The sequence below is a fragment of the Rhodanobacter umsongensis genome (genome assembly GCF_042654965.1).
Taxonomy (GTDB): Bacteria; Pseudomonadota; Gammaproteobacteria; order Xanthomonadales; family Rhodanobacteraceae; genus Rhodanobacter; species Rhodanobacter umsongensis.
Genome location: NZ_JBHSMK010000005.1, coordinates 166861 through 224531, shown reverse-complemented (window position 1 = coordinate 224531; position 57671 = coordinate 166861). Strand labels below are relative to the sequence as shown.

Below are 57671 nucleotides of genomic sequence, written 5' to 3'. Positions count from 1 at the left end.
ATTGAGCGCAAACGGAACATGGGCGGAGTCTGGCCGATTGACGGCGGCGCTGCCAGCGGCCAAGGCTGAACGATGGGTTCCGTGGCCGACCCCTTCGCGGAAGGCTCCGGTTCGGGCGGGGTTTCGCGGGCTTGGGGAAGCCTTTCGACAGGCTCGGGGCGAACGGTAGCGAGAATGATGCCGTTCGGCGCCTCGCCCTCCCCCGGCAGCCACGCATGGCGCGGTCGAGTCAGCTCGAAGCCGGCCAACCGTTCAGAACGTGCGGTGCACCGAATGATCGGCCAGCATCGCCAGCGCATCGCGGCAAGCCGAGGCGGGCAATGCCGACAGCGCATCGCGGGCGGCCTGGGCATGGATCAGGGCGCGTGCGCGGGTGCGTTCCAGCGCACCGGAGTCCCGGATCGAGGCGATGATGCGGTCGAGCGAGTCGAGGCCGCCGTGTTCGATCGCATGGCGCAGCGACTGCGCCTGTTCCGGGTTCGCCTTCTCCAGCGCGTAGATCAGCGGCAGGGTCGGCTTGCCTTCGGCGAGGTCGTCGCCGATGTTCTTGCCCAGGGTGTCGGGATCGGAAACGTAGTCGAGCAGGTCGTCGGCGATCTGGAACGCGTAGCCCAGTTCCATGCCGTAATGGCGCAGTGCGGCCACCTGCTCCTCGGGCAGGCCGCCGAGGATGCCGCCCAGTTCGGTGGCGGCGGCGAACAGTACGGCGGTCTTGCGCTCGATCACCGCCAGGTACGCCGCTTCGCTGACGTCGGCGTTGCCGATGTTGAGCAACTGCAGCACTTCGCCCTCGGCGATGGTGTTGGTGGTGTCGGCGAGGATGCGCATGATGCGCATGTCATCCAGTTCCACCATCAGCTGGAACGAACGCGAGTACAGGAAGTCGCCGACCAGCACGCTGGCGGCGTTGCCCCAAAGTGCGTTGGCGGTCTTGCGGCCGCGGCGCAGGTCGGACTCGTCGACCACGTCGTCGTGCAGCAAGGTGGAGGTGTGGATGAACTCGATGATCGCCGCCAGCTTGGTGTGGTGCTCGCCCTGGTAGCCGGCGGCACCGGCAGCCAGTACGTGCAGCATGGGGCGCAGCCGCTTGCCGCCGCTGGCGATGATGTGGTCGGCGATCTGGTTGATCAGCACCACGTCGGACGACAGCCGCTGGCGGATCAGCGCGTCCACCCGCTGCATGTCGGCGGCGGCAAGATCGCGCACATGGGCGAAGTCGGCGGGGCGGCTGGCGTCGGCGGGCATCGGGGTCATCGGGGCTTCAAGGCGGCGTATCGTGGCGATTATAGGGCCGTGCGCACGATTGCGCCGCAGCGTGTCGCGGCAACCGCGCCGCAGGTTTGCAATCGCCGGGCGCCGGCCCAATCATGATCGCCTGCAGTTTGCGCACCTGCGCCGAGTACCGCTCCAATGGCCCATGAAATCATCACGCTCATCGCGCAGTACGGCTTGCTGCTGGTGTTCTTCAACGTGCTGGTGGAGCAGGCCGGCGTGCCGGTGCCGGCGGTGCCCACCATGATCGTGGCCGGTGCGCTGGCGGCGAACGGCAAGCTGCCGGTGGCGGGCGTGGTGCTGGCCGCGGTGCTGGCCTGCCTGATCAGCGACCTGGTCTGGTATTGGGCGGGACGGCGCTTCGGCTCCGGTGTGATGCGCACGATCTGCCGCATTTCGCTGTCGCCGGACTCCTGCGTGAAGCAATCCGAACTGCGCTTCCAGCGCTGGCGCGGACGGGTGCTGTTGATCGCCAAGTTCGTGCCGGGGCTGTCGACGGTGGCGCCGCCGCTGGTCGGTGCGATGGGTCTGCGCCTGCCCTCGTTCCTGCTGCTGGACGGACTCGGCTCGCTGCTGTGGGCCGGCGTTGCGGTGGGCCTGGGGCATGCCTTCGCGGCGCAGATCGACGTGGTACTGGCGGCGCTGGCCAGTGCCGGTACGGTGGCGTTTGAACTGCTGCTGGTTCTGCTGGCGCTGTACATCGCCGCCAAGTGGTGGCAGCGGCGGCGCCTGCTGCTGGCGCTGCGCATGGCGCGCATCACGGTGGATGAGCTGAACCAGTCCATCGCCGACGGACAATCGCCCGTGGTGGTCGACGTGCGTTCGCAGGCCGCGCGTCTGCTCGATTCGCGGATCATCCCCGGCGCCTTGCTGGCCGACCTCGAAGGTGTCGATCGGGCACTGGCCGGTATTTCGCCGGATCGGGAGCTGGTGATCTACTGCAGCTGCCCGAACGAAGTGTCCGCCGCCAGAGCGGCCAAGCTGCTGATGGCGATCGGCTACCGTCGCGTCCGTCCGTTGCTGGGTGGCCTGGATGCGTGGGATGCGGCGGGCTACACGATCGACCGGCTGCCGGTCGCCGCTGGCAGCGGTGCCGATCCGCTGCACATGACGGTCTGATCCCTGCCGGGTGGTGCGGAAAACTTTACGCGTTTTATACGCGCAGCGGCCAGATCGCTACCCCTTTCTTATACGGCACTTCCTACGTGCGCGTCGTCCTTTCCATGAGTCGACGCCGATGGATTTCGTCTACCTGCTGTTCCTGCTCGTTCTGTGTGCGGCCGCGCTGGGCATTGTGCTGATCTGCGATCGGCTGGGCCCGCGCAACTAGACCCGGTTGGCCGGTTCGTCCTTCCGCACTGCATGAGTTCCCAACCATGAACGTCCTCTACGTCCTCGCCGCGCTCATCGCGGTGGCGCTGGCCGGCTACCTCTGCGTGGCCCTGCTCAAACCGGAGTGGTTCGAATGACCACCAACGATTTCCTGCAGATCGGCCTGTTCCTGCTGGTACTGCTGTTGCTGGTGAAGCCGGTCGGCGACTACATGGCGCTGGTCTTTGCCGATGCGCCGAACCGCATCACTCGATGGGGTTGCCCCGTGGAGCGCGGCATCTATCGCCTGTGCGGCATTCGCACCGACGAGGAGATGGGCTGGAAGCGCTATGCGCTGGCCATGCTGCTGTTCAACGTGCTCGGCCTGCTGGCCGTTTATCTGTTGCAGCGGACACAGCCGTGGCTGCCGCTGAATCCGCAGCACTTCGCCGCGGTACCGCCGGATTCGGCGATGAACACCGCGATCAGCTTCGCCAGCAACACCAACTGGCAGGGCTACGCCGGCGAGTCGACGATGAGCTACCTGACCCAGATGCTGGGCCTGGCGGTGCAGAACTTCCTCTCCGCGGCGACCGGCATCGCGGTGCTGGTGGCGGTGGTGCGCGGCTTCAGCCGGCGCAGCGCGGCGGGCATCGGCAACTTCTGGGTCGACCTGACGCGCAGTACGCTGTACGTGCTGCTGCCGTTGTCGCTGCTGATGAGCCTGTTGCTTGTCTCGCAGGGCGTGGTGCAGAACTTCAGGCCGTATGACGACGTGCCGGTGCTGCAGGCGGGCAGCTACTCGACGACCGCGAAGGACGCCGCCGGCCACGCGACCACGCAGATGACAGTCACCACGCAAACCCTGCCGATGGGTCCGGCCGCCTCGCAGGTCGCGATCAAGCTGCTCGGCACCAACGGCGGCGGCTTCTTCAACGCGAACTCGGCGCATCCGTACGAGAACCCCACGCCGCTCTCCAACTTCATCGAGATGCTGGCGATCTTTCTGATCCCCGGCGGCCTGTGCGTGATGTTCGGCCGCAGGGTCGGCGACCGTCGGCAGGGCCGGGCGATCCTCGCCACGATGCTGCTGATCTTCATCCCGCTGACGATCGGCCTGGTCGCGGCGGAGCAGGCCGGCAACCCGGCGCTGCACGGGCTGGCGGTGGATGCGCACGCCTCGGCGCTGCAGGCCGGCGGCAACATGGAAGGCAAGGAGACGCGCTTCGGCATTGCCTCGTCCGGCCTGTTCGCCGCGATCACCACGGCCGCCTCGTGCGGCGCGGTGAACGCGATGCACGATTCGCTGACCACGCTCGGCGGCCTGGTGCCGATGTGGCTGATGCAGCTGGGCGAGGTGGTCTTCGGCGGCGTCGGCTCGGGTCTGTACGGCATGCTCGCGTTCGCCGTGGTGGCGGTGTTCATCGCCGGGCTGATGGTGGGCCGCACGCCGGAATACCTCGGCAAGAAGATCGAAGCCTACGAGATGAAGATGGCCAGCCTCGCGGTGCTGCTGCCATGTGCGCTGGTGGTGATCGGCACCGCGATCGCGGTGATGACGCCGGCCGGCGCGGCGGGCATCGCCAATCCGGGCGCGCATGGTTTCAGCGAGATCCTCTACGCGGTCAGCTCGGCGTCGAACAACAACGGCAGCGCATTCGGTGGCCTCTCGGCGAACACGCCATTCTGGAACGTGCTGCTGGGCATCTGCATGTTTCTTGCACGTTACCCGCTCGCCATCGCGATGCTGGCGATGGCCGGCTCGCTCGCTGCCAAGCGCCATGTGCCCGAATCCGCCGGCACCTTGCCCACGCACACGCCGCTGTTCGTCGCCCTGCTGGCCTGCGTGGTGATCGTGGTCGGCGCGCTGACCTTCCTTCCTGCGCTGGCCCTGGGGCCGATCGCCGAATCCCTGATGCCGGGACACTGAATCATGACCGCACAAACGCAAGCAGCGAGTGGCTTCAGCCGCGAGCTGGTTTTCATGGCGATGGCCGATTCGTTGCGCAAGCTGTCGCCGCGGGTGCAGTTCCGCAATCCGGTGATGTTCGTGGTGTTCGTGTGCAGCGTGCTGACCACCCTGCTGTGGGCGCAGGCGCTCGCCGGCCACGGCGAGGCGCCGACCGGTTTCATCTTCTGGGTCAGCCTGTGGCTGTGGTTCACCCTGCTGTTCGCGAACTTCGCCGAGGCGCTGGCGGAAGGGCGCGGCAAGGCGCAGGCCAATGCCTTGCGCGGCTCGCGCAAGGATGTCATCGCGAAGAAATTGGCTACAGCTGACCGCCATGCGGCGATCACCTTCGTACCGTCCAGCGAACTGCGCAGCGGTCACCACGTGCTGGTCGAGGCGGGCGAGCAGATGCCCGGCGACGGCGAGGTGGTGATCGGCGCGGCCAGCGTGGATGAGAGCGCGATCACCGGCGAATCCGCGCCGGTGATCCGCGAGTCCGGCGGCGATCGCAGCGCGGTCACCGGCGGCACCCGCGTGCTGTCGGACTGGCTGGTGGTGCGCATCACCAGCAATCCGGGCGAGAGTTTCCTCGACCGCATGATCGCGATGGTGGAAGGTTCCAGGCGCCGCAAGACGCCGAACGAGATCGCGCTGACCATCCTGCTGGCCAAGTTCACCCTGATCTTCCTGCTCGCCTGCGCGACCCTGCTGCCGTACTCGATCTACAGCGTGCAGGCCGCCGGCAGCGGCAACCCGATCACGCTGACCGTGCTGATCGCGCTGCTGGTGTGCCTGATTCCCACCACCATCGGGGCGCTGCTGTCGGCGATCGGCATCGCCGGCATGGACCGGATGATCCGCGCCAACGTGATCGCCACCTCGGGCCGCGCGGTGGAGGCGGCGGGCGACGTCGACGTGCTGCTGCTGGACAAGACCGGCACGATCACCCTGGGCAACCGCCAGGCGGTGGCGTTCCATCCGGCGCCGGGCATCGCCGAGAGCGTGCTGGCCGAAGCGGCGCAGCTGGCCTCGCTGGCCGACGAGACGCCCGAAGGCCGCAGCATCGTGGTGCTGGCCGGCGAGCGCTTCGGCCTGCGCGAGACGGCACCCGCGGCCGCGGCGCAGTTCGTGCCGTTCACCGCGCAGACCCGCATGAGCGGTGTCGACGTGGGCGAGCGGCACATCCGCAAGGGCGCGCTTGATGCGGTGGAACGGTACCTGGAAGCGCAGGCCAGCCATCTGCCGCCGCCGGTCAGGCGCATCGCCGAGGAGGTCGCACGCCGCGGCGCCACCCCGCTGATCGTCACCGACGGCGACCGCGCGCTGGGCGTGATCGAGCTCAAGGACATCGTCAAGTCGGGCATCAAGGAGCGTTTCGCCGAGATGCGCAAGATGGGCATCAAGACCATCATGATCACCGGCGACAACCCGCTCACCGCCGCGGCGATTGCCGCCGAGGCCGGCGTCGACGACTTCCTGGCCGAGGCCACGCCGGAAGCCAAGCTCAAGCTGATCCGCGACATCCAGGCCGAGAATCGCCTGGTGGCGATGTGCGGCGACGGCACCAACGACGCGCCGGCGCTGGCGCAGGCCGATGTGGCGGTGGCGATGAACACCGGCACGCAGGCGGCGAAAGAAGCCGGCAACATGGTCGACCTCGACTCCAACCCGACCAAGCTGATCGAGGTGGTGGAGATCGGCAAGCAGATGCTGATTACCCGCGGCGCGCTGACCACGTTCTCGATCGCCAACGACATCGCCAAGTATTTCGCGATCATTCCGGCCGCGTTCGCCACCACCTACCCGGCGCTGAACACGCTCAACGTGATGCATCTGGCCACGCCGCAGAGCGCGATCCTGTCGGCGGTGATCTTCAACGCGCTGATCATCGTCTGCCTGATTCCGCTGGCGCTGAAGGGCGTGAAGTACCGCGCGCTCGGCGCCGGCGCGCTGCTGCGCCGCAACCTGCTGGTGTACGGGCTGGGCGGCATCGTGGTGCCGTTCCTCGGCATCAAGCTGGTCGACCTGTCGCTGGTCCTGCTGGGGCTGTCCTGATGCGCGCCCTCGCCATCGCCATGTTCGCTGCGGCACTCGTTCCCGGCCTCGCCAGCGGCATGCCGGCAAGCAGCATCACCGGCAATGTCGCGCTGACTTCCGACTACCTGTTCCGCGGCCTCACCCAGAGCTGGGGCCGGCCGGCGATCCAGGGTGGCGCCGACTACGCCGGGCCGAACGGCTTCGCGGCCGGCTTCTGGGGTTCGAGCATCAGCGAGCGCAGCTATCCCGGCGGCGCGATGGAGCTGGACCTGTATGCCAGCTACGGCCAGGCGATCAACCGCGACTGGTCATGGCGCGCCGGCCTCTATGCCTATGTCTACCCGGGCGCCAACCTCGACCGGGCCGGGCTCGCATCGCGCTCGTTCAACACCGTCGAGGCCAATGTCGCGCTGAGCTGGAAGCAGTTCACGCTGAAGTACAGCCGCGCGCTCACCGACTATTTCGCGGTGGACACGGAGCAGGGTTATCGCAGTGATTCCAGGGGCACCAGCTATCTGCAACTGGACGCCGCGTTCCCGTTGAACGATGCGTGGAGCCTGGCGCTGCATGCGGGTCACACGCATTACACCACCACGCTGGTGGCGCCGCTGGCCAAGGGCGAGCGCGATCCCGGCTACAGCGATGTCGGCGCCACGCTGAAGTATCAGGTCGCCACGCGCTGGTCGCTGAGTGCGGGCGTCACCTGCGCCACCAACGCGGATATCTACCGCCGCGCGTCCAGCCTTCTCGATGCGGGCGACACCCGCAACGTCGGCGGCACGCGCGGCTTCCTGATGCTGCAAGGAAGTTTCTGAGGACGTCCCATGAGCAAGCTATTGCGCCAAGCCATCGTCCTGCTGCTGATGATGACCGCGATCACCGGTGTGCTCTATCCGCTGGCCGTCACCGGGCTGGCACAGCTGATCTTTCCCGGCCAGGCCAATGGCAGCCTGGTCGCGAAAGATGACAAGCCGGTCGGCTCGGCCCTGATCGGGCAATCGTTCACCGAGCCGAAGTACTTCTGGGGCCGGCCATCGGCCACCGCGCCGAATCCGTACAACGCCACAGCCTCGTCGGGCTCCAACCTGGGCCCGACCAACCCGGCGTTGACCGAGGCGGTGAAGCAGCGCATCGCCGCGCTGCGTGCGGCCGACCCAGGCAACAATGCGCCGGTGCCGGTGGACCTGGTCACCACCTCGGGCAGCGGACTCGATCCGGACATCAGTCCCGCCGCGGCGCAGTACCAGCTGACGCGGGTGGCAAGGGTGCGCGGGCTGAGTCCTGCGCGGGTGCAGGCGCTGGTGAACGCGTGCACCCGCGGTCGCCAGTTCGGCCTGCTCGGCGAGCCGCGGGTGAACGTGCTGCAGCTCAACCTGGCGCTGGATGCGGCGCAGGCGCACGGCAGCTGATCGCGCTACCGTAGCGCCATTCCACGGACCGACCCTGGCATGAGCGAACCCTCACGCGAAGCCCGCGCCGATGCCTTGCTCGGCACGGTGCACGACGACAGCCGGCGGCTGAAGGTGTTCCTCGGCGCTGCGCCTGGCGTCGGCAAGACCTACGCGATGCTGTCGGCCGCGCGCGAGCTGAAGCGGCAGGGCGTGGACGTGGTGATCGGCCTGGTCGAAACGCACGGCCGCGCCGAGACGGAGGCACTGCTGGAAGGGCTGGAGGTGCTGCCGCGCCGCAAGGTGGACTATCGGGGCCGCGAGTTCACGGAGTTCGACCTGGACGCCGCGCTGGAGCGGCATCCGGCCGTGCTGCTGGTGGACGAACTGGCGCACGGCAACCTGCCCGGCGGGCGGCACGAGCGGCGCTGGCAGGACATCGCCGAGCTGCTGGACGCCGGCATCGAGGTCTACACCGCGCTCAATGTGCAGCACCTGGAAAGCCTCGGCGACCAGGTGCGCCGGATCACCGGGGTCAACGTGCGCGAGCGGGTGCCGGACGCATTCCTCGACCGCGCCCGCGACATCGTGCTGGTCGACCTGCCGCCGCGCGAGCTGATCACGCGACTGAAGCAGGGCAAGGTCTACGTGCCGGAGGCCGCGGCGGCGGCGCTGGATGCGTTCTTCTCGCCGACCAACCTGGCGGCGCTGCGCGAACTGGCGGTGGACACCATCGCAGGCCACGTGGACAGCGACCTGCGCGAGCGCGTGCTGGCGCGCGGCGGCGCGATGCCGGTGCGCCGCCGCGTGATGGCGGCGATCGACGGCCATGCACAAAGCGAGTACCTGGTGCGCGTGGCGCGGCGCATTGCCGAACGCCGCGGCGCGCCGTGGAGCGCGGCCTTTGTCGATACCGGCAGCCGGCTGGATCCGGCGCGGCGCGAACAGCTGGATTCAGCGATGCGGCTGACCCGCCGGCTCGGCGGGGAGGCGATCATCCTGCGCGGCCACGCGATTGCCGACGAACTGCTGGCGCATGCCGATCGCGAGGGCGTCGGCCAGATCATCCTCGGGCGTACGCGCGAAAGGTTGGTGGCGCGCGTGCTGGGCCGCTCACTGACCCAGCTGCTGCTGCGCCGCGGTGCCCACATGGAGCTGACCATCATCGCCACCCCGGTCGAGCGGGCGAAGGCGCGCCGGCGGCTGCGGCTGCCGCGGGAACGCGGTTCGCGCGGCGAATACCTGTATGCCACGCTCGCCACACTGGTCGCATTTGGCCTGGCATTCGTGGCCGATCGCTACCTGTCGGTGGCCAACCTGTCGCTGATCTTCCTCACCGCGGTGCTGGTGGTGGCAGTGAGAACGCGCATGGCGGTAGCCGTCTATACGGCCGTCCTGTGTTTTGTGGGCTACAACTTCTTCTTTGCGCCACCGCGCTACACGCTGGCGATCGCCAACGTCGACGACGTGCTGGCAGTGGTCTTGTTCCTGGTGGCCGCACTGGTGTGCAGCCGACTCGCCACAAGGCTGGCCAGCCAGGTGGAGTCATTGCGCAGCGCCCACGTGCAGGCGCGTATGCGGCTGACGCTGGGCCAGCAGCTGAGCGCCAGCACCGACGCCGGCGGTATCCGCGACGCCGGCAGCCGGGCGCTGGCGCAGGCGTTGCGTTGCGACGCGGCGATCCTCGCCCGCGATGCGGAGCAGGTGCTCCGGGTAGTGGCGAGCGTGCCGCCGGGACGCGCGCTGTCCACCCAGGATCTGGCTGCCGCCGACTGGAGCGACCGGCACGGCGAGCAGGCCGGTCGCTACACCGACACCTTGAACGGCGCGCCATGCTGGGTACTGCCGCTGGGCAGCGATAGCCGACCGCTGGGTGCGGTGGCGCTGTGTTTCGACCCCGCGCTGGGCGAACCTGACCCCGACCAGCGCAGCCTCGCGCTGGCGATGATCCAGGACATCGGCCAGGCGCTGGAACGTGCGCGATTGTCGGATGAACTCGAGGGCGCACGCGTGCAGGGCGAGACCGAACGCCTGCGCAACGCGCTGCTGTCGTCGGTGTCGCACGACCTGCGTTCCCCGCTGGCCTCGATGATCGGCGCCGCCGGCACGCTGGTCAGCTACGAGGACAAGCTGCCGCCGGGTGAGCGGCGCGAACTGCTGGAGGCGATCCTCGGCGAGGGCCAGCGCCTCGATCGCTACATCCAGAACCTGCTCGACATGACCCGTCTCGGCCACGGCACGCTGAAACTCAACCGCGACTGGACCGACAGCGCGGAGATCGTCGCCGCGGCCGTGGCCCGATTGCGCAAACTTTTCCCCGACCTGCGCGTGGAGGTGCTGACGCCGGACGATCCCGTGTTGCTGTACGTGCATCCGGCGCTGATCGAGCAGGCACTGTTCAACATCCTGGAAAACGCCGCACGTTTCTCGCCGCCGGGCGAAGCCGTGCGCGTGACCGTGCGCAGTATCGACGACCGCCTGCAGATCGACGTCGGCGACCGCGGGCCGGGCATCCCGGAGAACGAGCGCTCGCGCGTCTTCGACATGTTCTATTCGGTATCGCGCGGCGACCGTGCGCCGCAAGGTACCGGGCCAGGCACCGGGCTTGGCCTGGCGATCTGCCGCGGCATGATCGGTGCGCATGGCGGCAGCGTGGAGGCCTTGCCCGGCGACGGCATCGGCACCACCATCCGCATCAGCCTGCCGTTGCCGGCGCCGCCCGACGCGAACCCATGACTCCGTTCCCATGACGCCGTCCTTATGACTTCAGCAGCACCGCGCATCCTGGTGATCGATGACGAGGCGCAGATCCGCCGCTTCCTCGACATCGGCCTGCGCGCCGAGGGCTACGAAGTGCTGCTGGCGGCCAACGCGACGGAAGGATTGGCGCTGGCGGCAACGCGGTCCCCTGATCTGGTGATCCTCGACCTCGGCCTGCCCGATCGCGATGGCCACGACGTGCTGGCCGAACTTCGCCAGTGGAGCCAGGTGCCGGTGCTGATGTTGTCGGCGCGCGACACCGAGAGCGAGAAGGTGCGCGCGCTGGACCACGGCGCCAACGACTACGTGACCAAGCCGTTCGGTATCCAGGAGCTGATGGCGCGCCTGCGCGCGCTGCTGCGTCACCGGCCCGGCGAACCGGACATGCCTCCACGCTACGACGACGGCCACCTCGCGATCGACATGGCGCGCCGCGAGGTTCTTCTGGATGGCGCATTGCTGTCGCTCACCCGCAAGGAATTTGCCGTGCTGGCTTTGCTGCTGCACCACAGCGGCCGCGTGGTGACTCAGCAGCAGGTGCTGCGCGAGGTGTGGGGCCCTACCCATGTGCAGGACACCCACTACCTGCGCATCGTGCTGGGCAAGTTGCGCCAGAAGCTGGGCGACGATCCCGTCTCGCCGCGCTGGCTGAAGACCGAGCCGGGAGTGGGCTATCGGTTTCTCGGCGGCAGCTGAAGTCGCTCCCTGATGGCTGACGGCCCGGAACGGTTCCTGGCGTGGCGCAGGGGACTTTGTTTCAGGCCCGCTTTCCCGCACGCGGTGCGCCGGATTGCCTGCTCGCGAGCTTCTTCAGTTCCTGCAGCAGCAACGCTACGGGTGCCTTGAGCCGTGGCGGCAACGGGCGGTGGACGAGCCATGCAACGATATCGGACTTGAAGTCGCTCACGCTGAGTACCTTCAGTGTTTCCCGATACGCACTCGATGCGAGCAGGTCGGCGGTGATCATGCCGACCCCCGCGCCGCGCGAGACCAGCGACAGTTGCAGGTCGGCACCGATGGCTTCGACCGCGACGTCGAACGGCAGCCCTTGCGCTTCCATCGAGCGGCGGAGCGCGGAGCGCATGCCACAGCCGTTCTGGCTGAGGACCCAGGGAAAGGCGGAAAGATCCTTCAAGCTGACCCGCGTACGCAGGTTCAGGGCAGGTGACGCCACGACCCTGACCGGTTGCCGGCTGAACGCGTGGGCTGTCAGGCCGGTGGGCGGTGTTGTGTCTTCCGCGTACCCGATGACGGCGGCATCGAGCATGCCCTGCTCGACGTGCTCGACCAGGCTTTGCGACCAGCTGGTCCGGATGCGCAGCGTGAGCCGGGGGAAGTGTTCGCGCAGGCCATCCACCGGTGCGGCCAGGGTCAAGTCGGCGAGATAGGGCGGCATGCCCAGCCGCAGCTCACCGGACGGCTCGACATCTTCCCGGACATGCGCCATCAGGTCCGCCTCGGCCTGCAGCAGCTGGCGTCCCTTTTCGTAAACCTCGCGCCCCGCTGCGGTTGGACGCAGCGGTTTGGATTGCCGGTCCAGCAATTCGACGCCGAGCAGCATTTCCAGGCTCTGCATGCGGCGTGTTACGGCCGGCTGCGTGAGATGCATGGCTGCGGCCGCCTGCACGATCGAGCCAGTCTCGACGACCGCGATGAACGCGCTTATGTCACGGGTGTTCATGGAGTGGGCCTTTCCGGGAATATTGTCGAATGCACATATTGACTATGAATATTATTCAATTGAAGCATTATATGCGTGTATTTAACATCGGTCGCCTCTCGTTTGAAAAGGGCCTCCGCGATGCGCTTCGATTCCCCGCACCAGCTCGCCATGGGAGAGGCGCGCGCACCGACGCCTCCATTGACCGGCCCGCTGACCGCGCTGTTCGCGTTTGCGGTGAGCGTCATCATCATCAACCTCACGGCGGCGCAGCCATTGACGGGTCCCGTCGCCCGCGCATTGCATCTGCCTGCGTCACTCGTTGGGCTGGTTGCGATGCTTCCGCAGCTCGGTTACGCGGTGGGAATGCTCTTCGTCGTGCCACTCGCGGACTTGCTGGAAAACCGCCGGCTCACCGTCGTGACCTTGCTCTCCTGCGCGCTGATGCTGGCACTGGCGGCGGTGGCGCCGACGGCATCGCTGTTTTTCTTCGCCATCTGCTTCGCCGGCACGACATCGTGTGCGATCCAGATCCTGGTACCGCTGGCGGCGGCCATGGCGCACCCCGACCGCCGCGGCAGCGCCGTGGGCAACGTAATGAGCGGCGTCATGCTGGGCATCCTGTTCTCACGCCCGCTGGCCAGCCTCGTGGCCGGCACGCTGGGCTGGCGCGCCTTCTACGGCATGCTTGCCGGACTCGATGCACTGCTTGCCGTCGCGCTGTGGCGCTGGCTGCCCTTGCGCCAGCCGGCAAGCGCCCAGCCGTATCCGGCGCTTGTCGCATCGCTGTGGACACTGTGGCGGCGCGAGGCGGTACTGCGTCGCTATGCGTATTCCGCCGCCATCGTGATGGCCGCGTTTGGCGCCTTCTGGACCGGCATAGGGCTGCGCCTGGTGCAGGCACCTTTCTCGCTGGGCAGCAACGGCCTGGCCATGTTCGCGTTCGCCGGGGTGGCCGGCATCGTCATTGCGCCGCTGGCCGGCAACGCCGGAGACCGCGGGTACAGCGCCGCGGGCATGCCCATCGCCCATGCCTGCCTGCTCGCCGGTAGCGTGCTGGCCGGTATCGCCGGCACTGGCTGGCTCGGCCTGGACATCGCAGCACATCCGGCCCTTGCGCTGGCCTTGCTCGTCGCCGCCGCCATCATCATCGATGCGGGCGCCATCGGTGACCAGACCCTCGGCCGCCGCGCGATCAACATGCTTGACCCGGGCGCGCGCAGCCGATTGAACGGCCTCTTCGTAGGCGTGTTCTTCATCGGGGGCGGCATCGGTGCCGCGAGCGCCGGCGTGATGTGGGCGATCGCGGGATGGACTGGCATCTGCGCGCTTTGCCTGGCCTTCAGCGCGCTGGCATTCGTCGGTGACATGCTGGCAAGGCGCTACCGGCTCGACGCGGACTGAGCCAGGCAACCGGTCCTGGATACCGTGGGAAAGCCGGCCTTTCGCGCGATGGCTTGCCACCGGGGACCGAGCCGTACAACCCGCGCTCGGCGCTGACGACGGCCAGAACCCTTGCGGCACCCGCCTTCCGCCACAGACGACCCACGGCGGTGCGGGACCACGCGACAACGGGTTTTCGGCAGGTGGATTCGATGGCCGGCAAGGTTATGATAGCCAGCCAGATTCACCACATCGGCCGTAACTACTCCTGACGTACGGCCGACCCAACGAGGACATCCCATGGCACGCGGCATCAACAAAGTCATCCTGGTCGGCAACCTTGGCGCGGATCCGGAAATGCGCCACACCGGCGGCGGCACCGCCGTCACCACGCTGAACCTGGCCACTTCGGAAAGCTGGACCGACAAGCAGAGCGGCGAGAAGGTCGAGAAGACCGAATGGCACCGCGTGAAATTGTTCGGGCGGCTGGCCGAGATCGCCGGCGACTATCTGAAGAAGGGCCGCCAGGTCTACATCGAAGGCTCGCTGCGCACCGACAAGTACACCGACAAGCAGGGCATCGAGCGCTACAGCACCGACATCATCGCCAGCGAGATGCAGATGCTCGGCGGCAATGAGGGTGGCGGTGGCGGTGGTGGCGGTGCTCCGCGCGAGCGCCCGCAAAGTAGCGGCAGCGGTCAGCGCCAGGGCGGCGGCCAGTCGCGTGGTGGCGACGATTACGGCAGCCAGCAGCGCCAGTCACCGGCCCCCGCGGACAGCGGTTTTGCCGATGACGAGATTCCGTTCTAAGACGCGGTCATCGCTGCGCCGATGCCATGAGAAAGCCCGCCTCGCGCGGGCTTTCTGCTGTGCGCGACCGGCGCTCGAGGGTGGGCCACTTCCGATTCATCTGTTACAGCGAGGTCGTCAACCGGTTCAGCCAGTCGGGGCTGATGGCCAGGATCGCCGTTTCCAGCCGGCGGTCGAGGCCGGTCAGTATCAACAGGCCGAGCAGCACGAACAGCACGCCCATCGCTGTTTTCGCGGTGCGGCCGAGCGAGGCGAGAGAGCCACGGAAGCGCATCGTCGTGGCGTGCGACATGCCGCCGAGAACCAGCAGCGGGCATCCGGCGCCCAACCCGAAAAGAAGCATGAGCATGGCGATCTGGGGCAGCTCGCGGCCCTGAGCTGCCAGGGTGGTGGCGGCGCCAAGAGTGGGGCCGACGCACGGACTCCATACCAGCCCCAGCAACAGCCCGATCAGGAACTGGCTCTTCAGCCCGTCGCCCCTGACCGTGCCCAGCACCTGCTGCCCGGTGGAGCCCGCGCGGGCACCGACCCGCGCGAACATCGCCTGCAGCGGCGGCGAAAGCATGATCACACCGAACCCGACCATCATCGCGGCCGCGGTGTGCCGCATCGTTTCCGCGCCCAGGCCGATGGATGCCCCGACGCTCGCGATGAAGGTGCCGACCAGCGCGAACGACAAGGCAAGGCCGAGCGCCAACGCTGCCGTCCCCAGGCGATGGGCAGACAGCGCCGACCCCACCAGGAGCGGCAGGATCGGAAGCACGCAGGGCGACAGGATGGATGCGGCGCCTGCCAGGAATCCCAGCGCGTACGTGGCGAGGCCGAACTCCATCACAACGCCTGTTGCAGCGTCGCGCGCAAGGCGGCCTCCCCGGTCTGGCCGGTGGATCGGGTCACCTCCCGTCCTTGCCGGAATACCACGAGGGTCGACTGCTGGGTCACGTTCAGCGATTTTTCCAGCGCGACTTCGCTGTCGTAGTCGGCCACGAAGATGGTCAGCGGCCTGAACTGCGGTTCCGCACTCAGCCGGTTGATGATCGGCTGCTGCACACGGCAGGTGGGACACCAGTCGGCATGAAAGAACACCACCACCGGCCTGCCGGCAGTCCGGGCCTGCTCGAACTGCGCCTGGTCGAACGGCAATTCGCCGGCCAGCGCCGCGAGGCTCAGCGTCAGCAGCGCGATGCTGCACAGAAGTTTTCCCACGCGTGATTTCACGAGTCACCTTTGCACGAGTTGACAGGGGTGCCGCGGAGCGCCGCCGGCGTTGTGCCGGCGCCGTTCACTGGGCCGCGCGGATGCCCAGCCCACGCGCCAGCAGCGTGTCCAGGCTGGCCTTGCCCGGTCCGGCCATGAGCAGCCAGAAGAAGATCAGGCTGTAGACGATTTCATCGGCTTCGACGTAGTCGTCCAGCCCCATCAGGTTGCTCGACACCACCAGGCCGACAGCCACCGCCATGTTGATGATCATCGGGATGCATACCAGCCGCGTGCACAGGCCGAGCATCAGCAGCAGGCCGCCCAGCAGCTCGGTCCATGCCGACAGCCCTGCGCTGAATGCCGGAAACGGAATGCCCCATCCGATAAAACGCTGGGTGAAGACGTCCAGGTTGTGCACCTTGGCGATGCCGGTCTCCAGCCAGAAGTAGCCGAATACCAGTCGCAGCACGAGCGGACCCAGCCAGCGGATGGCATGCAAGGTATCGAGCAGGCGCGAGGCGCGGGTGGCGAGGAACGATGCCATCGTGAAGTCCTGAGCATGAAAGAGGCCCGCATCATGGGGACACCGATCCCGTGTGCGCCATGTTCCTGCGTCCATGCTTTCTTGCCATGCGTCCGGTCGTGGATGGCTGTGCGGGATGCCGGACGATCGGGCACAAAATCGGGATGCGCGGGAACAGTCGGCGCGTGTCGAAGTGCCGAGAATGCGCACGCCGGAACAACCGCGCATCGCGTCGGCCGGTCAGTCACGAGATGCGTCGCGCCCGCGGCGCCCAACCTTCCTGAGGAGTTATCGATGAAGAGCAACTCGTTCAACAGCGGCGCCATGGCGATCCTGGTCGCCGGCCTGTTCGCAGCCACCTCCATGTCGGCGGTTGCCGCCGACAAGGCCGCCACCGGCGACACCGCCGCCGTCAAATGCATGCATTCGTCGTCCTGCAAGGGACGCGGTGCCTGCAAGCAGGCCAGCAACTCGTGCAAGGGCCAGAACTCGTGCAAGGGCCAGGGCTTCACCATGCAGAAGACCCAGCAGGATTGCAGCGCGGCGCAGACCGCCGCGAAACAGGCTCCCTGACAGGCAGGGCGGGCCTGCGGTGCGTGCTGCAGGCCCGCCCTTCCGGACATGCCCATGAACGCGTGCATCCCGCATCCTCTGCCCTGTCTCGGTTACGGCCTGGGCCTGCGCGTGGAGTACTACGAAGCCTTGCTCGACCAACCCGGCCCAGTCGAATGGCTGGAAATCATCTCCGAGAACTACATGGTGCCCGGCGGGCTGCCACTGGTCTGGCTGGATCGTTTCCGCCAGCGCTTTCCGCTGGCGATGCATGGGGTATCGCTGTCGATCGGCAGCACCGATCCGCTGGACGATGGCTACCTGGCGCGACTGGCGGCGCTGGCCCACCGGGTCGAGCCGGCGTGGATATCCGATCATCTGTGCTGGACCGGCGTGCAGGGAGTGAACCTGCACGACCTCATGCCGCTGCCCTATACCGAAGAGGCGCTGGCCCACGTGGTGGAACGCGTCAGCCAGGTGCAGGACGTGCTGGGCCGCCGCATCCTGCTCGAGAATGTGTCCAGCTACATCCGCTTCGCCGATGCGCAACTGAGCGAGTGGGAGTTCCTGTCGGCCGTGGCCGAGCGCGCGGATTGCCTGATCCTGCTCGACATCAACAACATCCACGTCAGTGCGCACAACCACGGTTTCTCGCCGCTGGACTACCTCGGCGGCATGCCTGCCGCGCGGGTCCAGCAGTTTCATCTGGCCGGCCACGAGCAGGGCGGCGATCTGCTGATCGACACACACGACGCGCCCGTCGTCGATACGGTGTGGCAACTGTATGTCGAGGCCGTCAAGCGCTTCGGCCGCGTCTCGACGATGATCGAGCGTGACGACCACATGCCGCCGCTGGCCGAGTTGCTGGCCGAACTGGAACACGCACGCAGGCTGGCGATGCCGCTGTGGCAGGACGCTGCATGAACAGGTTGCGGGCGCTGCAGCAGCGCACTCTGCAGGCCGTGCTGGGCGACAACCCGTCGCGCCTGCGCGAGCTGCGCGGCGATGACCGCGTGGATACCTCCCGACGGATGGACGTCTATCGTCAGGGCTATCGGCTGCGTCTGCGCGATGCGCTTGCGGCGGAATACCCCGGACTGGGTCTGCTGGCCGGGAAGCGCTTCGAGCGCCTCCTGGACAGCTATGTCGCGGCGCATCCGTCCGGCCACTACAACATTCGCTGGCATGGCGCCGGACTTCCGGCTTTCCTGGAGTATGCACGGCCATGGTGCGAGCGACCCGCCCTCGCTGAGATGGCGCGGCTGGACTGGGCGATCTCGACCGCCTTCGATGCCGCGGACGAGACGGCGACGGTCGCGATGGATCTGTCCGGTGTGCCCGCCGCGGCGTGGGCTGACATGCATCTTCGTCCGCAGGCCCATCTTCAGGTGCTGTCCTTCACCGCGAACGTCGACGCGTTCCGCCGCGCCGCCGATGCGGGCGGTCCGCGCCCGCGGCTGCGCAGCCGCGGGCGGCCGCATCATCTGCTGGTCTGGCGCCAGGCACTGGCGGTCCATTATCGGGCGATCGAGGACGACGAGCGCTGCACGCTGGCCGCTGCGATGCGTGACGAATCGTTTGCATTGCTGTGCGAGCGGCTGGCGGAGCATCATGATCCGGCGAGCGCATTGTCGCGCATGGCGGAAATGCTGCGCCGATGGATCGATGACGGGCTGATGGCTGGCTGGAGGCTGCAGCAGGAATCCATGTAACCGCGGCCACGCAGCCGTCGAATAACATGCACAGAACATGCGATGGAGGGGTCGCCTGTGTATATCGAACCGCATCCTGAACTGCCCGAGGGGACACCGCCGCGGCTGGTCGCGCCGGCGCTGGAATCGCTGCTCAATCAATCGATGCTGCGGGTGGATGTGGTCGCCGAGCTGCATCGCTGCGGCTCGTGGTTTCTCAGCCAGCCCCGCTACACCTGCGGCCTGTTTCATCTGGTCGGCGCGGGCCGCTGCATTTTCGAATGCCCTGCGCTGGGCGAGCCGGTGCAACTGGAAGCGGGCGACCTGGTGGTGCTGCCGCAGGGCGACGCGCATCGCCTGAGCGTCGACGCGCGGGACAGACCGGCGCAGCCGGACCGAACCAGTTTCATCTGTGGCGAACTGAAGTTTCTCGGCAACGCGCATCACCCGCTGAGCCATGCACTGCCCCCCTTTTTCGTGACGCGCTCGCAGCAGGCCGGCGCCACGTTCCGGCAGTTGTCCGCCATGATGGTGGAGATGGTGGATGCGGGGTTGGTCGGTCGGCAGGTACTGCTGAACAAACTGGCCGACGCGTTGTTCACGCTGGCCATCTGCGATTACGCCAGCCGCGCCGGCGAGCATCGCGGCCTGTTCGCCGCACTCGCCGATCCGCGCATCTGCAAGGTGCTGCACGCGGTGCACGATACCCCGGGGTTCGGCTGGACCATGCAATCGCTGGCGTCGCTGGCATGCATGTCGCGCTCGGCCTTCGCCGAGCGTTTCACCCATCTGATGAAGATGCCGCCGATGCAATACGTCACCCAGTGGCGGGTGACCGTGGCCGAACAGTTGCTGCGCGACCGCCGCCAATCGGTGGCGGACATCGCCCAGCAGCTGGGTTACAGCAGCGAGGCGGCGTTTCGGCGATTGTTCAAGCGGGTGAGCGGAGTCAGTCCCGGCCGCATCCGGATCGAAGGTGCCGGCCCGATTCCCGATTGAACGACGGGCGGCGCACGCGGATGTCCTTGTCCGCCGCCTGCGCCGGGTTGGCCCGACCTACTTCGGCACGAAGATGTTGTTGCTCCGGTCCTGATCCGGCAGCGCATGCGCCGGATCGATGGTGACGGATTTCATCATGCGCGTGCCGTCCACATGGATCACGTAGCTGCGGTGCTGCTGCCAGGTTTCCCACGGCACGCGCACGTCCTGCTTGCTGCCGTCGTCGTAGATCACTTCGAGGGTGGCTGGCAGCACCAGCTGGTCGAGGTTGGCCACGGTGATGTCGACGCCCTTGCGGTAGTCACCTCCGGTGTAGGCGACTTTCTGCACGGCCAGGTCGAGCTGCCAGTTGTGTTCGAACCAGCCGCGCCAGAACCAGCCCAGGTCCTCGCCGGTCTCGCTTTCCATGAAGCGGAAGAAGTCCGACGGGCTGGGGTGCTTGTACGCCCAGGTGGCGATGTAGCGGCGGAACGCGGGGTCGAAGCGTTCCGGCCCGATGATCTGCTCGCGCAGCAGCACCAGGCCGAACGCGCCCTTGAAGTAGCTGATCGGGTGACGGTACTTCTCGCTCGTCATGTCGGCGCCGTTGAGCAGGGCGGGCGCGGCGGGATCGGCGAGCACGGCGGCGATCTCGTCGGCCGGATTGCCGCCGCCGGGCGCGTATTCGCTGTCGCGCTTGGGCGCGTATTCGCCGTGGTTGAAGGCGTCGTCCTCGTAGACGTCGATGAAGGTGTTGAAGCCTTCGTCCATCCACGCGGCACGGCGCTCGTTGCTGCCCACGATCATCGGGAACCAGATGTGCCCGATCTCGTGCGCGATGACCATGTGCAGGTTCTTGCCCTTGGCGAGCTTGTGGTCGAACGTGATGCCGGGATATTCCATGCCGCCGGCGGTACCGGCTTCGTTGATCGCCACCGGCCACGGGTACGGGTACCACTGCTTGGAGAAGTATTCGGTCGAGGCCTTGAGGTACTCGGTGGCGCGGCCCCACGCCGCATCGCCGCCGCTTTCGGCCGGATAGACCGACATCGCCAGCGCCGTCTTCCCTTCCGGAAGGTTGATCCGCGCGGCGTCCCACACGAATGCCTTCGAAGCACCGAACGCGACGTCGCGGGTGTTGTGCATGCGGAAACGCCAGGTCAGCGTGCCGCTGTTTTTTGGACGGCTGGATGGCTGGGTGACTTCGTCCGCGCTGCGGATCACCACGGTCTTGTCGCTGTGTCGGGCCTGTTCCAGCCGCTGCTGTTCGGTCCTGGTCAGCACGTCCTGCGGATTGATCAGTTCGCCGGAGCCGGCCACGATCATGTCCCACGGCACGGTGACCGCGTAATCGAAATCGCCGTATTCGAGATAGAACTCGCTGTTGAGGTAGGGCGCGGTGTCCCATCCGCGCAGGTCGTCGTACACGGCCATGCGCGGGTACCACTGCGCGATCTCGAAGATTTCCCCGTTCTTGCTGGCGTTGACATCCATGCGTCCGCCGAACTCGCCAGGCACGGTAAAGCTCCAGCGGATGTGCAGTTTCAGCTGGCCGCCCGCCGCCTTCAGCGCATTCGGCAACTGCACCTGCATGCGGGTATCGGAAACGAGCCACGCGGCTTTCTGCAGATGCCCGGCGCCGTCGTCGACCTCGACCGAGTCGATGCGGTAGCCGTCGGTGAACTCGGTGGGAAACTTGCCGGTGAAGGCGCCGCGCGCGTCCTTGCGATAGCGGTTCTGGTCCAGCTGCAGCCACAGCACGTCCAGCGCGTCGGGGCTGCGGTTGGTGTAGCTGATCACCTCGCTGCCGCTGAGCAGGCGCGTGGCCGGATCGAGCGTGGCCTTGATCTGGTAGTCGGCGCGGTTCTGCCAGAACAGCGGGCCGGGCTTGCCGCTGGCCGAGCGATACGCCGTGGCCGGTTGCGGATAGCTGTAGGGCGCGAAGGCCTGCAATGGATTGAAGCGCGCCGGTGCGGTGTCGGCCGCGAAGGCCGGCATGGCCAGCAGCACGGCGGCCGCGGCGGCGAGGGAGAGCGGGAGGTTATTCATGCGTTGCCTTGGGGAAGGGGCGAGTTACGGCAGGCCGCCGGCGCGCAGTAGCGCCAGCACCTCGTAACAGGCGCCCATGGTGTGGTAGTCGGTCTTGCCGGCCGGGCTTTTCTCGTCGTCGTATCTGCGGTTGTCGCGGGTGAGGATGCGGTACCACGCGCCGTACCGATGATCGACGAAATGCTGCCACGCATACGTCCACAGTTTCCCGTACCAATCGTCATACACGGCCAGACCGGTGCGCGCGTGCAGCAGCGCGGCGGCGGCCAGCGATTCGGCCTGCACCCAGAAATACTTGTCGTCGTCGCAGACGCTGCCGTCGGGCGCGAAACCGTAGCAGATGCCGCCGTGCTCGTTGTCCCAGGCTCGCGCCAGCGCGGTGTCGAACAGCTGCTTCGCCGTCGGCGCCAGCCAGTTTTCCTCGCGGCCGCGTTCCAGCAGCAGCGGCTCCATGATCAGCAGCAGCTTGGCCCATTCGGTCTGGTGGCCGGGCTGGAAGCCCCACGGGCGGAACAGGTGTTTCGGATCGTCGCGGTGGTAGTCCCAGTCGATGTTCCAGTGGCTGTCGTAGTGTTCCCACACCAGTCCGCCGGCTTGCGCGGCCTGGCGGCGGGTCATGTGGTCGGCGAGGGTGTATGCGCGTTCCAGGTAGCGGGGATCGTCGCTGGCCTGGTAGGCCGTCAGCATCGCTTCGCACATGTGCATGTTGGCGTTCTGGCCGCGGTAGTCGCTGAAGTGCCAGTCGGCATCGGCCTCGTCGCGGTACAGCCCGGCGCCGGCGTCCCAGAAGCGCTGCTCCAGAAGGTTCCAGGTTTCGTCCATCCAGGCGGCGGCCTCGGCGATGCCGGCCTTGCGCGCGCTGGCGTAGGCGAGCAGCACGAAGGCAACGCCATAGGCATGGTTGGTGCGGTCTTCCGGCTGCTCGTCGCGGATCGTCCAGGCGTAGCCGCCGGTGTACGGGTCGCGATGCACCTCGCGCAGGTAGCGCAGGCCGTGGCGCGCGGCATCCACGTACTCCTGGTTGTCGAACTCGATCGCCGCCATCGCGTAGTTGAAGACGAAACGCGTGCTGCTGACCAGGTGCCGGTGGCGGCGGTCGTAGACCGTGCCGTCGTCCTTGAAATAGTGGAAGAAGCCGCCGGCCGGGTCGATCGCACGCGGGTGGTAGAACGCCATGGTCCGTGCGATGTGCTCGCGCAGGAAGCTGGCGGAACGGAAGTCGGGCGCCATGCTCATGCCTGCTGTTCCATGAAGGCCAGCACTTCGTCGCCGCGCGGCATCGCGGCGAACGAGCCCTGGCGGGTCACGGTCAGCGCGCCGCAGGCGGCGGCAAAGCGCAGCATCGCGTGCAGCCGCGGCAGTTCGCTGACCAGACGGTCGATCCGTTCGGCGCTGGGCGGAAGCTCGGCCAGACAGCACAGCAGGCCGCCGACGAAGGCATCGCCGGCCGCCGTGGAATCGACCGCCGCGACGGCATAGCACGGCAGTTCGCCCTCGGCGTCGGGGTGGAACCAGCGTACCGGCTTGTCGCCATCGGTCACCACCGCCAGCCGGGTGCGGCCCCGCCACAACCGATCCAGCGCGGCCTGTTCGCCGTCCACCGCCAGCCAGCTGAATTCCTCGGCCGACAGTTTCACCACGTCGGCCAGGTGCAGTGCCGGCCACAGCAAGGGAACGGGATCGGTGCCGGCCGGCCACAGCGCCGGGCGCAGGTTCACGTCGAAGCTGACCAGCGCGCCCACGCCGCGTGCACGCTGCATGCCTTCGCGGGTGGTGTCGGCCAGCGCCGGGTCGGTCATGCTGTTGGAGCAGACGTGGAACACGGCGACGTCGCGGAACGTGTCCGCACGAAAATCCGCCGGGCGGAACAGCAGGTCGGCCGAGCGCTCGCGGTAGAAGCTGAAGCTGCGCTCGCCGTGGGCATCGAGCGTGACGAAGGCCAGCGCGCTGTTCGCCGTCGCCGTGCGCACGACGTCATCGGTGCCGACGCCGGCCTGCTGCAGGCTGTCGAGCAGGAAATCGCCGAAGCGGTCGCGCGAAAGCATGCCGGCGAAACGGGCGTCACCGCCGAGCCGCGCGGCGGCGACGGCCACGTTGGCCGGCGCACCGCCGGCAAACGGCACGAAGCTGGCTGCGAAGCCGCGCTCGTCGTTGCCGTTGGCGTGCAGGTCGATCAACGCCTCGCCGAAACACAGGATGGGACGTGGCGTCATCTCAGTGGCTCCCGCCGGCGTCCGTTGCCGGCACGCTGCGGATGCGCGAGCCGCTGATGCCGTAGAACACGATGTACAGGTAGCACAGCAGCGGCAGGAAGAACGCGTGATGCAGGCCGATGTGGTCGGCGAACACGCCCTGCAGCGGCGGAATGATCGCGCCGCCGACGATGGCCATGATCAGCAGGCTGGAGGCCTTGCTGGTCATCGGACCGAGCCGCTCGATGCCGAGCGCGAAGATGGTCGGGAACATGATCGAGTTGAACAGGCCGATCGCGATGATGCTGTACATCGCCACGCCGCCGCTGCTCAGCATCGTGGTCAGTACCAGCAAGGCGTTGATCGCGGCGAACAGCGCCAGTAGCAGCCGCGGCGAGAACTTCGCCATCAGTGCCGAGCCGATGAAGCGCCCGACCATCGCGCCACCCCAATACCACGACACGTACTTCGCGGCCTGCTGCTCGCTCATGTGGCCGATGTCGGGCATCGACAGGTAGTTGACCATGAAGCTGCCGATCGACACCTCGGCGCCGACGTAGAAGAAGATGCCGAGCACGCCGAACAGCACATGCCGGTGGCGCAGCACCTCGGCGAAGCCGTGCCTGGCGTGGTCGCCCTTGTCGGTGGCCTCGGTCAGTGCCGGCAGCCGGAACAGCCACACGAAGACTGCCAGCAGGAACAGCACCACGGCCAGTCCGATATACGGCCCCTGCACCGCTTGCGCCTGCTGGGTCTGGTAGACCAGCTGTTCGGCGGGCGCCAGCGCCGCCAGCTCGGTCGGGTTCTTCACCACGTTGGAAAGGATCAGCAGGCCGCCGAACCACGGCGCCAGGAAAGTGCCGAACGAGTTCAACGCCTGCGCGAGCGTCAACCGGCTGGAGCTGGTGCGCTCCGGGCCAAGCAGGGCCACGTAAGGGTTGGCGGCTACCTGCAGCACGGTAATGCCGGTGGCCAGCACGAACAGCGCGCCGAGGAAGGCCGGATAAAGATGCAGGTCGGCCGCCGGCCAGAACCCGAGCGCGCCGATGCCGGCGACGGCCAGGCCGGCGACGATGCCCTTCTTGTAGCCCAGGGCGGCAACCAGCCTGCCGGCCGGCAAGGCCATCAGGAAATACGCACCGAAAAAGGTGAACTGCACCAGCATCACCTGCGCGTAGCTGAGCTGGAAGATCGACTTCAGGTGCGGGATCAGGATGTCGTTGAGGCAGGTGAGAAAGCCCCACATGAAAAAGATGGTGGTGAGCACGCCCAGCGCCATCGGGTTATCGGTGTAGCGCTCGCCGCCAACAGGCAGCTCGCTGTTGCCGGAAGTCGGTGTCGGTCGAGTGGCAAGAGCCATGCGGATTCCCCAGGTGGTCAGTGGACGGGCGGTGGGCAGCTGCTTTCGCGCACCACCAGTTCTACCGGTGCGATGGTGTGCTGGCTGGCGGCGTCTGGCTGCTGCAATCGTTGCATCACCAGTTGTGCGGCCTGCCGGCCGCGCTCGTGCGGCGCGGTCGACAAGGTGGTCAGCGGCGGCATGGCCAGCGCCGCCTCGGCGATGTCGTCGAAGCCGGTCAGCGCGAAATCGCGGCCGGGGCGAAGACCGCGCTGGTTGAGGCCGAGCATCAGGCCGAGCGCGACGGCGTCGTTGTAGCAGACCGCCGCGGTCGGCGCCGGCGGGCCTTCGAACAGCGCGCTGGTGCGATGCGCCGCATCGAGTCGGGTTGGCGCGGACTCGACCTGCCAGCGCGGCTCGATGGGCAGGCCGGCGGTGAGCATCGCCTCGAGATAGCCGGCGCGGCGCTGCCGGCATGAGCTGGAATCGTGATGGCCGCCGAAGAACGCGATGCGCCGATGGCCACCGGCGATCAGGTGCTCGGTCGCCAGCCGTGCGCCACGCTGGTTGTCCAGCATCAGTTGATCCCAGTGCGCGTATTCCGGCAGGGTGCCGCCCAGCTCGCGGTTGAACAGCAGCAGCGGCACGCGCCGCCCGACCACGGCTGCCACCCGATGTGCCTCGCTGTGTTCGGCCGGCGACAGGATGATGCCGGCCGGGCCGTGCTCCAGCAGCGAGCCGAGCACGGCCCGTTCGCGGACGGTCGATTCGCCGGTGCAACCGAGCAGGGTGACGAAGCCGCCGGCGCCAAGCGCCTCGTCCACGCCCGCGGCAAATTCGGCAAAGAACGGATTGGCCAGGTCATTCAACACCAGCGCGATGCTGGACGAGGTGCGGCTGCGCAGGTTGGCCGCGGCGCGGTTGTAGACGTAGCCTTGCCGACGCAGTTCATCCTCGACCCGTGCGCGGGTGAGCTTGTTCACCAGCGGGCTGCCGCGCAATACCAGCGACACGGTCGCGCGCGATACGCCGCAGCCGGCGGCGATGTCGTTCAAGGTGATCTTGCGCTCGATCGGGAGAGGGCTTGACACGCACGTTCGCCGGATTGGAACGATCCAAAGGTACTTTATTGGCGCAGTTTGGCACGTCGCGGCGCAGCATGCCTTGGTGGCCGGCGGATGCTAGCGTGCCGCTCTGACTCGTTCCAAAGGCACAAGACCATGGGTTTTCCGATACGCGGCGCACTTGGCTGGGTGCTCGGCGCCTGGCTCGGCATGACGATGGCCGCGCCCGCCGGCGCGCAGGGGGCGACCCTGACCGGCGGCCATGCGGCAGCCGTGGACCCGCGCATCGGCACCGGCGGCGACGGTCATACGTTTCCCGGTGCCACCGTACCGTTCGGCATGATCCAGCTGTCGCCGGACACCGCAATGCCGGACGTCAAGCACGCCTACAAGTGGGCCGCCGGCTATCAGTACGCGGATACCAGCATCATGGGTTTCTCGCACACGCATTTCTCCGGCTCCGGCCATTCGGACCTCGGCGACGTGCTGGTGATGCCGATTGCCGGCGCGGTGAAGCTCGAGCCCGGCGACCCGGCCAGACCGGGCAGCGGTTACCGTTCGCGTTTCTCGCACGACAGCGAGGTGGTGCAGGCCGGCTACTACGCGGTGACGCTGAGCGACTACGGCGTGCGCGCCGAACTCACGGCCGGGCGGCGGATCGGCTGGCATCGCTATACGTTCCCGGCCGGCAAGCCGGCGCATGTACTGCTGGACCTGCGTCCGAGCATTTACGATTACGCCGGCAAGGTGCTGTGGTCCAGCCTGCGCGTGCACGGAGACGGCACGGTGACCGGCTGCCGCACCACGCGCGGCTGGGCTCCGGGTCGCGAGCTGTGCTTCGCATTGCGTTTCTCGCAACCGATGACCTCGCGCCAGTTGCTCAATCGCGAAACCGACGTCACGTACAAGGGCTTCAAGGGTCCGGGCAACCAGGCCGAGGATCACGACGCGCAGAACGGTCGCGCGCTGGTCGGCGTGTTCGACTTCGGCAAGCTGAAGCGGCCGCTGGAAGTGAAGGTGGCGATTTCGCCGGTGAACGAGGCGAACGCGATCGCCAATCTCGATCAGGAAGGCGCAGGCTGGGATTTCGACGCCCGCCGGGCGGAAGCGAAAGTTACCTGGGACAAGGCGCTGGCCGTGGTCGACGTCGACGCTCCGGCCAGTACCCGTACGCTGTTCTACACCGCGCTGTATCACGCCATGCTGTCGCCGACCCTGAGCATGGACGTCAATGGCGACTACCGCGGCCCGGATCACGCGGTGCACCGGGCGAGAGGATTCGATTTCTATTCGACCTGGTCGCTGTGGGATGTATACCGGGCGCAACAGCCGCTGATGGCGTTGCTGAATCCCGGCCGCAGCACCGATTTCATCCGCTCGCTGATCGCCGCGCAGCAGGCCAGCCCGTTCGGCATCCTGCCGGTGTGGGCGTACCAGGGCCTGGAGACGTGGTGCATGATCGGCTACCACGCAGTGCCGGTGATCGCCGACGCGTACATCAAGGGCGTGCGCGGTTTCGATGCGGACGCGGCGATGAGGGCGATGGTGGCCAGCGCCACCTATGCCCCGTACGGCGACCTCGCCGACTACATGAAGCTCGGCTACGTGCCGATCGACAAGGAGCCGGAGGGTGCCTCGAAGACGCTGGAATACGCCTACGACGACTGGTCGCTGGCGCAGATGGCCAAGGCGATGGGCAAGCACGACGTCGCGGCGACCTTCGGCAAGCGCGCGGCAAACTGGCGTCATGCGTGGGACGCGAAGACCGGCTTCATGCGTGCGCGGTTGGCCGACGGCAGCTTCCGCGAGCCGTTCAATCCGGAAGCCGCCGGCTACGGCAGCGACTACACCGAAGGCAATGCGTGGCAGTACTCCTGGTACGTGCCGCAGGACGTGGCCGGGCTGGTCCAGGTGATGGGCGGCGATGCAAAATTCATCGCCAGGCTCGACGCCCTGTTCGACGCGAAGGTCGACGCCTCGCACTTCAAGAACGTGGAAGACATCACCGGTCTGATCGGCTGGTATGCGCACGGCAATGAACCGAGCCACCACATCGCCTATCTCTACGACTACGCCGGTGCGCCATGGAAGACCCAGCAACGCCTGAAGCAGATCATGGACAGCCAGTACGCGCCGCGCCCCGACGGCCTGAGCGGCAACGACGATCTGGGCCAGATGTCGGCCTGGTACGTGTTCAGCGCGCTGGGTTTCTATCCGGTGACGCCGGCCAGCGACGAGTACGCCATCGGCCGTCCGTTCGTGTCGCGCGCTGCGATTCACCTTGGCGGCGGCCGCACCTTCACGGTCAGCGCATCGCCGCTGGATGACGCGCATCCCTATGTCGGCGCGGTGACGCTCAACGGCAAGCCGCTGCAGCGCACGTACCTGCATCACGCCGAGATCGTCGCCGGCGGCGAGCTGCATTTCAGCATGCAGGCCAGGCCCGATCCGCAGTGGGGCGCTGCCATGGCGGCGAGGCCCGCGGCGATGAGCAGCTACCGCCCCTGAGCACCGCGGGCCTGGCGACAAGGTCGCGGCCGAAACATGCCAGAATACCGGAGGCCTTTACGCGACAGACATGTCGAGGTTTCCAGCAGTAATGAAGACGAGAGGCATCCTGCGCTGGCGCACCGCCGGCATGTTGCTGGCGGTGCTGGTCATCGTGGCCTTGCCGTATGTGGTGACACGGTCGGGCGCGCGCGATGCGGAGCGGGCGTCCGCCTGGGTGAACCACTCCGGGGCGGTGAAGGCGCTGACCTACGAGCTGGCGTATCTGGTCCGCGACAGTGAAAGCGCCACGTATCGCATATTGGCTGGCGACAGCAATGAGCTGACAATCAAGCGCGCGTTGAGTGCTGTCGAGCGCGTGCCCGGGCTGGTGCAGCAACTGCGGACGATGACGCGGGACAACCCGGATCAGCAGGTCCAGATCGGTACCCTGGGGAGCAGCCTGGGCGGTCGCATCGCGCTGATGAGCCAGGCACAGGCGCGGCTGCAGCACGGTGATGCGGCGGGCGCGCGGCAATCGCTGCGCGATGCGGGCGACCTGTTCACCATCAGCAGCCAGATCACCCGCATCGTGCAGATCGAGGATCGCCTGCTGGAGCAACGCCAGGCCGCCGTCCGGCAGCAAGGGTCCAACAGTCGCACCGTGCTGACCGTCACCGCCGTGGCGCAGTTGCTGCTGTTGACCATCATCGTGCTGATGTCCGAACGGCAGATCGGTCAGCGTCAGCGCGCCGAGACCCGCGAGAGCCGGGCGGTGCAGCGTTCGCAGCTGATTTTCCAGGCCGTGCGCGAACCCATTGCGCTGTTCGATGAAAACCTCAACAGCCTGCTGGTGAACACCGCCTTCAGCGAACTGTACGGGATGGACCCGACGCTCAACGCGCAGTCTCTGGCCGACATCGGCAACGGTGCGTGGAGCGACACGGTGCTGCTGCAGCGGTTGAGCGACGTGTTGCTGCGCGATCGCGAACTGTGGGATTACGACCTGATCCAGCGCACCGTCGATGGCGTGGAGCGTCACCTGGTGGTCAACGCGCGCCGACTGCAGCAGCAACACAACGACGCGCCGGCGCTGCTGTTGACGGTGAGCGACGTCACCACGCGCGCGCTGGCCGAGCAGAAGGTCAATGACCTCAATCGCCAGTTGGAAGGCAAGGTGGCGCAGATTTCCGACGTCAACCGCGAGCTGGAAGCCTTCAGCTATTCGGTATCCCATGATCTGCGCGCGCCGCTGCGCCACATCGCCGGTTTCGCGCGCAAGCTGGAGCAGCATCTGGGCGAGCGCGTTGACGACAGGGCCGGCCACTACATCGAAGTGATCGCCAGTTCGGCCCAGCGCATGGCCCAGCTCATCGATGACCTGCTGGTGTTTTCCAGGCTCGGTCGGGGCGCGCTCCGGCTGCAGGGGGTGGACATGCAATCGCTGGTGGAAGAGGCGCGCGCGCTGGTCGATTCCGGCGTGGAAGGCCGGCGTATCGTATGGACGATCGCGCCGTTGCCGATGGTCATTGGCGATGAGAACATGCTGCGCACCGTATGGCAGAATCTGCTCAGCAACGCAGTGAAGTACACCGGCCAGTGCGAAGTGGCGCGCATCGAGGTGAGCATGCGACAGGGGCGCCAGGGCGACTACGAATTCACCGTCGCCGACAATGGCGCGGGTTTCGACATGCAATTCGCGGACAAGCTGTTTGGCGTGTTCCAGCGATTGCATCGCGCGTCGGAGTTCCCCGGCAACGGCATCGGGCTGGCCAACGTGCGCCGCATCGTGGCGCGCCACGGCGGCCGCGTCTGGGCCGAGGCCGAACCGGGCAAGGGCGCACGTTTTCATTTTTCGCTGCCAGCCACCGATACGGCCGGTGCACACCAGAGAGCGTGAGGGAAGATCACCCGCCTGCAGCGACCTCCGCCGCGCGCCCGCGCCGGCGGTGCGCGGCGGCCCCGCCGGGCTCACCGGGTCGCCAAGTCCCCGCATGTGCCCGCGCACCTTGCCACAAACGTCCGGCGATGCTGTCGCTACGGCGTAGACTATTTCACCGTTCCGGGATCCGGCCATGAACAAGAAAGATTTGCGCACCATCCTGCTGGTCGAGGACAGCCTGGCCGACGCCGAAATGGCCATGGATGCGCTGGGCGAGGCGCACCTGGCCAATCCGGTGGTGCATGTGGAAGACGGCGTGGAATGCATGGACTATCTGTATGCCCGCGGTGAGTGGGCCAGCCGCGACCCGGGCGATCCGGCGGTGGTGTTGCTGGACATCAAGATGCCGCGCATGAACGGACTGGACGTGTTGACGATGATGCGTGCGGACGAGCGACTGCGGCGGATTCCGGTAGTGATCCTGTCCTCCTCGCGCGAGGAAAGCGATCTGGCGCGCAGCTGGGATCTCGGCGCCAATGCCTACGTGATCAAGCCGGTCGACGTGGATCAGTTTTTCGACGCCGTGCGAACCCTGGGACAATTCTGGGCGGTGCTGAACCAGGCGCCCGAGGCGGACTGATCGAGGGCGACAGCACCATCCCTCGGTTCGCCCCCGGTGCGGCGCAGCGAAATCGAAGGGCCGCACCCCGGCAGGAACCTGCGGCCCCTTGCCAGGGACAAGCAGTCGGAACAATCAAGGCAATGCCACTAAGGAGACGCCATGGCCAACCGGCAGCTTCGAGCCCTACCAACCGTTCGTATCCTGCAGGTGGAGGACAGCGAGCTTGATGCCGAACTGGTACTGGCCGAACTTGAAAACGACGGCCTCACCTATGAGGTATGCGTGGTCGATGACGAGGCCCGCTTCCTCACGGCGCTGAAGGAGTTCAAGCCGCATATCGTGCTGTCCGATCTCAGCATGCCCGGCTTCTCCGGTCAGCGCGCGCTCGAACTGCTGCGCCGGCAGGACGAAGACCTGCCGTTCATCTTCGTTTCCGCCACGTTGGGCGAGGAGGCGGCGGTACAGGCGCTGCGCAACGGCGCGACCGACTACATCCTGAAGCAGAATCCGGCCCGGCTGGCCAGCGCGGTGCGCCGTGCGTTGAACGAAGCGGAAGCCCGCCGGGGCAACCGGCGGGCCGAGCTGGAATTGATCCGGGCGCAGCGCTTCGAGAGCCTGGCGATGTTGGCCGGCGGCCTCAGCCACGATCTGCGCAACCTGTTGCAACCGCTGCTGCTGGTCGGCGACAGCCTGCAGGACTACCAGGACGATCCACGCCTGGCGCGGCTGGGCAAGCTGGTGCGCGACTGTGGCAAACGCGGCCTGGACATGGTGCATTCGATGCTGTCGTTTGCCCGCGGCGCGCGGCGCGCGGAGCAGGTGCAGCTGGGCGCGTTGTTCAGCGCGTTCGGCTTGCTGATACAAGGCAGCGTGCCACGCACGGTGACGATGGAGCTGGCCCTCGACGACCCCGAGCTCACGTTCGAGGGCAACCATACCGAGCTGCAGCAATGCCTGCTCAACCTCTGCCTGAACGCTGTTCAGGCGATGCCCGAGGGCGGCCACCTGCGCATCGAGACATCGCAGTTGGAGCTGCCCGGCGACTTTTTCCGGCCTGATGAGCAACCGCGACTGGGCCGCTACCTGCGCATCAGCGTGATCGACAGCGGCCCCGGCATGGACGAGAGCGTGCTGGAGCATCTGTTCGAACCGTTCTACACCACCAAGGAAACCGGGACCGGGCTCGGCCTGCTGTCGTGCAAGCGCATCGTCAACAGTCACGGGGGCGTGATGCGGGTGGACAGTGGCGCCGGACGCGGCAGTCGTTTCGATCTGTACTTTCCGCTGGGCGAACTGGTCGGCGACGAGCAACCGGAAGCCCGGGACGAGCTGGAAGGCGCCGCCGAACGTGTGCTGGTGGTGGTGGAGGAAGCCGGCCAGCTGTCGCTGCTGGCCGACATGCTGGACGCATACGGCTATCAGCCCCACGCCAGCCAGAGCGGCACCGCCGCGCTGCAATGGATCGAGGCCGGCGGCTTGCCCGACCTGGTGGTCCTTGACGCCGACATGAACCTGTTGACCGGCGTGCGCACGCTGGCCGAATTGGTTGGGCGGGGCTACTCGGGCGGCGTGATTCTGCTGGCCCGTCCCGGCGCTGCGCCGGATCTGCAGGAACTGCCTCCCCTGGAGCATCTCTATGTGGTCGACAAGCCTTTCACCGCGCCAGCACTTCTGCGCACGCTGCGCAGGGCGCTGGGGGCGGCCAGCGCGGCAGAGTAGGTCAGCTGCCGCGCGGACGAGACCGGCAGCATGCCGATCGGGCATGGCGTGCTGAGGTACTACGGCAGTCTCGCCTGGCGCAGCTTCCGCCGCAGCAAGGCGCTGACCGCGCTGGTCGTGTTGCTGATGGGCTGCGGCGTCGCCACCTGCATGGTCAGCTTCGCGGTGTTCCGCGCCGCCGCGGCCGACCCGATCCCGTGGAAGTCGAACCAGCTGTTCGTGCCGCAGATCGACAACTTTGGGCCGGCGCACAACTGGAAGGGTCAGCCGCCTCAGCTCCTCAGCTACACCGATGCCGTGGCGTTGCTGCAGGCGCGCCAGGCTCGCCGGCAGGTGTTGATCTACGGCAGCAAGTGGACGGTGCTGCCGGGTGACGCGCAGCGCCTGCCGTTCTCGCAGGAAGGCGATGCGGTGAGCAGCGATTTCTTCGCGATGTTCGACGCGCGGTTCCGCTACGGCGGCGGCTGGTCGGCCCATGATGACGACCAGCGCGCGGCGGTGGTCGTCATCAGCAGCGCGCTCAACCAGAAGCTGTTCGGCGGCGCCGACAGCGTGGGCCGCGAGATCGACCTGGACGCGCACAGCTACCGCATCGTCGGTGTGCTGGACGACTGGAATCCCAGCCCGCGCTTCTTCGATATGAGTAGTGCGTGGTATCCCTTCAGCCATCCGCGCCAGCTGTACCTCCCGTTCAGTCGCGCCATTGATCTGCAGAAGGCCGCCAGCGTCAATTTCTATTGCAGCACGAACTCCGTCGATTCCGATCTGCCGAACTGGGACAGCGTGCTGCACAGCGAATGCGCGTGGATCGCCGCGTGGGTGGAGCTGCCCACGCGTGCTGACGTGGCGCGTTACCGCGACTGGCTGCACAACTACGCGGCCGAACAGCAGCGTGTCGGCCGCTTCGACTGGCCACCGAACGTGCGCCTGTCCGATGTCGGGCAGTGGCTGCACATAATGAAAGTGGTACCGAAGGCCTCGGCGCTGTCGATGATCGTCTCGGTGAGCTTTTTGCTGATCTGCCTCATCAACGTGGTCGGCCTGATGCTGGCCCGCTTCATGCACCGCGCACCCGAGATCGGCGTGCGCCGCGCGCTGGGTGCGTCGCGTGGGGCGATCTATCGCCAGTTCCTGACCGAGGCGGCGGTAATCGGCTTGGCCGGTGGCTTGTTGGGCCTGCTGCTGACGGCGCTGGGCATGGCCGGCATCGGCAAGGTGTTCGAGCCGGAGATCGCCCGGCTGGCGCGGCTGGACGCGTCGCTGTTCCTGCTGACCGTGCTGGTCGCGGTGGCTGCCAGTCTGATCGCCGCGCTGTACCCCACCTGGCGCGCCGCCCAGGTGCAGCCGGCGTGGCAGCTGAAGTCGAACGGATGAACACGACCATGCAGCTGCGCCCCATCCTCGCCGCACTGCGCCGGCACAAGATGGCCACGCTGCTGATCGTGCTGCAGATCGCGCTGACCCTCACCGTGGTCAGCAACGCGCTGTTCATCGTCAAGACGCGGGTGGTGCATCTGTCGCGCCCGACAGGTACGGACGAGGCGAACCTGTTCGTGATCAAGAACGAATGGGTCGGCCAGCCGGACGTACCGCATATCCATGCGCAGATGCGCGCCGACCTGGCGACCTTGCGCAAGGTGCCGGGCGCGCGCGACGCGTTCGCCAGCCAGGCCTATCCGCTGGAAGAGGGCGGCGGCGGGCTGGTGCGCATCAAGCATCGGGTCGAGCAGAAGAAGCTGCAGCTGGCGCTTTCCTATTTTGCCGACGAGCACGCAATCGACACGTTCGGCATCACGCTGGTGGCGGGCCGCAACTTCCGCGCCGACGAGATCGGCAGCCCCGGTCCGTACGACAAGCTGGTGCCGGCGGTGATCATCATCACGCGCGACCTGGCCCACAAGCTTTTCCCCGGCGGCGCGGCCGTGGGCCAGCGTGTCTATCTGAGCGATGAGAGCCCGAGCACGATCATCGGCGTGGTCGACCGGCTGGAAGGCAGTTACGCGGGCAGCAGCACACGCTCGATCGACGAATACACGGTGCTGCTGCCGGCGCTTAGCGCCAACCCCGACGAAGGCGTGGTCTATCTGGTGCGCACGCAGCCGGGTCGGCTGGCCGCGGTACTGCATTCGGCCCCGGCCGCACTGGTGGCGCAGAACCGCATGCGCCTGATCAGCCCGGAGGACGGCGTGGTCACGCTGGCACAGGCCCGCACCAAGGCGTACTCCACCGATCGCGGCGTGGCGATCATGATGGGCGCGATGTGCGTGTTGCTGCTGCTGGCGACGGCCGGCGGCATCGTGGGCCTGAGCAGTTTCTGGGTCGGTCAGCGACGCCGATCGATCGGGGTGCGACGGGCGCTGGGCGCGACGCGCGGCGACATCCGGCGTTATTTCCAGATCGAGAACGCATTGATCGTCGGCATCGGCGTGGTGCTGGGCGCGGCACTCGGCATCGCCGCGAACCTGTCGCTGATGACGCACTACGAATTGCCGCGGATGCCGCCGTGGCTGCTCGGCGTCGGTGCGCTGTCGCTGTGGCTGCTTGGGCAACTGGCCGTGTTCGGTCCGGCGCGCCGCGCCGCAGGGGTGCCGCCGGTGGAGGCGACGCGCTCGGTGTGAGCGCACCGCCGCGGCGATTGCCGGGCTCAGTCGATGCCGAGCTTCTTCAGCTTGTAGCGTAGCGCGCGGAAGGTGATGCCGAGTTTGCGGGCGGCGGCGGTCTTGTTGTAGCGCGACTCTTCCAGCGCCTTGACGATGGCGGTGCGCTCGAGATTGCTGATGTAGTCGTCGAGCCCGCCGTTGGCGCTGGCAGCGGCCGGCGATGCGGCCGTTGTCGCCGTTTCATGCCCTGCTGATGACGCGGTGTCATGGGCGGGGCGCGCGCCGCGCTGCGGCAGCATCAGGTCGGAGGCGTCGATGACGGCACCGTCGCACATCGCCATTGCGCGTTCGAGGATGTTCTCCAGTTCGCGCACGTTGCCGGGGAAATCGTAGGCATCCAGCGCGTCGCGTGCGGCCGGCGAAAGCTGGCCGACGCCATCGCCGCTTTTGCCGGCCAGCGCCTTGAGGATGAACGAGGACAGCAGCGGCACGTCGCCGCGACGTTCTCGCAGCGGCGGCACGCGCAGCTCGATCACGTTGATGCGATAGAACAGGTCCTGGCGGAACTGGCCCTGCTCGACCAGCTGGCCGAGGTTCTTGTGGGTGGCGGAAAGGATGCGCACGTCGACCGGGATCTCGTCGCGGCCGCCGATCGGGCGCACGGCTTTTTCCTGGATCGCGCGCAGCAGCTTGACCTGCATGTGCAGCGGCAGCTCGGCCACCTCGTCGAGGAAAAGGGTGCCGCCCTGGGCGGCCTGGAACAGGCCCTCCTTGTCCACGCTGGCGCCGGTGAAGCTGCCCTTGCGATGGCCGAAGAACTCGCTTTCCATCAATTCGGACGGGATCGCACCGCAGTTGACCGGCACGAACGGGCCGCTGGCACGCGGGCCCTGCTCGTGGATCAGCCGTGCCACCAGTTCCTTGCCCACGCCGGATTCGCCGGCGATGTAGACCGGCGCCTGGTTGCGCGCCAGCTTGCCGATGGTGGAGCGCACCTGCTGCATCGCCGCGGAGTCGCCGATCAGGCGGTCGCCCGAGTCGCCGGTTTTCGCCGCCGCGCCGCCGTTGCGCTTTTCCTCGGCCAGGCGCAGGGCGGTGCGCACCAGGCCGCGCAGCATCTGGATGTCGACCGGCTTGGAGACGAAATCGAACGCCCCGGCCTTGAGTGCGTTCACGGCCGCATCGACGTTGCCGTAGGCGGTGATCATCGCCACCGGCGTGTCCGGATGGCTGGCGGCGATCAGCTCGATCACCTCCTGCCCATTGCCGTCGGGCAGGCGCATGTCGGTGAAGCAGAGGTCATAGCTGCGCTCGCCCAGCGCGCGACGCGCTTCTCCCACGGTGCCAACAGCGTCGACTTGCAAGTCCATCCGCCCGAGGGTGATGGTCAGCAATTCGCGAATGTCGCGTTCGTCGTCAATGACCAGAACGGTCTGTGGATTCATGGCACGGCGCGTGGCTATCGATACCACAGAGAATACCCGGCCCTGCGCTGCGGGGCAAAGACTGCTAGTGCCCCAGCCTGCGGTCGAAGAAGCTCACCATCACCGCATAGGCCTCGCGGGATTCGGGCATCTCCGGGTCGGAGAAGAACGAATGCCACATGCCGTCCCAGACATGCAGCTCGGCGTCCACCCCGGCGGCCGCCAGCAGCGCCTGACTGTGCAGCACGGCACTCATGGTGAAGTCGCGCGTGCCGGTGATCAGCAGGGTCGGCGGAAACTTGGCCAGCAGCGCGGGCGAGTTGGCCGGGAACACCAGCGGATCGCTGGCGCTGGCGCCCTTGAAGTACGGCAGGTCGGCCAGCTTGAGCGGACCGGTGGACGACGGGGCGCCGTTGAGCATGGGCGCGATGTAGGTGGAGTCGCCGGCCAGTTCGCTGACCGAGCCGCAGAAGGTGCCGATGGCGCCCGGTACCGGCAGCTCTTTCGTGATGATCCGCGCCACGGCCTCGCCGGTGAGCACGCCGCCGGCCGAACAGCCGTAAATGCCGATGTTCTTCGCCGGGTACTGCTTGAGCAGCGCGCGGTAGACCGCCTCCACATCCTCGCTGGCCGCGGGGAACACGTGTTCCGGCCCTTGCCGGTAATCGACGCTGATGACCTTGATGCGGCCGAGGCTGGCGATGGGGATCGATTCCACCAGCGCGCCGCTGCGAGCACCCCACAGGAACGCGCCGCCATGCAGGTTGACCAGTACGCGATGGCGGTTTCTCGCGGCGATGCCCTGGGCGGGCAACACCACGTCGGTGCTTACGCCGTTCATCGTTTCGCGGTGCGTCGTCACCGGGTAGAGCTTTTCCATGCGCGCGGCGCGGGCGCTGTTGAGGCGGTCATAGAAGTCGCGGCTCTGCGCGATCGGCGCGCTCAGCGGCGGTGCCTTGCTTCCCTCGGCGATCATCTGAAGGAAGAGGGCGCGTGCCTGCGGCGAGGCATAGGCCGAGTACGGGATGGCCGCCGCAGGCGTGGTCACGCTGCCGTCGGCCCGCACTCCGGATGGTGCGTGCTGCGCAAATGCAGTCGTGCAGAGCAGGGCCATGGCGAGCGGCGAGGCGCGGAACCGACGGGTTCCGGCGGGATGTGCATGACGTGTCGCGCGCATGATCGCCCCCTGCCGCAGCAGGAGCGGCTCGATCGGCGCGGGTGTCATTTCACGTCGACCGGCGCAGCGAGGTGCGGGGCCTTGGCATCGGCGCGGTGCAGGATGTCCTGCATCTTCAGGTACACGCCATTGGTCCAGCCGAAGCCGATCACGTTCTGGCTGTAGCCGGCGCTGACCTTCACATCCGCATTGCCCAACGCCATGTTGTATTTCTCGCGGATCGTGCCGTCGTCGGCGAAGCCGCGGTCCACCGTGGCGGTGAACTTGCCGGCGATGCGCCGCGCGTCGTCGTGGAAGCCGTAGGCATCCAGGCCGGCCACGGCCAGCCAGTTGGTCGGCGCCCAGCCGAACGGGTCGCCCCACTGCACGCCGGCGGGGCGGTTGTCCATGCTCAGGCCGCCCAGGCGTTCAAAGACGGCCAGCTGGCCGCGCACCGCGGCGGCCTGCTGCGCGGAGGCGGCGCCGGCCCACAGCGGATAGAACGTGGTGATGTAGGGATAAGGCGAAGGCTTGCCGGCCACGAAGTCGTAGTCGCGGTACATGCCGGACTCAGGACGCCACAGGTACTTGTTCATCGCCGCCTTGCGCGCTTCGGCCGCCTGGCTCCAGCGTTCGGCGTCGCCGGCCTTGCCCAGCTGCAAGGCAAAGTCGTGCAGATCGCCCTCGTAGCGGTAGAGCAGGCTGTTCAAACTGACGTCGGCGTAATGATGGGTCGAGCCGCCGAAGGGTCCGAAATGCGCATTGGTGTCGAAGCCGGATTCACGCATGGCGCGGTCGCCGTGGAAATAGTCCGCGGTGAGGCGGTAGCCGTCGAACCACGCGCCGGCGCAGACCTTGGAGGCGCGCAGGTCGCAGCTCGCCTGCTGCAGGCGAGCCGCCTCGGCATCGTCCGGATGTTGCGGTGCCTTGATGAGATAGCCGGGATCATCGGCCGGATGCGCGCGCAGCCACTTGATGACGCCGAGGTAGTACTTGCTGTCGTGCGCTTCCAGCACGGGGCCGCTGCCCAGGTCATAGTAGCGCGCGAGTCCGGTGTCGCCGGCGCGGTGTTCGGGCCGCGTCCAGATGTCGTGGTTGCGCACGGCCAGCGGATACGCGCGGACCAGCCAGGCGCGCCTTGCCTCGGCATCGGGAAAGCTCGCCGGATCGTCGAGCACGGTGGCCATCATCGCGCTGAGGAACGGCGGCTGCGAGCGGCTGAGGTAATAGGTGCGGTTGGCGTTGAGCACGCCGCCGTAGTGCTCCACTTCGAACAACGCGTTGTCGACCATGTCCTTCGCCAGCGCGGTGCGCCGATCGGCGGCCAGGCCGATCACGATGAAGTAGCTGTCCCAGCCGTACATCTCGTTGAAGAAGCCGCCCGGTACGACGTAGGGGTGCGGCAGATACAGCAGGCCTTGAGCGGACAGCTTCGTGGCGTCGATGTCGCCAAGCCGGTCGATCGCGCGCGGCAGCTTGCGCACGTCCACGCCGCAGCGCTTGCCGATGTCGGCCCTTTGCGCCGGCATGGGCAGGTTCGTCGGCAGGTACAGCACCGGATGACCAGCCACCTTGGTGTCGGTCAGCGAGCGGCAATCGTCCATCGAGCGCGTCAGGGTGGTCCAGGCCTTGTCGATGTAGGCGCGCGTCTTCGCGGGATTCGGCGTGGCCGGCATGGCCGATGCTGCGGTAGCGGAAAACAGCAGCAGCGTGGCCAGCGTCTTCATCAAGCGATGATGCCGGACAATGGCGGCAGGGGTCTTTGCGCAAGCGGGGCTGGATGGGTTGATCATGTGTGCTGCTCCCGGTTCATGGGGTGGTGCGCAAGGTGCGGCTCAACCTGGCCTTGCCGTTGGCATCGCGGCTGATCGCGATGTCGTAGAGCTTGCCGCGAAAGGCGATGCGCCTGAGCGTCAGCGATGTCCACCGCGGCGGCAGCATCGGCGCGTACGCCTCGACCAGCCCGTCCTGCTCGATGCGCAGGCCGGAGAAGCCGTAGACGACGTTCTGCAGCAGCCCCGCGGCGGCGGTGAGGAAGTAGCCGGTGTTGTTGTTGGCGGTTTCGGTGCGCACGTTGAACGGCGGTTTCAGCACGTTTGCGGTGATGTTGCGCTGGAACCACGCGTTGGCCTCGGCGCCGTCGCCCAGGGTGGCGGCGGCGATCGAGGTCGGCGCCAGCCCCATGCTGTTGGGGTCGCGCTGCGAATGACGGATCGGCGCCAGCGCATAGTCGAAGTCGCGCCGGCGCAAGCCTGCGTCCATCGGCAGGTCGAGCGAGGGATACGCCAGCATCGGCAGGGCGCTGCCGCCCCAGGAGTCGATGCCGTGCGGCACGTTGGGGTCGAAGTCCAGGTGATGGCCGTCCTTCGCGGAGAACGGTACAACCATGCGCGCAGCGATGTCTGCCCAGCGCGGATCGGGGGTGGCACCCACGATCTTCGCGGCGGCGCTGGCGATGCGCAGCGCCTTGGCCGCGGAGACGTTGGTGAAGGTGTCGTTCGGCACGTCGTTGTAATCCTCGTCGACCGAGGTGACGTGCAGGATTTCATAACGCTGTTGCGGCGCGTTGTATGTCACCCGGCTGGCCCAGAACTCCGCAACGGCGCGGATCACCGGCCAGCCATGCTGCTCCAGCCAGGCCTTGTCGCCGCCGGCCAGGTAGTACTGCCATTGCGCGATCGCGATGTCGGCGTTGACGTGGATCTCGCGTTTGCCCAGCACGTAGGCGAAGTGCGGGGTCTGTTCGCTGCCGTTCTGCGGATCGGCCTCCCACGGATACATCGCGCCGCGCAGGCCGCGTTCGCGCGCGCGTTGTTCGGCGGCCGGCAGGGTGCGGCTGCGGAACATCACCAGCGACTTCGCCCGTTGCGGATGCAGCAGCAACAGTGCCGGGAACACCCACGAATCGCTGTCCCAGAAGGCGTGCCCGGCATAGCCGGTGGTCATGCCGCAGGCGCCGATCGGCCACGCCGTGTCGCGGGTCGAATTGGACAGCAGGTAGTACAAGTCGGAGTGAACGATCCGCTGCGCCTGCGGATCGCCGTCGATGCGGATGTCGGTCTGCCACAGCTCGTGCCATGCCGCCTGGTGCGCCGCCAGCAGCTTCGCGAATCCCGCACCTCGCGCCGCCTTCGCCAGTGCGAGATCGGCCTTGGCGTCGCCGCCCCAGCCCTGGCGCGACGCGGCGACGTACTTGGTGAAGGTGTAGCTGATGCCCTTGTGCACCGGCACGCGCAGGTTCAGGGCCAGGCGGTAGTCGCTGCGGTAGAACCGCGATTCGCGCGGCTTCACGCCGTCGGGCAACTGGATCGCCGCGGCCTCGGCCATCGCCAGGCCCCGTTCGGCGCGGCCGTCGAGCCGGAGCGTGAGGTCGTGCTCATCGCCGTCGCTGTCGAGCACGTGGGTGTCGCCGTGGTACCACAGCGGCGCGCGGTCCGGCGTCGCGGGCGGAATCGCCTGCAGTTTCAGGTTGCGCGAGGCGACCTGTTCCTGCATCTGCTCGCCGCTCAGCTTGCCCAGCGCGAAGCGCGGCAGATGCGGTGCCCAGGTGTTGAGCGCGAACGAAAGCTCGATCTCGCCGTCGAAGTCCGGCGTCATCGAGAGTCGCGTGGCGGCCAGGTGCGACGAAGCCTGGCTGACGAAAGTCGTCACTTCGACCGCCGTGGTCCTGCCGTGATCGAGGTAGCGGTAGCGCGTGGTCAGGGTGGCGTCGTGCAGATCCAGCGTCTGCCGGTAGTCCTGGAATACCGCCGGCGAGAGATCGACCTGATTCATCCAGAAATGGCCGGCGGCGGACTGGCCGGTGCTGTAGTCGATCTCGGTCCAGCCGGGAATGGCCGCAGGTCGCGCGATGTCGTCCTTCGTGTAATCCATGAAAGCGACCAGATACGCGAGATTGCCCTCGGTGCCGCGCGGTGCGGTGAAGGTGGAGAGATAACCGTTGGCCAACTGGCCGGGAAAATAATTGGTGAAGTCTTTCGCGGTGGCGGTCAGCAGGAAGCCGGGATCGGTCTGCCCGCGCGCTATTGCAGCGACGCCACAGGCGCCCAGTGCGATGAGCCGGCAGAAGGTCTGGTGTCGTCGCTTCATGGTGCGATGCCTCCGCCTCACAGCGCCGTTCGGGTCAGCCTTGCCTTGCCGCCGGCATCGCGATCGATGCGGATGTCGTAGCGCTTGCCGCGGAACGTGATGCGCTTGAGCGTCAGCGATGTCCATCCCGACGGCAGCACCGGCGCATACGCTTCGGCCAGGCTGTCGTCCTCGATGCGCAGGCCGCTGAGACCGTAGACGAAGCTCTGCACGAAGCCGGCCGAAGTCGCGAGGATGTAGCCCGCGTTGTTGGCGACGGTTTCCGTGCGCACGTTGAACGGCGGTTTCAGGAAGCCGACCAGGTTGCGCTGGATCCACTCGCCGGCGGCCTTGCTGTCGCCCAGTTCGGCCGCACCGACGGCGAGCATCACCATCATCATCTCGTTCGGGTCGTCGCCATGCACTTTCAGTTCGTGCAGCTGGAACGCGAAGTCATTGCGGCGCACCTGCGGCGACATCGGCAGGTCCAGGTTCGGATACATCAGCCAGGCCAGCGACGAGCCCATCCAGGTGATCTTGTCGTGCGGTACCGAGGCGTCGAAGTCGAGATGGCGCTGGTTCTTCTGGTCGAACGGGATGTACATCTTCGCGGCGATCGCGGCCCATTGCGGATCGGGCGCGGCGCCGACCAGCTTCGCGGCCTTGATCGCGATCTGCAGCGACTTGCGCGCGGCGGCATTGGTGAACGAGTCGTTCGGCACGTCGTCGTAGGCTTCGTCGGGCGAGGTGACGTGGTGGATCTCGTAGCGGTCCTGCGCCTTGTCGTAGGTGACCCGGCTGATCCAGAACTGCGCGATCTCGCGGATCACCGGCCAGCCCTGCTGCTTCAGCCAGGCGTCGTCGCCCGTGGCGAGGTAGTACTGCCACTGCGCGATCGCGATGTCGGCGTTGACGTGGATCTCGCGGAACACGCCGTAGGCGAAGTGCGGCGTGTGGTCGACGCCGGTTTCCGGGTCGGCCTCCCACGGGTACATGGTGCCTTTCACGCCGTACTGCTTGGCCCGCTCGCGCGCGGGCTGCATGGTGCGCGCGCGGAACATCACGATCGGCTTGGCGCGTTCCGGGTGCAGCAGGAGCAGGGCGGGGAACACCCACGAATCGCTGTCCCAGAAGGCGTGGCCGGCGTAGCCCGGGGTCAGCGCGCAGGCACCCATCGGCCAGGCCGTGCCCACGGTAGAGTTGGACAGCAGGTAGTAAAGGTCCGAATGCACGGCGCGCTGCACGTCCGGATCGCCATCGACCACGATGTCGGACGTCCACAGCTCGTGCCAGGCGGCCTGGTGTTCGGCGAGCAACGCGGCGAAGCCCTTCTGGCGCGCGGCCTTGGCCAACGCCACATTGTCGCGGGCGTCGCCGCCCCAGTCCTGCCGCGACGCGGCGATGTATTTGGTGAAGACGTAGGTCTTGCCCTTCTGCACCCTGGCGGTGAGGTCGAGCGACAGCTTGTACGGGCCTTTTTCCAGCTTCACGCTTTCGATCGCGAGGCCCGGCGGCAGCCCGATCGCCGCCGCCTCGGCCATCGTCAGGCCGTGTTCGGCGCGGCCGTCCAGCCATAGCGTCAGTTCCTTGGTGTCGCCGTCGCTGGCCAGCACGCGGGTGTAGCCGGGGTACCACACGGCGGCGCGGTCGGGCGTCGGCACCGGCTTGTTGTCCAGCGTCTGGCCGCTGGCGATCACCGCGGCGATCATCTCGTCGCCGCTCATGCTGGCGATCGGGAAGCGCGGCTGGTGTTCGGACCACAGCCGGATCGGAAAGGTCAGCTGCACGCTGCCGTCGAACTGCGGCGTGATGGCAAGCTGCGTCGCCGCCAGGTGGTTCGAGGCCTGGCTGACGAACGTGGTGACCTTGATGTCGGTCGACTTGTTCGCGTACACGAAGCGGTAGCTGGTCGACAGCGTGCCGTCGTGCATGTCCAGCGTCTGCGCATAGTCGGCGAAGATCTTCTTGTCGATGCGGGTCGAATTGAGCCAGCCGCCGCCGGGGTTGTAGTCGATCTCGCTCCAGCCGGGGATCGCGGCGGGGCGCGCGATGTCGTCCGGCTTGTAATCCATGAACGCGACCATGTACGCACGGTTGCCCTCGGTGCCGCGCACCGAGGTCATCGTGGAGAAATAGCCGTTGGCCAGGTAGCTGGGGAAATACGTGCCGAAATTTTCCGCGGTGCCTGTGAGCAGGAAGCCGGGATCGGTGGCGGTCGCACGGGCGCTTGCACTGGCCAGCAACAGGCCGAGCGCAATGCCGGGAAGCAGGTGGTGGCGTAGCGGGATCATTTCGGCACGGCTCCTCGGGTCGGGGCGCAGGGCGGCAGCAGGGATGCAGTTCGAGCAACGCTCGCAGCGAACCTTGCGGCTGGCAGCGCCCGGCGGCCGGGACTCATGGCAGCGCTTCCGCCGGCGAGACGGCCACGACGGCAGCGCGGTCGGTCTCGCGCTTGAAGAAGAACAACGTGATCAGGATCAGCGTCATCGGCAGCAGCGAAAAATAGAACGCGTGGATGCCGTCGAAGCGGGCGAACACCCGCGCCGTGATGTACGAACCCATGGTGCCGCCGAGCGCGGAGAACACCACGATCAGCCCGGTCATGGCCGCGTGCATCGGCTTGGGCAGTGAACTGAGCGCGACCGAGTTGATCACCGGGTAGATTGGCGCCATCAGCAGGCCGAGCAGCGGGATCAGGTAAGCGGCGGCCGGCGCGTTGAACCAGCCCACGTGCGGCCGTGCCACGACGCCGCGCGCCAGCGGCAGCACCACCACCACCAGCACGCCCATCCCCACCACGCACACGTTGAGCAGCGTATGCCAGCGTACGCGCTTGAGCACGATGCCTGCCCCGATCCGGCCCAATGCGGTCATGCCGGCAAGGATGCTGGCGAACTGGATGCTCATCGCGTTCGGCAGCTTCAGGATCTCGTTGTTGAAGGTGGGCAGCCAGGTGCCGAAACTCTGCTCGATCAGCACATACAGGAACGCCGAGGCCAGGAACACATACACCAGCGGTCGAACGAACAGCTGCAGCATCTCCAGCAGCGAGTCGGAGAATGAGTTGTTGTGCCCGTGGGCATGCGCCGGGCTCTCGTCGAGCCGGCTGCCCGCCAGCAGCAGGATGACCAGCGCGCAAGCGGCGGCCAGCACCCAGTACACGTTGACCCACACCGGGTTGCCCGGATTGGTCGAATCGACGAAGGCGCTGAATATCCAGTTGCCGGCGAGCACGCCGACCATGAACAGGCCTTCGATGGTATTGGTCAGCCGCGAGTGCGCGACGCGATGGGTGGTGAGCAGGCCGATCGAGGAGTACACGCAGACCTTGGTCATCGCGAACGCGATGCCCACACAGGCGAACAACAGCCGCGTGGTCAGGAAACCGGGGTAGAGCGGCATCAGCAGACAGGCGCCGCCGACGATGGCCAGGGCCAGCATCATCGAACGCCGGTAGCCGAACATCGGCAGGAATGAGGCGACCAGGAACGAGGTGGCCGCGATGGTGAGGTCCTTGTAGCGCTCCAGCGCGCTGGCTTCCGGCTTGTCGATGCCGAAGGTGGCGATCGACTGCAGGATCACCGTGCCGACGCTGTTGAGCAGGATCGCGAAGATCATGTAGATCAGCGCCAGCGCGACGATCATGCGGATTCGGTTCACGGCCACCTCGGCGAAGTCACGACGTTTTGGAGTGGCGTGGTCCGGATCGCTCTGAGGGTTCGATCCGGACCACGCATCCTGCACCAACTTCAGACTCAGAACAGGTACTTCACCTCGAAGTTGACCTCACGGCCTTCCAGTGGCCGTGCGAGGATCACGCCGCCGGCAGCAGCCGTGCCGAAGATACGCGAGTTGCTTTCGGTCAGCCCCAGCTCGTTGGTGATGTTGGTGCCCTGCAGGCGCAGCTGCCAGTTCTTCTCGACGTTGGCGATCACGCCGAAGTCCCACGTCTTGTAACTGCCGAGCTGCTGCAGGCCCGACTGATCCTGCGTATGCGGGCCCACATGGGTGAACGTCACGAAGGCGGTCACGTCACCCCACGAGAAGGGCATCCGGTAGCTCGGCGTGAACGCATAGTGGACCTTAGGCTGGCGCTGCAACTGCTCGCCATTGATGAACTGGCAGCCGCTGACGCCGGTGACCAGGTTGGTGAAAACGAAGCAGGAATTGTTGTGCGAGTAGTGGCCGTCGAGGTAGTTGGCCACCAGCATCAGCTTCAGGTTCTCGATCGGGGTGATCGCGCCGGACAGGTTGATGCCCTTGGAGTCCGAGCCGTACAGCGCCGGCGCTCCCACCGGCGTGCCGGCGCCGTCCGTGGGCTGGAACGACAGGCCATTGAACTGCTTGTGGTAGATGCTGATGTCGGCGTAGATCAGATCCGACTGGTATTTGAAGCCGCCCTCGAGGTTCTGGATCTTCTGCACCGGCGCGGTGTTGCCGGTGGTGGCGCCGCGGATGCCGTTGTCGAAGTCGGCGAAATGCACGCCCTTGTTGGCGCGCACGTACACGCTCATGTTGTCGGCCAGCTCGTAGTTGGCGCCGACGGTCCACGAGGTGTGGGTCTTGTTGTAGTTGGTGTTGGCGAAAGTGCCGTTACACACGGGTACGGAGTTGTTGTAGAGCGTGTTCGGATCACCGTCCAGATCGACGTTGGTGAGATTGCACACGTTGTTGGTCGCGTCCTGGTTCTCCAGACGCGCCGAGGCATCGAACAGCCACGGGCCCACGCGCCACGAATCGGAGAGGTAGAACGCCTTGTTGGTGGCCTTGCCGTGCTGGGCGATGTTGAAGCCGCCGTTGTCCAGGAAGCCCTGGTTGTCGGTCAGCTGCTTGATGGTGCCCGCGTCGTTGTAGCTCACCATGATGGGGCGCGCGTTGGGCGTATTCGTCATCAGCATCTGGTTGCCGAGCGCCCATTTGTCGTCCATCGTGTAGTGCGCCAGGTACACGCCCGCCGTCAGCGTGTTGCCCTCGAAGATCTCCTTGCTGAGGCGGAAGTCGTTGTTGATGTTCTTCAGGTGTTTGTGGATGTACCACCAGCCCTGGTGGATCACGCTCTGGTTCGGGTCGACCGCGCCGCCGCCGCCCGGTCCGGCGTAGGTCGCCGTGGCCGAACCGGCCGGAAGCCCGAAGCCACCCTGGCTGGTCGGGGTGTTGTACAGCTCGTCGTTCAAGGTGGCCGGGTTGGAGCCGGAGAACAGCGCATTGGTGTCGACGTCGCCGGCATCGATGAGGAACTTGTCGCTGATCGTCCAGCCGCTGCCCAGGTCGTAGTCGAAGTTGCCGCCGAAGAAGTTCATCTTTGCGCCGCGGCCGTTGGCGAGGTCGGCGTTGGTGCCGCCGCCCGGATAGCCGGCGAGATGGACGTGCTGGATGTATTTGCTGTTGTAGGTGTCCTTGAGCGGGTCGAAGCCCGGGTAGGCGCTGAAGTTGTCGGTGCCGTTCTGGATCAGCGGGATCGGTGTGATGAACTGGTTCTTGTCGTCCAGCCGGCGGGCGTAGAACATCATCGTTCCGCTGTCGGAATCATGGGTCAGCGTGGCGGTGAACTGGCCACCCTTGTCGGCCGCGAACTGCGGATCGCGCACGCCATCGGAATCGCGATAGAAGCCGCCCACGCTGCCGTACCAGTTGGCGGCGATCGGAAAACCGTAGAAGCCGTCGACGCGCTTCAGGTTTTCCGAGCCATAGGTGACGCCGATACTGCCGGACGGCACTTCGGTGCCCTGTTTCAGCATGAAGTTTGCGGTGGCGCCGATCTGGCCGTCGCCGAACACTACCGACGGGCCGCCCTGCAGGATTTCCACGCGCTCCACGGTGTCGTCGAGGCGGAAGATCGAGGTGGTCTCGAAGAACGACAGTGTGGGCATGCCGTACAGCGGCGAGCCCATCAGCTGGGTGGAGAAGTAGGGGGCATCGCCGCCGCCCGGGAAGCCGGCGATCTCGATGTTGGCGCCAGTCTGGCCGCCGGTGGATTCAGGCCATAGACCGGGCGAGATCTTCAGTAGATCAGCGGTACTCTTCGGGTTGGCCATCTTGATCTGCTCGGCGTTCGCCGTGGTGAGCGTGTAGCTGGCGTCGATCTTCTTCACACCGGTCGCCGAACCGGTCACCACCACCTGTTGCAGGGTTGTGGTGGTCTTGGCCTCGGCCGCCTTCTGCTGCGAAGTCTTGCGGGCGCTTGCCGGCGCGGTCGCCGTACCCTGCGTTTGCGTGCTGTCCTGGGCCATGGCCGTGGCGGACACGAGAATGCCCGCTATGGCCGCCGACAGCATCAATCGAGTCAGTTGCTTGTTGTTGCCCATGTCACGTCCTCCCCATCAGTTTGAGTTCTGGTCGGCATGTCAGGCGGCATGTTTGCGCCTGTTCGCCGTTCGGTTTGTGGTAACCATCTGAATATCGAATGCCGCGATGTCCGGTAACACCAGATCCGCCTCGGCCAACGCCGATGCCTGACCGATTCCCACCGCCGCCATCCCCGCGGCGTGAATGCTGGCGATGCCAGCCACGGCGTCTTCGACGCCCATGCACTCGTTCGGCGCCACGCCCAAGGCGCTTGCCGCAGCGAGGAAGATTTCCGGATCGGGCTTGGAGCGGCTGATCCGGTTGGCGTCGACGACGACGTCGAACAAGTCGGCGATGCCGAGGCGCTCCAGCAGCAAGCCGGCATTGCGGCTGGCCGAGGCCAGCGCCACCTTGAGCCCGGCCTGGCGCACCTGTTCGATCGCGGAGCGCGCGCCGGGCAACAGGTCCTGCGGTCCGAAACGCTCGATCTGTGCGCGGTAGTAGTCGTTCTTATGTGCAGCCAGCGCGTGCTTCTCGTCCTCCGTAAAGGAGCGCGTGGCGGCCTGCAGCAGGATCTCCAGCGAGCCGCGCCGGTCTACCCCTTTCATGCGCTCGCCGGTGGCCTCGTCGAAGGGCACGCCGATCTCCTCGGCCAGGCGCTTCCAGGCCGCGTGATGCACCACCGCGGTGTCGGCTATCACGCCATCCAGGTCGAAGATCACCGCTTTCAATGGCGGCAGCGGCGCCGGCTCGGCCTCTGCAAAACCGACGCATGGCAGGCGCAGCGGCTGCCCGGCATGCAGGCGCTGCGGCAGGCCGTCGTGCAGGAAGGTGAGGGCGCTTCCTTCGGTCAGTGTGTACAGCACGCCCGCGCCATCGACCTCGATGCGCAGATGTGCATCGCGCCAGCGCAGGCCGAAGCGGTAGCTGCGCCAGGCCGCCGGCAACTTGGGCGCCAGGGCGGGCAGGCCGCCGTGCACGCGCAGGCCGCCATAGCCCCAGGTCAGGGCGAGCCAGCTGCCCGCCATCGCCGCCATGTGCAAGCCGTGCGCCGCGTTGCCGTGCAGGTCGTCCAGGTCGACGCGCAAGGTGTCCATAAAGTAGCGGTGCGTCTTTTCGGCGTGGCCCACTTCGGCGGCCATCACCGCGAAGGTGGAGGCCGACAAGGTCGAATCGTGGACGGTGACACCTTCGTAATAGTCGAAGTTGCGGCGCTTGGCGGCGACATCGACCTGCTCGCCCGCCAGCATCAGGGCCAGCAATGTGTCGGCCTGCTTGCATACCTGGTGGCGGTACAGGGTGAGCGGATGCAGCCGCAGCAGCAGCGGCTGCCGGCTTGGGGCGGTGGCGGGCATGGCGGGCATGCGCGGCTTGTCGAGGAAGCCGTCGTCCTGCGGAAAGATGTCGAGCGCGGGGTCGACCGGCAGGTGCATTGCCCGGGCAGCCCGGCGCCACTCGGTGGATTCGTCGGCGCGCAGTTCGATCCGTTCGGCCAGGGCCGCGTGTTCGGCCGGATGGGCCAGCGCCATCCAGTCGGCGACGGCAGCCGCATCGTGCAGATGCCGCTGCGCCAGCCGGTTGGTGTAATGGTTGTTGTCGACGAGGGCGGAGTACTCGTCCGGGCCGGTAACTTCGCGGATGCAAAATGCATTGCCGTGGCGGGCACTGAAATGTCCGATCTCCAGCCAGATGCGCGCGGTCTCGAACAGCATCTCGGCGCCGCATTCGAGCAGAAACGCATCGTCGCCGCTGGCGTCGACATAGAGCCGGATCGCCCACGCCACCGCCGCGTTGATGTGGTACTGCGCCGACCCGCTGGGGAAATATGACGAGCACTCGTCGCCGCTGATCGTGCGCCAGGCGTACAGCGCACCGCGCGGGTGATTGAGTTCGCGCGCGTGGCGGCGCGCATTGTCCAGCGTGCGGAAGCGCCAGGTGAGCATGGCGCGTGCCAGTTGCGGCGCCAGCGTGGCCAGCACCGGCAGCATGAACACCTCGGCGTCCCAGAAATAGTGGCCCTCGTAGCCCTCGCCGGTGAGCCCCTTGGCGGCGGCGGTGCCGTGGCTGTCGCGGCTGCTGGACTGGAACACGTGGAACAGGTTGAAGCGCAGCGCCTGTTCGGTCGCCGGATCGCCGTCAATCGCCAGATCGGCGCGCGCCCACAGCGCAGACAACGCCTGGGCCTGCCGCGCCAACAGCGCGGGGTAGCCGAGCGCGATGGCCGTGTCCAGCTGGCTCCTTGCACGCGCGAGCAGGCTGTCTTGCGGATCGCCTGCCAGCGGCGCGGTGAAGGCATACGCGACGTACTTGTCCAGCGTGACGGCCTGGCCCGGCGCAAGCATGCCTTCGTAGACCTGGAGCACGCCGTGCGGTGCCAGGTTCGCGTAGCGGAACTGCAAGTCGCCGGCGTGCTGGTGGCGTTGCGCGCAAACCAGCCCGATGCCGCTGTGGGTGGTTTGCTGGCCGACCCAGGCGAGATCCTCTTCTGCGCAGGCGTCGACGGTGCTCAGGCCGCCGTCGATGCGGCTGCCGATGCGCGGGTCGAAACCCTGGCCGGCCGCTTCGCGCGCGGTACTGATCGAGGACTCCAGCGTGATCGGCCCGGCGTAGTCGAGCGAGCGCACCCGATAGTGGATCGCCAGCAGCCCGGCATCGTGCAGGCTCACGATGCGCTCGGCCTCGATCTCCAGCGTGGCGCCTTCGGGCGATCGCCAGCGCAGCCGGCGCCGGTAGCTGCCGTTGCGCAGATCCAGCGCGCGCTCGAAATGCAGCCATTCGCCCTGATCGAGCCGTACCGGCGTATCGCCCAGCCGCAGATGGATACGCGCAGCGTCGGCCACCGGGATGCGCGTGTCGGTATGGCTGGCGAAGCCGGGGAAGCGTTCGTGGTAGTCGATCGGCGTGCGTTCCCATACCGCGGACAGCAAGGTGGCCTGGCTGGGGCTGTCGCACTCCTCCAGATTGCCGCGCACGCCGAGCGTGCCGTTGGCGAGCGCAAACAGGCTCTCGTCCTGGGCGAAGCCCGCCGGATCGGTGCCATGGCGCAGCAGCAGCCACGGATCGATCGCGGCCTTCTCGTCGATGGCCGGCACCTGGGTGTCGAGCGGCACCACTGCAAAGTGATCCACTGGGAATTCCTGTTCTCTGCCTGAAGGTGTCGGGCTGGCTGGCCCGGGGGCTGCGGCTGGCGGCGAGCTTCGCATTAAATGTTATCGGTATCAAGATACCGATAACATTTTGTTGGACCGGCTCGGGAAAGCTGCTATTTCGGGTGGCCAGGCGGGTTGGGCACGGGTTGGCTGGTACGTCCGCAGGGTGTCTGGCGCGGCCAAGCGAGGTGGGCGTGGTTGCATCGGCGGGACGAATGTCGACACACTGCAAGCCGGTCCGGGGCATCGCTGCAGTCCGGCAGCGTCGCGGCACGGGATCGGCCAGCCAGTCAAGGGAATCAGATAGTTGAGCAAGACAGGCGCGCGCAAAAACGCGTCAGGCGGCCTGACCATGGCCGATCTGGCGCAGCTGGCCGGGGTGTCCAAGATCACGGTGTCGCGTGCGCTGGGCGACAGCCCGCTGGTCAATCCGGAAACGCGCGAGCGGATCCAGGCGCTGGCACGCGAACACGGCTACAAGCTCAACATCAGCGCGCGCAATCTGCGCCTGCGCCGCAGCCACACGGTGGCGGTGATCGTGGAGATGAAGCCATCCACCGATCGCACCATGTTCGACCCGTACCCGCTGGTGCTGCTGGGGGGCATTTCGCAGGAGCTGACCGCGGCCGGTTTCAGCGTGCTGCTGACCACGCGGCAAGGCGCCACCGCGGCGGCCGTGCAGGCCGCCGATGGCTTGATTCTGCTGGGCCAGGGCGCGCACCAGGATGCGGTGCGCCGCTTCGACAAGCTGTGCCTGCCGATGGTGGTGTGGGGCGCTCAGTCGCAGAGCGATACGCACGTCGTGGTGGGCAGCGACAACCGCCGCGGCGGGGCAGCGGTGGCGGATCATTTCATCGCGCTGGGCCGGCGCCGGCCGGTATTCGTCGGCAACCCCAGCCACCCGGAAATCTATGAGCGCCTGAGTGGCTTCGTCGATGCGCTGGCGGTGCACGGGATCAAGCCTCTGCTGATGCGGCGCGATGAATTCACGCTGGATTCGGGCATGGATGCGGTGCGCTCGCTGCACGCGCGCAAGGTCGGCTTCGATGCGATCTTCGCCTGCAACGACCTGCTGGCGATGGGCGCGATCCGCGCCACATTGGAGCTGGGGCGCTCGGTGCCTGGCGACGTCTCAGTGGTTGGCTACGACGACATGCCGCTGGCCGCCAGCTTCCTGCCGCCGCTGAGTTCGGTGCGGCAGGACTGGCAGGAAGGCGGCATGCTGCTCGCGCGCAAGGTGCTGGCGCTGATCGAAGGCGAGCCCGCAACCTCCGAATGCCTGCCGGTCAGTCTCGTCGTGCGTTCTACCTGAGCAAACCGCGCATCGTTCGTTCGCGGGCTTTCGAGGCGCGGGCGGTTGCCGGGCAGCAGTCTGGATGTCCCGTCCGGCTTCGCCCGGTCCAGGCTCAGCGCGTGGCGACCTGGGCGGTGTCGGTGGCGTCGGCCGGGCTGCGCGCCGGTGGGGTCAGCACCAGCCGGAAGCAGCTGCCGCCGCCGGCCACGCGCACATATTCCAGCGCCGCCTGGTTCGCATCGCTCATCTGCCGGGCCAGGTACAGGCCCAGGCCGGTGCCGTATTCGTGGGTGGTGTAGAACGGTTCGAAGATTTGCGCGGCCACTTTCGGCGCGATGCCGGGGCCGCGGTCGATCACTTCCAGGATCGGCACGCCATGTTCGCCCTGCCGGGTCACCACCATCACCCGTGCCGGTTCACCCGGCAGGCGGCCGTAGCGCAGTGCGTTCTGCACCAGGTTCCATACCACCTGCTGCAGCTGCTGCGGGTCGGCCACCGCGGCCACCGGCGCACCGCTGCTGGCGATCACCCGCAGCGAATCGGCGCCCAGGTCGTTGCCCTGGCTGTATTCCTCGACGAAGGCCTGCGCCCACTGGCCGAGATCGAGCGTCTCCGGCCGCGAGCGCTCACGGCGCGACAGCTGCAGGATGTTCTCGATAATCTCGTTGAGCCGGATGCAGTGGTTGTTGATGATCTCGACCATGCGCTGGTCGGTGCTGTCCATGCTCTTGGACTCGGCCAGCAGCTGCGCCGAGTAGCGGATCGCGGCCAGCGGGTTGCGGATCTCGTGCGCGATGGAGGCGGACAACCGGCCCAGCGAGGTCAGCGTGAGCTCCTCGGCGCGGCGCGACAGCAACGAAGTGTCGTCGAGAAAGATGAGTACGTGCGAATCGTCGTTCGGCGCGAGCCGGGTGAAGCGCGGCACCACCTCGGGCACGCCGTCGGCGAGCTGGGTGGCGGTCTCGTCCAGCTTGCCGGAGGTCATCCAGTGGTACAGCCGGCGCGACAGCTCCGGCGCCAGCTGGCCGAGGTCACGCTGGTCGGCGCCGGGGTTGCCCATCAGCATCCACGCCGATTCGTTGATCTGGTGGATGCGGTTGGCGTCGTCGACCAACAGCACGCCGGTCTTCATGCGGCGGATGATCAGCTCGTTGACCTGGGCCAGATTGGCCAGGTCGGTGCTGCGTTGCTCGGCCAGCGCCTCGGTGGCACGCAGTTGCCGCCCGAGCACGTGGCACAGCGTGGTAGTAGCGAAGTAGGCCAGGCCGAACAGCGCCGCTTCCAGCAGATCGCGGTCGCCGGGGTGGTCGGACGACGATCCGAAGAAGGTGTGCCCGAGCATGCCCAGCGTGGCCAGCGCGGCAAAGAAGGTGGACAGTCGCAACGGCAGCACCAGCGCGCCGGCGCTGAGATTCACCGCCAGCATCATCGCGATGCCGATGCGCGCATCGTGCATCGCCGCAATCGCCAGCACGGCGGCGGCGATGTCCACCACCAGCGCCGACGCCACCGCCGTTCGCGCGTACGGCATGCTGCGCCGGTTCAGCAGCACCGCCAGCAGTGCAAAGAGCAGATAGGCCATGGCCACGGCGCGGGCGAAACCCGGGGTGGCCAGTTCGGGCCAGCCCATGCCCGCCGGGCCGAACGCAAGACCGACATACACCAGCGCCTGCACCAGCCGGAAGCCGTTGAGGAACGACAGTTCGTGACGAACCGTGACGGCACCGGCAGTGGCGGCAGCGAAGGACGGTGTACTGGACACGTTGCTGGGCACTCCAGGGGCGGTTCCGGTCGAGTATAGACGGGCTGATCGGCGCTTGCCGCCGGGCCAGGGCGCGTCAAACCGGCCTTTGCGCCGGCAGAAAACCGGCTGCCCTTTCCATTGCCGTCCGCTTCCGCGAAAATGGGCGGCCGCATGGCGCGGTTTCTGCCAGCACGCAGGGCGCATCGCATGCCGGCAGTGCGTCCATCCGCCGTCCGACCTTCCTGACCCACGCCGATGTGCCAGCGTGCGGCCGCCATCGTTTTTCCGTTCGCTCGAGGTATCGAATGAATTTCCACGAATACCAGGCCAAAGAACTGTTCGCGCAATACGGCATCGCCGTGCCGCCGGGCAAGATCGCCAATTCCCCCGACGCTGCCGTCGACGCCGCCAAGGCACTCGGTGGCACGCAATGGATGGTCAAGGCGCAGATCCATGCGGGCGGCCGCGGCAAGTCCGGCGGCGTCAAGTTCTGCCGCAGCTTCGACGACGTTCGCGCCGCCGCCAAAGGCATGCTCGGCACCCACATGGAAACCTACCAGTCGGCCGGCCGCGCGTTGCCGGTGAACCTGGTGCTGGTGACCGACGCCACCGACATCGCCCGCGAGCTGTACCTGTCGATCCTGGTCGACCGCGATTCCAAGGCCGTCTCGTTCATCGCCTCCAAGCACGGCGGCGTGGACATCGAGCAGGTCGCCAAGGACACGCCCGAAGACATCCACACCATCGTGATCGACTTCGTCGAGGGGCTGCAGCCGTACCAGTGCCGCCAGCTCGGCTTCGCCATGGATCTGACCGCCAAGCAGGTCAACCAGCTCACCAAGATCATGCTGGGCCTGTACAAGCTGTTCAACGAGAAGGACCTGGCCCTGGTCGAGCTGAACCCGCTGGCCGTGCTCGAAGACGGCAACCTCGCCGCGCTCGACGGAAAGGTCAACTCCGACGACAACGCCGAGTTCCGCCATCCGGATCTGGCCGCGATGCGCGACCTGAGCCAGGAGGATGCCGCCGAGGCGGCCGCCGTGCAGTACAACCTCAACTACGTGACCATGGACGGCTCGATCGGCTGCATGGTCAACGGCGCCGGCCTGGCGATGGCGACGATGGACGTGATCAAGCTGGCCGGCGGCGAGCCGGCCAACTTCCTCGACGTCGGCGGCGGCGCCACCAAGGAGCGCGTGACCGAGGCGTTCAAGCTGATCCTGTCCTCGGACAAGGTGCGCTGCATCCTGGTCAACATCTTCGGCGGCATCGTGCGCTGCGACCTGATCGCCGAGGGCATCATCGCCGCGGTGAAGGAAGTGGGTCTGAAGATTCCCGTGGTGGTGCGCCTGCAGGGCACCAATGTCGATCAGGGCCGCGAACTGCTGGCCAACTCCGGCCTGGCGATCACGCCGGCGGATGATCTCAACGATGCGGCCCAGAAAGCCGTCGCTGCCGCGAAGGCCTGAGGAGTAATCGAATGAGCGTTTTGGTCAACAAGAACACCAAGGTGATCGTGCAGGGCTTCACCGGCCAGCAGGGCACCTTCCATGCGCAGCAGTGCCTCGACTACGGCACCCAGGTCGTCGGCGGCGTGACCCCGGGCAAGGGCGGTTCCGAGCATATCGGCCTGCCGGTCTTCAACTCGATGGATGAGGCCGTGCTCGAGACCGGTGCCGACGCGTCGGTCATCTTCGTGCCGCCGCCGTTCGCGGCCGACTCGATCCTGGAAGCCATCGATGCGGGCATCAAGGTGATCGTGGCGATCACCGAGGGCATTCCGGTACTCGACATGCTGCGCGTGAAGAACGTGCTGATGCAGCATCCGGAGATCGTGCTGATCGGGCCGAACTGCCCGGGCATCATCACCCCCGGCGAATGCAAGATCGGCATCATGCCCGGCCACATCCACCAGAAGGGCAAGGTCGGCGTGGTTTCGCGTTCCGGCACGCTCACCTATGAAGCCGTGTTCCAGACCACCAACGAAGGCCTCGGCCAGAGCACGGTCATCGGCATCGGCGGCGACCCGATCAACGGCCTCAGCTTCATCGACTGCCTGAAGCTGTTCCAGGACGACCCGCAGACCGAAGGCATCATCATGGTCGGCGAGATCGGCGGCAGCGCCGAGGAAGACGCGGCCGAGTTCATCGGCGAATACGTGACCAAGCCGGTGGTGTCGTTCATCGCCGGCGCCTCGGCCCCGGCCGGCAAGCGCATGGGCCATGCCGGCGCGATCATCTCCGGCGGCAAGGGCACCGCGGCGGCGAAGTTCGCCGCGCTGGAAAAGGCCGGCGTCACCACGGTGAAGTCGCCGGCGGATCTCGGCAGGACGCTTGCGCAGTTGATGAAGAAATAAAACGCGCCCACGCACCCGACAAAAGGCCACGCTCTTGCGTGGCCTTTTGTTTTTTGCCCCCGCATTCGGGATGGATCAACCCTGGTTCAACCAGGCGCATTGCCGGCGCTTCGCTCGCGACTTGTCCCAGGATCCATGCGGCTACTTTCAGCCCTCGGTCGGCAAAGGCAAGGCGTGCAGGCGGGTTGGCGGAAGCGTAGCGCCATACGGAAGCGTCCGTGCTTATGGACGTCCATTCCCTCTGACCGCGTGACGCGCGGACAGAGGGGCGATCAGCGGATGTCGACCGGTGCGGGTGAGTATGCGCGCGGTGGCCTCGGTCGGCAGAGCCGGTGCAGAGCACGGCCAACGGCAACGTGCTGGCGCGCACCGGTTCAACCACTTGGGCGGTGTGGCGTCGGGCAAACCGCGGGTGCGGCGAAACGCCCGCGCGTCAGGGCTGCGTGGCCTCGACAGGGCAGGCCGTACGGCTTGTGACAGGCACCTGGTCCGCCATCATGTTGCGCCGGACCGACTGCGCGGGGGTCAGCCACAGCAGCCCATGCAATGCGCAATCGGCGGCGTAGTCGAACAATGCCTGCATGTGTTGCTGATCGAAGTCGATGAAGCTGGTCTGCGGGTAGTCGACCGGAATCTCGGTGAGGCTGAAGGTCATACCCAACCGTTTCGCCGAGGCGATGTTGTCCACGATCGCCTCGCGGGTCTTGTAGGTCAGCTCGGCGGCGAAG

General features: G+C 67.0%; 44 protein-coding genes (2 of these 44 only partly in view). 23 read left to right on the top strand and 21 right to left on the bottom strand.

Features of this window, described 5'->3' with window-relative positions:
* Both ACFPME_RS10190 and ACFPME_RS10185 read right to left on the bottom strand, forming a co-directional pair.
* On the bottom strand, nucleotides 1-20 hold the beginning of the coding sequence (locus ACFPME_RS10190) for a YceI family protein (protein WP_377304820.1). Its footprint begins 601 nt before the window's first position; 20 of the gene's 621 nt are visible here — the first part of the coding sequence; its start codon is at nucleotides 18-20; its stop codon lies beyond the left edge, outside the window.
* Between the two features lie 232 nt (nucleotides 21-252).
* Nucleotides 253-1254 carry a polyprenyl synthetase family protein gene (locus ACFPME_RS10185; protein WP_377304818.1) on the bottom strand — a complete coding sequence of 334 codons (1002 nt, stop codon included), beginning with the start codon at nucleotides 1252-1254 and terminating at the stop codon, nucleotides 253-255.
* Nucleotides 1255-1410: 156 nt separating this feature from the next.
* Between ACFPME_RS10185 and ACFPME_RS10180 the strand changes: the two genes are divergently transcribed.
* The 8 genes from ACFPME_RS10180 to ACFPME_RS10145 all read left to right on the top strand — a co-directional run bounded on the left by ACFPME_RS10180 (nucleotide 1411) and on the right by ACFPME_RS10145 (nucleotide 11412).
* Nucleotides 1411-2391: a DedA family protein/thiosulfate sulfurtransferase GlpE gene (locus tag ACFPME_RS10180; protein WP_377304816.1), complete on the top strand. Its 981-nt coding sequence runs from the start codon at nucleotides 1411-1413 to the stop codon at nucleotides 2389-2391.
* Between the two features lie 257 nt (nucleotides 2392-2648).
* The gene (kdpF, locus tag ACFPME_RS10175) at nucleotides 2649-2741 is read left to right on the top strand and encodes a K(+)-transporting ATPase subunit F (RefSeq protein WP_140648480.1); all 93 of its coding nucleotides are present in this window, start codon (nucleotides 2649-2651) and stop codon (nucleotides 2739-2741) included.
* Complete coding sequence (kdpA, locus tag ACFPME_RS10170) at nucleotides 2738-4513, top strand: potassium-transporting ATPase subunit KdpA (RefSeq protein ID WP_377304813.1); 1776 nt, start codon at nucleotides 2738-2740, stop codon at nucleotides 4511-4513. Before kdpF ends, kdpA begins: the two co-directional genes overlap by 4 nt.
* Before the next feature lie 3 nt (nucleotides 4514-4516).
* The gene (kdpB, locus tag ACFPME_RS10165; protein WP_377304811.1) at nucleotides 4517-6586 is read left to right on the top strand and encodes a potassium-transporting ATPase subunit KdpB; all 2070 of its coding nucleotides are present in this window, start codon (nucleotides 4517-4519) and stop codon (nucleotides 6584-6586) included.
* Nucleotides 6586-7383 (top strand): TorF family putative porin, encoded by a 798-nt coding sequence (locus ACFPME_RS10160; RefSeq protein ID WP_377304809.1) that lies wholly within the window; start codon nucleotides 6586-6588, stop codon nucleotides 7381-7383. The genes kdpB and ACFPME_RS10160 overlap by 1 nt, the downstream gene beginning before the upstream one ends.
* A gap of 9 nt (nucleotides 7384-7392) precedes the next feature.
* On the top strand, nucleotides 7393-7977 hold the full coding sequence (gene kdpC, locus ACFPME_RS10155) for a potassium-transporting ATPase subunit KdpC (protein WP_377304807.1): 585 nt from the start codon (nucleotides 7393-7395) through the stop codon (nucleotides 7975-7977).
* Between the two features lie 39 nt (nucleotides 7978-8016).
* Nucleotides 8017-10692, top strand: coding sequence for an ATP-binding protein (locus ACFPME_RS10150; protein ID WP_377304805.1), 2676 nt, complete (start codon nucleotides 8017-8019; stop codon nucleotides 10690-10692).
* Nucleotides 10693-10716: 24 nt separating this feature from the next.
* Complete coding sequence (locus tag ACFPME_RS10145; protein ID WP_377304803.1) at nucleotides 10717-11412, top strand: response regulator; 696 nt, start codon at nucleotides 10717-10719, stop codon at nucleotides 11410-11412.
* A 61-nt stretch (nucleotides 11413-11473) separates the two neighbouring features.
* Here the strand turns inward: ACFPME_RS10145 and ACFPME_RS10140 are convergent, their stop codons facing one another.
* Nucleotides 11474-12397 carry a LysR family transcriptional regulator gene (locus tag ACFPME_RS10140; RefSeq protein WP_377304801.1) on the bottom strand — a complete coding sequence of 308 codons (924 nt, stop codon included), beginning with the start codon at nucleotides 12395-12397 and terminating at the stop codon, nucleotides 11474-11476.
* A gap of 120 nt (nucleotides 12398-12517) precedes the next feature.
* Here ACFPME_RS10140 and ACFPME_RS10135 point away from each other — a divergent pair, with 120 nt between their 5' ends.
* Together ACFPME_RS10135 and ssb are read left to right on the top strand one after the other, a co-directional pair.
* Nucleotides 12518-13780: an MFS transporter gene (locus tag ACFPME_RS10135; RefSeq protein WP_377304799.1), complete on the top strand. Its 1263-nt coding sequence runs from the start codon at nucleotides 12518-12520 to the stop codon at nucleotides 13778-13780.
* A gap of 279 nt (nucleotides 13781-14059) precedes the next feature.
* Complete coding sequence (gene ssb, locus ACFPME_RS10130) at nucleotides 14060-14569, top strand: single-stranded DNA-binding protein (protein ID WP_377304797.1); 510 nt, start codon at nucleotides 14060-14062, stop codon at nucleotides 14567-14569.
* A gap of 103 nt (nucleotides 14570-14672) precedes the next feature.
* On the opposite strand, the gene ACFPME_RS10125 is transcribed toward ssb, so the two are convergent.
* The 3 genes from ACFPME_RS10125 to ACFPME_RS10115 all read right to left on the bottom strand — a co-directional run bounded on the left by ACFPME_RS10125 (nucleotide 14673) and on the right by ACFPME_RS10115 (nucleotide 16313).
* Complete coding sequence (locus ACFPME_RS10125) at nucleotides 14673-15401, bottom strand: cytochrome c biogenesis CcdA family protein (protein WP_377304795.1); 729 nt, start codon at nucleotides 15399-15401, stop codon at nucleotides 14673-14675.
* Nucleotides 15401-15775 (bottom strand): thioredoxin family protein, encoded by a 375-nt coding sequence (locus ACFPME_RS10120; protein WP_377304793.1) that lies wholly within the window; start codon nucleotides 15773-15775, stop codon nucleotides 15401-15403. Before ACFPME_RS10120 ends, ACFPME_RS10125 begins: the two co-directional genes overlap by 1 nt.
* Nucleotides 15776-15851: 76 nt before the next feature.
* The gene (locus ACFPME_RS10115; RefSeq protein WP_377304791.1) at nucleotides 15852-16313 is read right to left on the bottom strand and encodes a DoxX family protein; all 462 of its coding nucleotides are present in this window, start codon (nucleotides 16311-16313) and stop codon (nucleotides 15852-15854) included.
* Between the two features lie 273 nt (nucleotides 16314-16586).
* Here ACFPME_RS10115 and bufA2 point away from each other — a divergent pair, with 273 nt between their 5' ends.
* From bufA2 to ACFPME_RS10095, 4 genes are read left to right on the top strand one after another with little or no spacing between them, the layout of a single operon-like run.
* Nucleotides 16587-16865, top strand: a complete 279-nt coding sequence (gene bufA2, locus ACFPME_RS10110; RefSeq protein ID WP_377304789.1) for a BufA2 family periplasmic bufferin-type metallophore — start codon at nucleotides 16587-16589, stop codon at nucleotides 16863-16865.
* Between the two features lie 54 nt (nucleotides 16866-16919).
* A complete protein-coding gene (gene bufB, locus ACFPME_RS10105) occupies nucleotides 16920-17768 on the top strand; it encodes an MNIO family bufferin maturase (RefSeq protein ID WP_377304787.1) in 849 nt (282 codons plus the stop codon).
* Nucleotides 17765-18556: an HvfC/BufC family peptide modification chaperone gene (locus ACFPME_RS10100; RefSeq protein WP_377304785.1), complete on the top strand. Its 792-nt coding sequence runs from the start codon at nucleotides 17765-17767 to the stop codon at nucleotides 18554-18556. Before bufB ends, ACFPME_RS10100 begins: the two co-directional genes overlap by 4 nt.
* Nucleotides 18557-18613: 57 nt before the next feature.
* Nucleotides 18614-19534: an AraC family transcriptional regulator gene (locus ACFPME_RS10095; protein ID WP_377304782.1), complete on the top strand. Its 921-nt coding sequence runs from the start codon at nucleotides 18614-18616 to the stop codon at nucleotides 19532-19534.
* A 57-nt stretch (nucleotides 19535-19591) separates the two neighbouring features.
* Here the strand turns inward: ACFPME_RS10095 and ACFPME_RS10090 are convergent, their stop codons facing one another.
* The 5 genes from ACFPME_RS10090 to ACFPME_RS10070 form a co-directional block, all read right to left on the bottom strand.
* The gene (locus ACFPME_RS10090) at nucleotides 19592-21562 is read right to left on the bottom strand and encodes a M1 family aminopeptidase (protein ID WP_377304780.1); all 1971 of its coding nucleotides are present in this window, start codon (nucleotides 21560-21562) and stop codon (nucleotides 19592-19594) included.
* A 24-nt stretch (nucleotides 21563-21586) separates the two neighbouring features.
* Entirely contained in the window at nucleotides 21587-22798 is a 1212-nt protein-coding gene (locus tag ACFPME_RS10085) for an AGE family epimerase/isomerase (RefSeq protein WP_377304778.1), read from the bottom strand.
* Nucleotides 22795-23775, bottom strand: a complete 981-nt coding sequence (locus ACFPME_RS10080) for a carbohydrate kinase family protein (protein WP_377304775.1) — start codon at nucleotides 23773-23775, stop codon at nucleotides 22795-22797. Before ACFPME_RS10080 ends, ACFPME_RS10085 begins: the two co-directional genes overlap by 4 nt.
* A 1-nt stretch (nucleotide 23776) precedes the next feature.
* Nucleotides 23777-25033 carry an L-fucose:H+ symporter permease gene (fucP, locus tag ACFPME_RS10075; protein ID WP_377305417.1) on the bottom strand — a complete coding sequence of 419 codons (1257 nt, stop codon included), beginning with the start codon at nucleotides 25031-25033 and terminating at the stop codon, nucleotides 23777-23779.
* Between the two features lie 98 nt (nucleotides 25034-25131).
* A complete protein-coding gene (locus tag ACFPME_RS10070) occupies nucleotides 25132-26184 on the bottom strand; it encodes a LacI family DNA-binding transcriptional regulator (protein WP_377304773.1) in 1053 nt (350 codons plus the stop codon).
* Between the two features lie 183 nt (nucleotides 26185-26367).
* Here ACFPME_RS10070 and ACFPME_RS10065 point away from each other — a divergent pair, with 183 nt between their 5' ends.
* The 6 genes from ACFPME_RS10065 to ACFPME_RS10040 all read left to right on the top strand — a co-directional run bounded on the left by ACFPME_RS10065 (nucleotide 26368) and on the right by ACFPME_RS10040 (nucleotide 35485).
* Complete coding sequence (locus ACFPME_RS10065) at nucleotides 26368-28665, top strand: GH92 family glycosyl hydrolase (RefSeq protein ID WP_377305415.1); 2298 nt, start codon at nucleotides 26368-26370, stop codon at nucleotides 28663-28665.
* A 91-nt stretch (nucleotides 28666-28756) separates the two neighbouring features.
* Entirely contained in the window at nucleotides 28757-30544 is a 1788-nt protein-coding gene (locus tag ACFPME_RS10060) for a sensor histidine kinase (protein ID WP_377304771.1), read from the top strand.
* 175 nt (nucleotides 30545-30719) lie between these two features.
* The gene (locus ACFPME_RS10055; RefSeq protein WP_377304769.1) at nucleotides 30720-31166 is read left to right on the top strand and encodes a response regulator; all 447 of its coding nucleotides are present in this window, start codon (nucleotides 30720-30722) and stop codon (nucleotides 31164-31166) included.
* Between the two features lie 141 nt (nucleotides 31167-31307).
* Nucleotides 31308-32867, top strand: a complete 1560-nt coding sequence (locus tag ACFPME_RS10050; protein ID WP_377304767.1) for a response regulator — start codon at nucleotides 31308-31310, stop codon at nucleotides 32865-32867.
* 30 nt (nucleotides 32868-32897) lie between these two features.
* Nucleotides 32898-34241: an ABC transporter permease gene (locus ACFPME_RS10045; RefSeq protein ID WP_377304765.1), complete on the top strand. Its 1344-nt coding sequence runs from the start codon at nucleotides 32898-32900 to the stop codon at nucleotides 34239-34241.
* Entirely contained in the window at nucleotides 34238-35485 is a 1248-nt protein-coding gene (locus tag ACFPME_RS10040; RefSeq protein WP_377304763.1) for an ABC transporter permease, read from the top strand. The genes ACFPME_RS10045 and ACFPME_RS10040 overlap by 4 nt, the downstream gene beginning before the upstream one ends.
* A 26-nt stretch (nucleotides 35486-35511) precedes the next feature.
* Here ACFPME_RS10040 and ACFPME_RS10035 read toward each other — a convergent pair whose 3' ends face one another.
* From ACFPME_RS10035 to pgmB, 8 genes are all read right to left on the bottom strand, one after another.
* Nucleotides 35512-36912 carry a sigma-54-dependent transcriptional regulator gene (locus ACFPME_RS10035; protein ID WP_377304760.1) on the bottom strand — a complete coding sequence of 467 codons (1401 nt, stop codon included), beginning with the start codon at nucleotides 36910-36912 and terminating at the stop codon, nucleotides 35512-35514.
* A gap of 64 nt (nucleotides 36913-36976) precedes the next feature.
* Nucleotides 36977-38068, bottom strand: coding sequence for an alpha/beta hydrolase (locus ACFPME_RS10030; RefSeq protein ID WP_377304758.1), 1092 nt, complete (start codon nucleotides 38066-38068; stop codon nucleotides 36977-36979).
* 44 nt (nucleotides 38069-38112) lie between these two features.
* Nucleotides 38113-39840, bottom strand: coding sequence for a trehalase family glycosidase (locus ACFPME_RS10025; RefSeq protein ID WP_377304756.1), 1728 nt, complete (start codon nucleotides 39838-39840; stop codon nucleotides 38113-38115).
* Between the two features lie 16 nt (nucleotides 39841-39856).
* Nucleotides 39857-42136, bottom strand: a complete 2280-nt coding sequence (locus ACFPME_RS10020) for a glycoside hydrolase family 65 protein (protein WP_377304754.1) — start codon at nucleotides 42134-42136, stop codon at nucleotides 39857-39859.
* 17 nt (nucleotides 42137-42153) lie between these two features.
* Nucleotides 42154-44403 (bottom strand): glycosyl hydrolase family 95 catalytic domain-containing protein, encoded by a 2250-nt coding sequence (locus ACFPME_RS10015; protein ID WP_377305413.1) that lies wholly within the window; start codon nucleotides 44401-44403, stop codon nucleotides 42154-42156.
* 106 nt (nucleotides 44404-44509) lie between these two features.
* Nucleotides 44510-45760, bottom strand: coding sequence for an MFS transporter (locus tag ACFPME_RS10010; RefSeq protein ID WP_377305411.1), 1251 nt, complete (start codon nucleotides 45758-45760; stop codon nucleotides 44510-44512).
* Between the two features lie 110 nt (nucleotides 45761-45870).
* Complete coding sequence (locus ACFPME_RS10005; protein ID WP_377304752.1) at nucleotides 45871-48420, bottom strand: TonB-dependent receptor; 2550 nt, start codon at nucleotides 48418-48420, stop codon at nucleotides 45871-45873.
* Between the two features lie 39 nt (nucleotides 48421-48459).
* Nucleotides 48460-51528 carry a beta-phosphoglucomutase gene (gene pgmB, locus ACFPME_RS10000; protein ID WP_377304750.1) on the bottom strand — a complete coding sequence of 1023 codons (3069 nt, stop codon included), beginning with the start codon at nucleotides 51526-51528 and terminating at the stop codon, nucleotides 48460-48462.
* Nucleotides 51529-51901: 373 nt separating this feature from the next.
* Between pgmB and ACFPME_RS09995 the strand changes: the two genes are divergently transcribed.
* Nucleotides 51902-52861: a LacI family DNA-binding transcriptional regulator gene (locus tag ACFPME_RS09995; protein ID WP_377305409.1), complete on the top strand. Its 960-nt coding sequence runs from the start codon at nucleotides 51902-51904 to the stop codon at nucleotides 52859-52861.
* Between the two features lie 94 nt (nucleotides 52862-52955).
* On the opposite strand, the gene ACFPME_RS09990 is transcribed toward ACFPME_RS09995, so the two are convergent.
* Entirely contained in the window at nucleotides 52956-54605 is a 1650-nt protein-coding gene (locus ACFPME_RS09990; RefSeq protein WP_377304748.1) for a sensor histidine kinase, read from the bottom strand.
* A gap of 239 nt (nucleotides 54606-54844) precedes the next feature.
* Between ACFPME_RS09990 and sucC the strand changes: the two genes are divergently transcribed.
* Nucleotides 54845-56056, top strand: a complete 1212-nt coding sequence (gene sucC, locus ACFPME_RS09985) for an ADP-forming succinate--CoA ligase subunit beta (protein ID WP_377304745.1) — start codon at nucleotides 54845-54847, stop codon at nucleotides 56054-56056.
* 11 nt (nucleotides 56057-56067) lie between these two features.
* On the top strand, nucleotides 56068-56943 hold the full coding sequence (gene sucD, locus ACFPME_RS09980; RefSeq protein WP_377304743.1) for a succinate--CoA ligase subunit alpha: 876 nt from the start codon (nucleotides 56068-56070) through the stop codon (nucleotides 56941-56943).
* Nucleotides 56944-57376: 433 nt separating this feature from the next.
* Here sucD and ACFPME_RS09975 read toward each other — a convergent pair whose 3' ends face one another.
* Nucleotides 57377-57671 carry the 3' end of a patatin-like phospholipase family protein gene (locus ACFPME_RS09975; RefSeq protein ID WP_377304741.1) on the bottom strand. Its footprint extends 938 nt past the window's final position, so the window shows 295 of its 1233 coding nt (coding positions 939-1233); its start codon lies beyond the right edge, outside the window; its stop codon occupies nucleotides 57377-57379.

Bases quoted from the DNA above. Each gene is read 5' to 3' on its own strand.
- ACFPME_RS10185 (WP_377304818.1), bottom strand. From the start codon at position 1,254: ATGACCCCGATGCCCGCCGACGCCAGCCGCCCCGCCGACTTCGCCCAT.
- ACFPME_RS10180 (WP_377304816.1), top strand. From the start codon at position 1,411: ATGGCCCATGAAATCATCACGCTCATCGCGCAGTACGGCTTGCTGCTG.
- kdpF (WP_140648480.1), top strand. From the start codon at position 2,649: ATGAACGTCCTCTACGTCCTCGCCGCGCTCATCGCGGTGGCGCTGGCC.
- kdpA (WP_377304813.1), top strand. From the start codon at position 2,738: ATGACCACCAACGATTTCCTGCAGATCGGCCTGTTCCTGCTGGTACTG.
- kdpB (WP_377304811.1), top strand. From the start codon at position 4,517: ATGACCGCACAAACGCAAGCAGCGAGTGGCTTCAGCCGCGAGCTGGTT.
- ACFPME_RS10160 (WP_377304809.1), top strand. From the start codon at position 6,586: ATGCGCGCCCTCGCCATCGCCATGTTCGCTGCGGCACTCGTTCCCGGC.
- kdpC (WP_377304807.1), top strand. From the start codon at position 7,393: ATGAGCAAGCTATTGCGCCAAGCCATCGTCCTGCTGCTGATGATGACC.
- ACFPME_RS10150 (WP_377304805.1), top strand. From the start codon at position 8,017: ATGAGCGAACCCTCACGCGAAGCCCGCGCCGATGCCTTGCTCGGCACG.
- ACFPME_RS10145 (WP_377304803.1), top strand. From the start codon at position 10,717: ATGACTTCAGCAGCACCGCGCATCCTGGTGATCGATGACGAGGCGCAG.
- ACFPME_RS10140 (WP_377304801.1), bottom strand. From the start codon at position 12,397: ATGAACACCCGTGACATAAGCGCGTTCATCGCGGTCGTCGAGACTGGC.
- ACFPME_RS10135 (WP_377304799.1), top strand. From the start codon at position 12,518: ATGCGCTTCGATTCCCCGCACCAGCTCGCCATGGGAGAGGCGCGCGCA.
- ssb (WP_377304797.1), top strand. From the start codon at position 14,060: ATGGCACGCGGCATCAACAAAGTCATCCTGGTCGGCAACCTTGGCGCG.
- ACFPME_RS10125 (WP_377304795.1), bottom strand. From the start codon at position 15,401: ATGGAGTTCGGCCTCGCCACGTACGCGCTGGGATTCCTGGCAGGCGCC.
- ACFPME_RS10115 (WP_377304791.1), bottom strand. From the start codon at position 16,313: ATGGCATCGTTCCTCGCCACCCGCGCCTCGCGCCTGCTCGATACCTTG.
- bufA2 (WP_377304789.1), top strand. From the start codon at position 16,587: ATGAAGAGCAACTCGTTCAACAGCGGCGCCATGGCGATCCTGGTCGCC.
- bufB (WP_377304787.1), top strand. From the start codon at position 16,920: ATGAACGCGTGCATCCCGCATCCTCTGCCCTGTCTCGGTTACGGCCTG.
- ACFPME_RS10100 (WP_377304785.1), top strand. From the start codon at position 17,765: ATGAACAGGTTGCGGGCGCTGCAGCAGCGCACTCTGCAGGCCGTGCTG.
- ACFPME_RS10090 (WP_377304780.1), bottom strand. From the start codon at position 21,562: ATGAATAACCTCCCGCTCTCCCTCGCCGCCGCGGCCGCCGTGCTGCTG.
- ACFPME_RS10085 (WP_377304778.1), bottom strand. From the start codon at position 22,798: ATGAGCATGGCGCCCGACTTCCGTTCCGCCAGCTTCCTGCGCGAGCAC.
- ACFPME_RS10080 (WP_377304775.1), bottom strand. From the start codon at position 23,775: ATGACGCCACGTCCCATCCTGTGTTTCGGCGAGGCGTTGATCGACCTG.
- fucP (WP_377305417.1), bottom strand. From the start codon at position 25,033: ATGGCGCTGGGCGTGCTCACCACCATCTTTTTCATGTGGGGCTTTCTC.
- ACFPME_RS10065 (WP_377305415.1), top strand. From the start codon at position 26,368: ATGACGATGGCCGCGCCCGCCGGCGCGCAGGGGGCGACCCTGACCGGC.
- ACFPME_RS10060 (WP_377304771.1), top strand. From the start codon at position 28,757: ATGAAGACGAGAGGCATCCTGCGCTGGCGCACCGCCGGCATGTTGCTG.
- ACFPME_RS10055 (WP_377304769.1), top strand. From the start codon at position 30,720: ATGAACAAGAAAGATTTGCGCACCATCCTGCTGGTCGAGGACAGCCTG.
- ACFPME_RS10050 (WP_377304767.1), top strand. From the start codon at position 31,308: ATGGCCAACCGGCAGCTTCGAGCCCTACCAACCGTTCGTATCCTGCAG.
- ACFPME_RS10045 (WP_377304765.1), top strand. From the start codon at position 32,898: ATGCCGATCGGGCATGGCGTGCTGAGGTACTACGGCAGTCTCGCCTGG.
- ACFPME_RS10040 (WP_377304763.1), top strand. From the start codon at position 34,238: ATGAACACGACCATGCAGCTGCGCCCCATCCTCGCCGCACTGCGCCGG.
- ACFPME_RS10035 (WP_377304760.1), bottom strand. From the start codon at position 36,912: ATGAATCCACAGACCGTTCTGGTCATTGACGACGAACGCGACATTCGC.
- ACFPME_RS10030 (WP_377304758.1), bottom strand. From the start codon at position 38,068: ATGCGCGCGACACGTCATGCACATCCCGCCGGAACCCGTCGGTTCCGC.
- ACFPME_RS10025 (WP_377304756.1), bottom strand. From the start codon at position 39,840: ATGATCAACCCATCCAGCCCCGCTTGCGCAAAGACCCCTGCCGCCATT.
- ACFPME_RS10020 (WP_377304754.1), bottom strand. From the start codon at position 42,136: ATGAAGCGACGACACCAGACCTTCTGCCGGCTCATCGCACTGGGCGCC.
- ACFPME_RS10010 (WP_377305411.1), bottom strand. From the start codon at position 45,760: ATGATCGTCGCGCTGGCGCTGATCTACATGATCTTCGCGATCCTGCTC.
- ACFPME_RS10005 (WP_377304752.1), bottom strand. From the start codon at position 48,420: ATGGGCAACAACAAGCAACTGACTCGATTGATGCTGTCGGCGGCCATA.
- ACFPME_RS09995 (WP_377305409.1), top strand. From the start codon at position 51,902: ATGGCCGATCTGGCGCAGCTGGCCGGGGTGTCCAAGATCACGGTGTCG.
- sucD (WP_377304743.1), top strand. From the start codon at position 56,068: ATGAGCGTTTTGGTCAACAAGAACACCAAGGTGATCGTGCAGGGCTTC.